The sequence below is a fragment of the Niallia sp. FSL W8-0954 genome, assembly GCF_038005605.1.
Lineage (GTDB): Bacteria > Bacillota > Bacilli > Bacillales > Cytobacillaceae > Niallia > Niallia circulans_A.
On sequence record NZ_JBBOTN010000002.1, the window covers coordinates 173,015 to 230,685 of the forward strand.

Annotated in this window: 45 protein-coding genes and 3 pseudogenes (1 of these 48 cut by a window edge); 14 read left to right on the forward strand and 34 right to left on the reverse strand. The window is 32.7% G+C overall.

Annotation, left to right across the window (positions count from 1 at the left end; genetic code table 11):
• From NX902_RS25340 to NX902_RS25370, 7 genes are all read right to left on the reverse strand, one after another.
• Window positions 1-58, reverse strand: partial view of a DUF418 domain-containing protein gene (locus NX902_RS25340; RefSeq protein ID WP_144545594.1) — the 5' end (the start) only. It extends 1,079 nt beyond the left edge of the window; only the first 58 of its 1,137 coding nucleotides appear in the window; its start codon is at window positions 56-58; its stop codon lies beyond the left edge, outside the window.
• Between the two features lie 98 nt (window positions 59-156).
• Window positions 157-1,371 (reverse strand): replication initiation protein, encoded by a 1,215-nt coding sequence (locus tag NX902_RS25345; protein WP_341123851.1) that lies wholly within the window; start codon window positions 1,369-1,371, stop codon window positions 157-159.
• A gap of 1,271 nt (window positions 1,372-2,642) precedes the next feature.
• Window positions 2,643-2,864, reverse strand: a complete 222-nt coding sequence (locus NX902_RS25350; RefSeq protein ID WP_016205245.1) for a hypothetical protein — start codon at window positions 2,862-2,864, stop codon at window positions 2,643-2,645.
• A 167-nt stretch (window positions 2,865-3,031) separates the two neighbouring features.
• Window positions 3,032-3,199 carry a hypothetical protein gene (locus tag NX902_RS25355; RefSeq protein ID WP_341123850.1) on the reverse strand — a complete coding sequence of 56 codons (168 nt, stop codon included), beginning with the start codon at window positions 3,197-3,199 and terminating at the stop codon, window positions 3,032-3,034.
• A 109-nt stretch (window positions 3,200-3,308) separates the two neighbouring features.
• Window positions 3,309-3,725 (reverse strand): hypothetical protein, encoded by a 417-nt coding sequence (locus NX902_RS25360; protein WP_341123849.1) that lies wholly within the window; start codon window positions 3,723-3,725, stop codon window positions 3,309-3,311.
• Window positions 3,725-4,255, reverse strand: a complete 531-nt coding sequence (locus tag NX902_RS25365; protein ID WP_144545589.1) for a hypothetical protein — start codon at window positions 4,253-4,255, stop codon at window positions 3,725-3,727. Before NX902_RS25365 ends, NX902_RS25360 begins: the two co-directional genes overlap by 1 nt.
• 518 nt (window positions 4,256-4,773) lie before the next feature.
• Window positions 4,774-5,448 (reverse strand): SOS response-associated peptidase, encoded by a 675-nt coding sequence (locus NX902_RS25370; protein WP_341123848.1) that lies wholly within the window; start codon window positions 5,446-5,448, stop codon window positions 4,774-4,776.
• A gap of 1,009 nt (window positions 5,449-6,457) precedes the next feature.
• Between NX902_RS25370 and NX902_RS25375 the strand changes: the two genes are divergently transcribed.
• Window positions 6,458-7,693 (forward strand): IS110 family transposase, encoded by a 1,236-nt coding sequence (locus tag NX902_RS25375; RefSeq protein WP_095322885.1) that lies wholly within the window; start codon window positions 6,458-6,460, stop codon window positions 7,691-7,693.
• 308 nt (window positions 7,694-8,001) lie between these two features.
• Here the strand turns inward: NX902_RS25375 and NX902_RS25380 are convergent, their stop codons facing one another.
• The 4 genes and pseudogenes from NX902_RS25380 to NX902_RS25395 form a co-directional block, all read right to left on the reverse strand.
• A complete protein-coding gene (locus NX902_RS25380) occupies window positions 8,002-9,075 on the reverse strand; it encodes a Ger(x)C family spore germination protein (protein ID WP_163187436.1) in 1,074 nt (357 codons plus the stop codon).
• Window positions 9,062-10,117: a GerAB/ArcD/ProY family transporter gene (locus tag NX902_RS25385; protein ID WP_163187470.1), complete on the reverse strand. Its 1,056-nt coding sequence runs from the start codon at window positions 10,115-10,117 to the stop codon at window positions 9,062-9,064. Before NX902_RS25385 ends, NX902_RS25380 begins: the two co-directional genes overlap by 14 nt.
• 20 nt (window positions 10,118-10,137) lie before the next feature.
• A complete protein-coding gene (locus tag NX902_RS25390) occupies window positions 10,138-11,463 on the reverse strand; it encodes a spore germination protein (protein ID WP_163187434.1) in 1,326 nt (441 codons plus the stop codon).
• Between the two features lie 822 nt (window positions 11,464-12,285).
• Window positions 12,286-13,548: pseudogene (locus tag NX902_RS25395) on the reverse strand (IS110 family transposase).
• Between the two features lie 346 nt (window positions 13,549-13,894).
• On the opposite strand from NX902_RS25395, the gene NX902_RS25400 reads away from it, so the two are divergent.
• A complete protein-coding gene (locus tag NX902_RS25400; protein ID WP_000668444.1) occupies window positions 13,895-14,464 on the forward strand; it encodes a recombinase family protein in 570 nt (189 codons plus the stop codon).
• 1 nt (window position 14,465) lies between these two features.
• A pseudogene (locus tag NX902_RS25405) lies at window positions 14,466-15,770 on the forward strand (DUF4158 domain-containing protein); the annotation flags it as partial.
• A 371-nt stretch (window positions 15,771-16,141) separates the two neighbouring features.
• Here the strand turns inward: NX902_RS25405 and NX902_RS25410 are convergent.
• On the reverse strand, window positions 16,142-17,416 hold the full coding sequence (locus NX902_RS25410; RefSeq protein ID WP_047945042.1) for an IS110 family transposase: 1,275 nt from the start codon (window positions 17,414-17,416) through the stop codon (window positions 16,142-16,144).
• Between the two features lie 102 nt (window positions 17,417-17,518).
• Here NX902_RS25410 and NX902_RS25415 point away from each other — a divergent pair.
• Both NX902_RS25415 and NX902_RS25420 read left to right on the forward strand, forming a co-directional pair.
• Window positions 17,519-19,168 (forward strand): annotated as a pseudogene (locus tag NX902_RS25415) (Tn3 family transposase); the annotation flags it as partial.
• A gap of 10 nt (window positions 19,169-19,178) precedes the next feature.
• A complete protein-coding gene (locus NX902_RS25420; RefSeq protein ID WP_341123895.1) occupies window positions 19,179-20,369 on the forward strand; it encodes an IS110 family transposase in 1,191 nt (396 codons plus the stop codon).
• Between the two features lie 199 nt (window positions 20,370-20,568).
• On the opposite strand, the gene NX902_RS25425 is transcribed toward NX902_RS25420, so the two are convergent.
• Window positions 20,569-21,612, reverse strand: a complete 1,044-nt coding sequence (locus NX902_RS25425) for a hypothetical protein (RefSeq protein ID WP_144545585.1) — start codon at window positions 21,610-21,612, stop codon at window positions 20,569-20,571.
• Between the two features lie 534 nt (window positions 21,613-22,146).
• Here NX902_RS25425 and NX902_RS25430 point away from each other — a divergent pair.
• Entirely contained in the window at window positions 22,147-23,382 is a 1,236-nt protein-coding gene (locus NX902_RS25430) for an IS110 family transposase (protein ID WP_095322885.1), read from the forward strand.
• Window positions 23,383-23,709: 327 nt separating this feature from the next.
• Here NX902_RS25430 and NX902_RS25435 read toward each other — a convergent pair whose 3' ends face one another.
• From NX902_RS25435 to NX902_RS25525, 19 genes are all read right to left on the reverse strand, one after another.
• Window positions 23,710-27,819 carry a PKD domain-containing protein gene (locus NX902_RS25435; protein ID WP_341161097.1) on the reverse strand — a complete coding sequence of 1,370 codons (4,110 nt, stop codon included), beginning with the start codon at window positions 27,817-27,819 and terminating at the stop codon, window positions 23,710-23,712.
• A 179-nt stretch (window positions 27,820-27,998) separates the two neighbouring features.
• Complete coding sequence (locus NX902_RS25440) at window positions 27,999-29,045, reverse strand: hypothetical protein (RefSeq protein WP_341123845.1); 1,047 nt, start codon at window positions 29,043-29,045, stop codon at window positions 27,999-28,001.
• 341 nt (window positions 29,046-29,386) lie between these two features.
• Window positions 29,387-29,887, reverse strand: a complete 501-nt coding sequence (locus NX902_RS25445; RefSeq protein WP_016205131.1) for a hypothetical protein — start codon at window positions 29,885-29,887, stop codon at window positions 29,387-29,389.
• A 9-nt stretch (window positions 29,888-29,896) separates the two neighbouring features.
• Window positions 29,897-30,268, reverse strand: coding sequence for a hypothetical protein (locus tag NX902_RS25450; protein WP_341118161.1), 372 nt, complete (start codon window positions 30,266-30,268; stop codon window positions 29,897-29,899).
• A 64-nt stretch (window positions 30,269-30,332) separates the two neighbouring features.
• Window positions 30,333-30,509, reverse strand: a complete 177-nt coding sequence (locus NX902_RS25455; protein WP_162837589.1) for a hypothetical protein — start codon at window positions 30,507-30,509, stop codon at window positions 30,333-30,335.
• Window positions 30,510-30,525: 16 nt separating this feature from the next.
• Window positions 30,526-30,681 carry a hypothetical protein gene (locus NX902_RS25460; RefSeq protein WP_193224519.1) on the reverse strand — a complete coding sequence of 52 codons (156 nt, stop codon included), beginning with the start codon at window positions 30,679-30,681 and terminating at the stop codon, window positions 30,526-30,528.
• A 194-nt stretch (window positions 30,682-30,875) separates the two neighbouring features.
• Window positions 30,876-31,784, reverse strand: coding sequence for a hypothetical protein (locus NX902_RS25465; RefSeq protein WP_016205133.1), 909 nt, complete (start codon window positions 31,782-31,784; stop codon window positions 30,876-30,878).
• Window positions 31,785-31,802: 18 nt separating this feature from the next.
• A complete protein-coding gene (locus NX902_RS25470) occupies window positions 31,803-32,783 on the reverse strand; it encodes a hypothetical protein (RefSeq protein ID WP_341123843.1) in 981 nt (326 codons plus the stop codon).
• Window positions 32,776-34,314: an ATPase, T2SS/T4P/T4SS family gene (locus tag NX902_RS25475; protein WP_341123842.1), complete on the reverse strand. Its 1,539-nt coding sequence runs from the start codon at window positions 34,312-34,314 to the stop codon at window positions 32,776-32,778. The genes NX902_RS25470 and NX902_RS25475 overlap by 8 nt, the downstream gene beginning before the upstream one ends.
• Before the next feature lie 15 nt (window positions 34,315-34,329).
• Window positions 34,330-35,484, reverse strand: coding sequence for a ParA family protein (locus NX902_RS25480; protein ID WP_341123841.1), 1,155 nt, complete (start codon window positions 35,482-35,484; stop codon window positions 34,330-34,332).
• Window positions 35,485-35,499: 15 nt separating this feature from the next.
• Complete coding sequence (locus NX902_RS25485) at window positions 35,500-36,249, reverse strand: hypothetical protein (protein ID WP_341123840.1); 750 nt, start codon at window positions 36,247-36,249, stop codon at window positions 35,500-35,502.
• Window positions 36,246-37,712 (reverse strand): hypothetical protein, encoded by a 1,467-nt coding sequence (locus NX902_RS25490; RefSeq protein WP_341123839.1) that lies wholly within the window; start codon window positions 37,710-37,712, stop codon window positions 36,246-36,248. Before NX902_RS25490 ends, NX902_RS25485 begins: the two co-directional genes overlap by 4 nt.
• A gap of 591 nt (window positions 37,713-38,303) precedes the next feature.
• Window positions 38,304-39,146, reverse strand: a complete 843-nt coding sequence (locus NX902_RS25495; protein ID WP_341123838.1) for a polymorphic toxin type 44 domain-containing protein — start codon at window positions 39,144-39,146, stop codon at window positions 38,304-38,306.
• A gap of 740 nt (window positions 39,147-39,886) precedes the next feature.
• Window positions 39,887-40,501, reverse strand: a complete 615-nt coding sequence (locus tag NX902_RS25500; RefSeq protein WP_016205276.1) for a hypothetical protein — start codon at window positions 40,499-40,501, stop codon at window positions 39,887-39,889.
• A complete protein-coding gene (locus tag NX902_RS25505; RefSeq protein WP_341123837.1) occupies window positions 40,494-40,940 on the reverse strand; it encodes a hypothetical protein in 447 nt (148 codons plus the stop codon). Before NX902_RS25505 ends, NX902_RS25500 begins: the two co-directional genes overlap by 8 nt.
• 404 nt (window positions 40,941-41,344) lie before the next feature.
• Window positions 41,345-42,301 carry a replication-relaxation family protein gene (locus NX902_RS25510; RefSeq protein ID WP_016205274.1) on the reverse strand — a complete coding sequence of 319 codons (957 nt, stop codon included), beginning with the start codon at window positions 42,299-42,301 and terminating at the stop codon, window positions 41,345-41,347.
• Window positions 42,301-43,203: a S1 RNA-binding domain-containing protein gene (locus tag NX902_RS25515; RefSeq protein ID WP_047943191.1), complete on the reverse strand. Its 903-nt coding sequence runs from the start codon at window positions 43,201-43,203 to the stop codon at window positions 42,301-42,303. Before NX902_RS25515 ends, NX902_RS25510 begins: the two co-directional genes overlap by 1 nt.
• Before the next feature lie 201 nt (window positions 43,204-43,404).
• On the reverse strand, window positions 43,405-46,026 hold the full coding sequence (locus NX902_RS25520; protein WP_341123836.1) for a type IV secretory system conjugative DNA transfer family protein: 2,622 nt from the start codon (window positions 46,024-46,026) through the stop codon (window positions 43,405-43,407).
• The gene (locus NX902_RS25525) at window positions 46,001-47,293 is read right to left on the reverse strand and encodes a replication-relaxation family protein (protein ID WP_341123835.1); all 1,293 of its coding nucleotides are present in this window, start codon (window positions 47,291-47,293) and stop codon (window positions 46,001-46,003) included. Before NX902_RS25525 ends, NX902_RS25520 begins: the two co-directional genes overlap by 26 nt.
• 1,188 nt (window positions 47,294-48,481) lie before the next feature.
• Between NX902_RS25525 and NX902_RS25530 the strand changes: the two genes are divergently transcribed.
• The 5 genes from NX902_RS25530 to ltrA all read left to right on the forward strand — a co-directional run bounded on the left by NX902_RS25530 (window position 48,482) and on the right by ltrA (window position 54,903).
• On the forward strand, window positions 48,482-48,856 hold the full coding sequence (locus NX902_RS25530; protein WP_144545552.1) for a hypothetical protein: 375 nt from the start codon (window positions 48,482-48,484) through the stop codon (window positions 48,854-48,856).
• A 32-nt stretch (window positions 48,857-48,888) separates the two neighbouring features.
• Window positions 48,889-50,343 (forward strand): cell division protein FtsZ, encoded by a 1,455-nt coding sequence (locus NX902_RS25535; RefSeq protein WP_341123834.1) that lies wholly within the window; start codon window positions 48,889-48,891, stop codon window positions 50,341-50,343.
• Window positions 50,344-51,062: 719 nt separating this feature from the next.
• On the forward strand, window positions 51,063-52,007 hold the full coding sequence (locus NX902_RS25545) for a hypothetical protein (protein ID WP_341123833.1): 945 nt from the start codon (window positions 51,063-51,065) through the stop codon (window positions 52,005-52,007).
• Window positions 52,008-52,358: 351 nt separating this feature from the next.
• The gene (gene tnpA / locus NX902_RS25550; RefSeq protein ID WP_095330205.1) at window positions 52,359-52,814 is read left to right on the forward strand and encodes an IS200/IS605 family transposase; all 456 of its coding nucleotides are present in this window, start codon (window positions 52,359-52,361) and stop codon (window positions 52,812-52,814) included.
• Window positions 52,815-53,640: 826 nt separating this feature from the next.
• A complete protein-coding gene (ltrA, locus tag NX902_RS25555; RefSeq protein WP_341123832.1) occupies window positions 53,641-54,903 on the forward strand; it encodes a group II intron reverse transcriptase/maturase in 1,263 nt (420 codons plus the stop codon).
• Window positions 54,904-55,024: 121 nt separating this feature from the next.
• Here ltrA and NX902_RS25560 read toward each other — a convergent pair whose 3' ends face one another.
• Both NX902_RS25560 and NX902_RS25565 read right to left on the reverse strand, forming a co-directional pair.
• Window positions 55,025-55,348 carry a hypothetical protein gene (locus tag NX902_RS25560; RefSeq protein ID WP_047185753.1) on the reverse strand — a complete coding sequence of 108 codons (324 nt, stop codon included), beginning with the start codon at window positions 55,346-55,348 and terminating at the stop codon, window positions 55,025-55,027.
• A 12-nt stretch (window positions 55,349-55,360) separates the two neighbouring features.
• Entirely contained in the window at window positions 55,361-55,957 is a 597-nt protein-coding gene (locus NX902_RS25565) for a hypothetical protein (protein ID WP_047185752.1), read from the reverse strand.
• Window positions 55,958-56,181: 224 nt separating this feature from the next.
• Here NX902_RS25565 and NX902_RS25570 point away from each other — a divergent pair, with 224 nt between their 5' ends.
• From NX902_RS25570 to NX902_RS25580, 3 genes are all read left to right on the forward strand, one after another.
• Window positions 56,182-56,547: a hypothetical protein gene (locus NX902_RS25570; RefSeq protein WP_061794320.1), complete on the forward strand. Its 366-nt coding sequence runs from the start codon at window positions 56,182-56,184 to the stop codon at window positions 56,545-56,547.
• Between the two features lie 18 nt (window positions 56,548-56,565).
• On the forward strand, window positions 56,566-56,823 hold the full coding sequence (locus NX902_RS25575) for a hypothetical protein (RefSeq protein ID WP_061794319.1): 258 nt from the start codon (window positions 56,566-56,568) through the stop codon (window positions 56,821-56,823).
• A gap of 225 nt (window positions 56,824-57,048) precedes the next feature.
• Window positions 57,049-57,660 carry a recombinase family protein gene (locus NX902_RS25580; protein ID WP_047185750.1) on the forward strand — a complete coding sequence of 204 codons (612 nt, stop codon included), beginning with the start codon at window positions 57,049-57,051 and terminating at the stop codon, window positions 57,658-57,660.
• Window positions 57,661-57,671: the final 11 nt, after the last annotated feature.

Sequence of the window (57,671 nt, forward strand, 5' to 3'; positions counted from 1 at the left end):
TGCCTAAGATTGCAAATCCTCTTATAATATCAATTGAATGTATTCTTTCCTTCTTCATTATTCAATCTCCTTCGCAAAAAAGACTACCCCAAATATAAGGTAACTTTGATTTACCTTCATATTTGGGGTAGTCCCATTGAGTTATTTTTTGTTATGTTATCTATTATATCGTTTCTGTAATTGTTCATCTTTTTTGGTTTTAATTTGATACATAATAATTGTTTTATATTTTTCCCATAATTCACTTGCAACTTTTTCACTAACGTTCATGAACTTCATGAAAAATGGAATTACTTCTTTTTCTAGAAAATAATCTGGAATTAATTCCTTACCAGGCGCATATTTTGCAACGATGTTTTGACGAGCAAGATTTAATAGAGATTCATCTATTTCATTTATATCATCTATTATTTCTTTGCTAGTATTTTCCACTTTTCCTATATCAGGATCAACTTCTTTATTTTCATACTTACTTTTTAACACTTTTGATATGTAATTCTCATAATTTTCAATGTCTCTATGCTTTATTTCTTCCAAAACTTCTAAAATTAATTCTATTCCATACTTTTTCCAGGATAGAATTTTCTTATCAGAAATATCGATGCCATGAATATATAGAGATTTCTTTACTGATTCAACAAATTCCTGTGATTCTTTGGAAAGAGGAGTTTGTTGTTTAGGACTTTTTTTATGAATATTAAAATCTATTGCTACTGTTTTTCTACCTTGTTTGACTTCTTTAAAAGAAAAATATAATTCTCCAGTTGCTTCTAACTCTTTTTTGGCAACATTTAATATTCGTTGTTTGAAATTCCCGTATACAGGATACTTATCCCCTACTCCAATCATCCTTTTAAGTTCATCTAGCTCTATTGTTCTTTTTCCAATTTTCTCATACTGTTTTAACAGTTCATAAACTCTCACTGTATATCCACTTTTTAATTTTTTTATATCATCAAAAGAATATCCTGTAAATCTACTGTCTAAGCTAATTAAATAATCTTTAATTATTGGATTAAAAGAAACATGAACAGTACCATTATCATATATAATAGCGCTAAACCATGGAAACCATCCCATTTTATCATTAGACGAGCGAATCTTTATTCTTTTTCTTGTTAGATCATCAGCTAACTCTTTTATCTGACTATGATAATTATTTCCTTTAACATTCATGACTTCTGCAAATTCTTTAACAGTAATTGTATAGTCTGGAAATTGGGAATCATTTTTCTTAATTTTACTAGCAACATATCGAATAAACTTATGCTCTAAAGTGGTTAATTCATTATCATAATAAGCCTCTATTAAATCATTAGACTGGATGATTAGATCATTTACTTTAAATTCAACTTGCTTTGTTTCTATCAAACTATCACCTACTAACAAGTTTGTAATCTTAAACAAATTATGACATTATTTTCAGAGAAAAGAAAGTGAAATATAACAAAAGATTATTAACTGTTATATTTCAGAATATTCTAATCAATAAGATCTTCTACTTTCTAAAGCCTATCCCAAATATGTTATAGTTCTGCTTATCTCAAAGATAACACTATCCCAAATATGTTATAGTTCCGCTTATCTCAAAGATAACACTATCCCAAATATGTTATAGTTCCGCTTATCTCAAAGATAACACTATCCCAAATATGTTATAGTTCCGCTTTTTTTCAAAGATAACACTATCCCAAATATGTTATAGTTCCGCTTATCTCAAAGATAACACTATCCCAAATATGTTATAGTTTCGCTTTTTTTCAAAGATAACACTATCCCAAATATGTTATAGTTCCGCTTATCTCAAAGATAACACTATCCCAAATATGTTATAGTTTCGCTTTTTCTATATATAACCCTACCCCAGATATGTTATAGTTCACTTATCAAAAGATAACACTATCCCAAATATGTTATAGTTCCTTCATTCCAAAAGACATTACATCCAAAAAATTTTATAGTTCAATTATTAAAAGAAAAAACATCCCAAATATGTTATAATTCAAAATCTGAAAAAAGATAACATATTTGGGATGTTTTTTAGTAGTAATTTTTAAGAGTGTATTAAATATATTTTTTAATAAAAAATATATGCATATCATTATGATTTTAAAGATCCTCTGACTCGAGTAATTTAAGAAATGCAATTTATAAAAGATGTCTTTAAATTATCAACTAAATGTAACGTGCTTAAATATCATTTGTTCATTTGATCCCAAAATTGTTATACTTTATCCCAAAAACGTTATTTTTTATCCCAAATATGATATATTTACTATCATTAAACACAGATATATCAAGGGTTCATCAGATACCTAAAATATTAAAACTATAAAACTAAGGTAACTACATATCCTAAAAATGTTATATTTTATCCCAAAAATGTTACATTTTCACCCTAAATTTGCTATATTTCGTCCCAAAATTGCTATATTTCATCCTAAAAATGTTATATTTTATCCCAATTTTGCTATAATTGTCTACTATTAACCTATTAGTACCAAGGGTTTAAAGCTACGATAAAATATTAAAACATCTAAAACTATTAAAAATAAGTTAAAATATTAAAACTAGAAAGCTAGATAATTTATATATAATAAAGAGTATAGATAAATTATATTATCCATACCCTTTATTTAGTACTAATATTGTTTAATATAAATTATTTTAAAAGACACCTCTTTTAATTTAGCAATAATACTATCAATTTTATTTTTTGTATTCTCAAAATCCCTAGTAGGGTATTCTTTAAAAAAACCATGAGCCATTACCCATACCTTGTTTTCATAACCATAAATGTCAACTTTATTAGTCCAACCATCATTATTTTCAATATCTTCTAATTCTACATGTTTTAATAACATCTTATTTCCTCCAATATAGATTTAGTGTCAAGTATGTGTTCTAGATACTCTCTAACTTACAAAATAGCTGTTATTTGCGCTTCTGTTATAAGAGAAAGGTTTCTTATCTAAAATGTATAATAATTGTTCTAAAAGGATTTTCTCCCCTCTAATGCAATCCTGCTAGTTTACCAGTTTATAATATCAAGTATGATTTTTTTAATGCCTTCTGAGTCCACTTTAGAACATATAATTTCTTGATTCTCTAAAATAAATCTAATGTTTCCTTTTTTTTCGATTATATAATCCCATCCACGTTTATTAAGTATGTCAATTAAATCTTCAATTCTATTCATAAAACTTTTCCCCGTTTTTCTTTTCAATATTAAAAAGAGCAGCATTAAATATTTTCATTAAGAAACCACTACTAGTGATATAATAGTAATAGTGGTTTCTCCCTTTTCCTTATTGGATATTATTGAATAACCTAACAATGTTCACATTCTTAACATTTATATTTAAAATATGAAACATACTATAGTTTACCTTGATAATTCTCTTTGCATGGTCCTCGTTAGCAGCCAAAATATCTGTAGTTATATATCTTTCTTGCTCATTAAATTTAAGTAGAACCGACACGAGAAAATGTTTCTTAATTGTTTTTTGGCCATGATAAATTTCTAATGAATTATCAACGAATAATACATCTTCTGTTTTTATTATTTTTGGTATATTGCCTTTTTGAGATATTTTAATAAAAGCGGGTTCATCTTTTATAAGATGATATACAGAAATATTGCCCTTTTCTTCTATTTTTCCGTCAATCAATAATATATTTTCACGAATTTGATAGAAATGTTTACTAGTATAAAAATCAACCATTATGCTAATTCCTCCTCAAATGAAAAAAGATCGTAAGTGGTTGGAATAATATATTCAACCAATTCTTCGATCCTTTTTAACCCGCTTATTAATTTTAAGCTTGTATTCTTTTTACTTCTCAATTGGAACACTACAGTATTATTAGTAACAATTATATTTATACTGTTTTTTTGATAGAAACCCCTTGTGTCAATAGTAATTATAGATGGATTATTATCTAAAAGTGATAGCCAATCATTAGAGTTTTTCCCTTCCTCACTTAACATATACTCAATACAGGTAATTGTAGTATTTAAAGTTCCTAATGAAAGGTCAAACATATAAGCAAAGCTCATAGTATTATTACCATTAAAATACACTCTATATCCCTTTTCTCTTTGATTAGAATGTCCTTTAAATGGTTCAATACGAAAAACTATATCTTCAAAATACCATTCCAATCCATCTTTTTTACTTGAAAATCCTATACCCTTTAATAAGCTTTCTAACTTTGTAGGTTCTAGAGGACAAAAGCATGTGATTTTATACATATGTAATCCTCCTACAGACATTAGAATCAAATAATTTAGTCGTCGTCAAAACCTTTCCCTCCTAGTATTTTGTTTCATTTCTATTAATTTTCTTTACTGTCGTTTACTTTTTTCATAAAAAAAAGCCTTCAGGACAGTTAATAGCACAGCTGCTATTAAAACTGAACCCAAAGGCTCTACATTTACTAAGTAAAAGAAAAATCCAAAATAGAAAAATAATCTGATTTAATTTTAACTTTTTATCCTATTATTTTCAATAGTTTCAGAAGATATCGTCAGTTATTCGAGCAGGACAGTCTGTTTACAAACAAAAAAGTGAAATATACTTTTATACTTGAAGATACATCACAGTCATAGATTTCTATAATTTCCAGATACATAATTCATAACTAATGTTCCAGCAGCATCTATTTTAAAATTCGACTCTAGAATCGTTATATTCGAATAGATCTAAACTTGAACAAAAAGTCACTGTCGTCAATAAATGCTTTTAAACCACTATAAGTATTTGTTGTTTTCTAACAAATTTGCTGAATTAAGCTAGGTGAATTGTTTTTTGGAGAATTAACATCATTTGAAACTTCAAAAGCCTCCATTTGTTCAAAGTCAAAGGGAACAAGTAATTTACTTAACGAGTTAGTATCGGTATTTGTTGGATTTAGCCAGAATTGTTCATCTTCAGGTTTTAATATGACTGGCATTCTATCATGTATTTCAGTCATTAGCTTATTTGGTTGAGTGGTAATTACAGAACATGAGTATACCATTTCTCCTTCTGGGGATTTCCAAGATTCCCATAAGCCAGCCATACCAAATGGTTGATTATTTTTAAATTTTATACGCATAGGAATTTTACGTTCATTTGTACGTTTCCATTCATAGAAAGAATCAGCAAGGATCAAACAGCGTTTCTTTTTATAGGCATTACGAAAACTTGGCTTTTCGGCAATTGTTTCTGAACGAGCGTTAATCATTTTATAACCGATTTTCATATCTTTAGACCAGGAAGGAATTAATCCCCAACGTAAATATCCAAGACGATTCTTTTCACCATCATTGATCACAGAAAGTACGGATTGAGAGGGAGCTACATTATAGTTTGGGTTATAATGGGATTCTTCAATTGCTGAGTCGATATTAAAGCGGTCAATAATTGTTCCAAAGTCGGTAAATAAAGTAAAGCGACCACACATGCTATCACCTGCTTTTTAGGTTAAGTGTAGCAAAGTAGAATACGGAAAACAAACGAGTAGTAACTTATCGTCAAGTACGATAACTACTACGTATTATTATATTATTAATAATACGAAATCAGCCTTTAAAAAAATAACGCGCTACCTTCAGGCTGCGCGTTTATAAATATAACTACTATCCCTACTATTTTTCTCTTTATATTTTTTTCTTGTTCCCTTTTAATAACTAAACGCAATTAAAAATTTCTACCCGACTTTTTTGAAATAACTTTAAATTTTTCTTTCAGTCTTCTATTTGATAACCTATGAGATATTTTTTGATAACGGCAATTCTTTTATATTTGACCATAAAACTTCAATTGTTTTTTTTCCATTAGCAGCATTAAAGGTGATTTTATTTATATAAGTGAGTTTAACTAGATGCTTCTCAGTATAAAAGGTAGATGTTTTGTAAACAAGAGAGTGTTTATTATTTTTAGATTTTTTTATTAGCAAAATTATCATCCTTTATTTTTTTCTTAATTTTATTAAGAAAAGTGAGGTTGAAATGATAATTTTGACAATGAATTTTTCATTTACTTTTTCTCCAATTGTATAGAGATAATAAATACGTTTTTTTTTTTTTACATAAAAAACAAGAACCATCCTACGATATATTGTAGGATGGATTATTTAAAGTGGTTAATTTTGTATCACTATAATTATTCTTATCTTCGAATTTGATAATAAAGTTGTTTGACTATTAATAAACTAACGCACCCGTCGTATTATAAGGTCAGCCAGAGAATTCTGGTTGACTATTTTTTATTCAATTTATAGATTGATAGTAGCCGGGGAAGAACGGACGCACCCGTGGGACTTGATCCCGACAACTAAACTGTTCCCCTCTACTTGTTAACACATGATTAGGCTGGTTGGGACATGATGATCCCGTATAACAAGCGAAGATATGAATGACAAGCTAGATAGAGGTTACCGGTCAATCCACTACACTAGGAGGAGATAATTTATGAATCCAGTTGTTGGTCTGGATGTCGCTAAAGGTGAAAGTCAGGTTCAAATGTTCTTGGATAAAAAAATGCCCTATAAAAATAGTGTGAAAGTTGAACATACGGTGGATGGTTTAAAAGAGTTATACTCTTATTTACTAGATTTAGAGCATCAAACAGGGATGAAACCACCAGTTGTCTTGGAATCAACGGGTCACTATCATGCCCCAGTTGTACAGTTTTTAGAAGCAAGAGAGTACATTGTCATTATCGTAAATCCATTGGTATCTTACCGAGCAAAAAGTTCTAGTTTAAGAAAAACTAAAACAGATGCCATTGATGCTTATCACTTAGGCGAACTGTATTACAAAGAGGATTTAGAGCCGCAGAAAAAGCGTGGTGTTCAGTTATTAAACCTTCGGCATCTGACAAGACAACATGAAAATATGACGGGAATTATGGTTCAAACAAAGCTTCAATTTCAATCTGTATTAGATCAAGTATTTCCAGAGTATAAAGGCGTTTTTGGCGATCTGTATGCCGAGGTTTCATTAAGAACTTTACAAACTTTCCCTACCTCGGAGACTGTCTTAAAAACTTGTGTGGAGGAAATTGCACAATTTATTGATAGGCATTGTAAAGCAAGATCGTTTAATTGGGCGCTTGAAAAAGCAGAGGGATTAATCGCAGCTGCAGAACGCAACCCATTTCAGTCAACGCGTTATCAAAGCCTTCTTGTCAGTCTGAATATGTATATTGATTTACTTCAAGTGTACCACCAACAGCTTTCTACGTTGGAGCGTGAGATTGATCAGTTAGCAGTACAGCTCGAAGAATATGAACTACTCCAAACAATTCCCGGTGTAGGCGAAAAAATCGCTGCAACGATTATTTCTGAAATCGGGGAAATTGATCGGTTTAGTCATCCCAAAAAGTTAGTTGCCTTTGCAGGACTTGATCCTAGTGTATTTGAATCAGGTCGCTTTAAAGGCACGAAGAATCATATTACTAAACGAGGCTCTGCAAGGCTTCGCCACATGCTTTTTACAGCAGTTCGGTGTTCCATTCGAGATAGTCGTAAAAAGAAAACAACTGAAGAAACCATTGCACGAAATATGCGATTACGTGCCTTCTACGATTTAAAACGTGAAGAAGGTAAGCCTTATAAAGTAGCCATTATTGCATGTGCTAATAAGCTTTTACACTGGATTTATGCGATGTTAAAAACGAAAACACCATTCCAAGAAACTATTTAGTAACAACATTTTCCTATACAACTAAAACCTTCCAAATTGAATCAGGAGGGTTATTTGAGTTGTGCATTTTTAGTATAGCATTTAGTAATTATAAATTTAAAATATATTTATTGACAAACTATTAGCTGGTTTTGTTTAAGTACATTGTTTCACATAATTCACAAAGAAAGCCGGTTTTCTTATCGAAAAACAGCTTTTTATTATCTATTTATTTTTTCAATTGTTATATTCAAGATAACTGCTGAGATAACATAAATTTGATTCATAAAATCCAATCCAGTTACAAAAATGGATATAGATATAATTCTTTAAGTTGTTTTCAGATAACCTTCATTTTGAATGTCTATTTTAACATTAATATTAATCTTCATGTTTTTAAAGTAATCTGACCTCCAGTTTTTTAATTCATCACGAGGGATTTGATTTCTAAAAAACTGACCCATTCCGAATACATCAGCCTCATTCTCTTGAAGTTTTGTAAATAATTTATTATACCTCTCAGAGATTAGAGTATTAATTTCCTCTTTAATTAAATTCAAACTGGGTTCTCCTTTTGTTTCCAATATCACAACTCTCATTTTTATTAGACTTTCCATATGTGCATCATTATTCACTAGTCTTCCTATATTGTCAGTTTTAGAACCCAGTAGCATGACTGTAGCATGTTCCATTACTTCCATTTTTCCATTACCACTCTCCCCTTTAAAAACATTGTACAGCAGGGTTTCGTTTGAACTGATTTGCTCGACCATTTTTCCTCTTTTTAATATGGCAGAACCGATTTGATCCATAGTCGTATCTTTTCCCGAACGAATCAAAGGTATAGCCACATCATGTGTATAAGAATGTATGCCTCGGAAGACCTCCCAAACTCTTGTAAGGGCAATGTCAGGATTCCAGCCTGCATTTTTTTCGAAATAGTTATAAGTGCTGAGCCCTTTTTTTTCGGCATTAATTTTAATGTTATTGAAAAATTCTTGAAGATCCTCATCACATATTGCAACTAAAGCTTTTGGGGAAACGTCTCTTGAACGCATAAATCCTGCAATTATATCGTTTATTCCATCCTCAGCAGTTTCTTTCTCAATAAAGATTAGCTTTACATGCAATAAATACACATCGCTCTCCATATTTCTACTAATTGTATCCACTGCTTTTGAGACCGTTTCAGCTTTAGCAGATACAATTTTCGTTTCCATACTACCATCTATAGGCTCTGGTATATTCAGGATCACCAAATATTGGTCGTCAACTTTCTTAACACCTATCGACACTGGTAGTAGACGATGATTTATATCCTTAATATCCCAACAACCGCTCAATATCAACATAGTTAAAAGACTACAAATTAAATAAATGACTTTTTTATTAGATAGTTTCATTTGTATCCTTCCTCTTTAATCTTCTTCCAATATAGTAAATAGAAAGAGGTACAACAATTATAACGTATGACCTTAAAAGAGAATTCATAAAAAGGATATTTTCAACATCCTTCCAGTCTGGAATCCAAAAGCAAACGAAAAAGATTGCTACAGACAAACCGAACAATAGGTAGCTAGGTCTACTTTTAGGAATGTAATAGTTGATTATTCGAATTGCTTTCCACATTAAGAGAGAGAGATACAAAATAATAAAAGCAATAAGGCTTAAAAGAAAAAACATTGTAACTCGATCAAACATTAACCAATCAATATTTATAGAATCCACAATAAGTACAAAAGGAAGAAATGCTTTTGATGCAGTCGCTTGTCCCAAAGTAAGAATTGGAATGTATACTGAAAAGAGAAAGAAAGGAATAAGAAATATCGCAGACAAAATAACATATTTTCTTTCATAAGAGAAAAATGGTTGTACAAATCCAAGAAAGAGAAACCCACCGGCGAATGCAAAATAACTCTCGAAGTAAGCAGGCTTACTAATGAATCCTAAGTCTGTGTCAAAAGGTATGGCATATCTCCAATCAACATTCTGAAATGACATGATTAAGACAAACAATAATATTGGAAAAAATAATATAAATAATAAAAATGCAGTTCGTAAAATGGCTTCGATACCTTTAGATGAAATGTATGCAGAAACAGACAACAATAATAGTATAATTGTCCATAATGGGGTATGGGATAAAAATACCAAGGTTACGATTTCTGCGTATGCTCTGACCGTTATAATAATGGCCATGATTAGATAAAGTAAAACGGGAGCAAAAAATAAAAAAGTTACCCTTTTTTTGCTTTTCGAAAATATACTTAAAATATCCTTTTTTGGAAAAAAGCTGAGACCTTTCATATAAGTCAACAAACATACAAAATGTACAATAATCCCTATTAGAATTGGGAACCAATGGCCTTGTTCTGTACTAGCAATAATATCAGCTGGAAACATAAAAAAAATTAGTCCCAGATGACAAAGCACATACATTATCATAACATGTAGACTTCTTACCACTATTGTTCCTTCCTTCCTATATTTAAATAGAGATAGGACTTGCCAAAGGTAGTTAAACTTGCCAAATAAGAACTAATAAAAACTAGACCTACTACTAATCCTAAAACTCCAAATAGTGAAGAAAGAATTACATTAATATATTTAAATGATCTGATTGAAAGCGAGCTTTGAGCCCCCACAAGGGTTGAGTTAGCAATTGTTGTTGCTGCAAGAATGATGATTAAGAGATTGCTGACTAATTTAGCTTCTACAACTGCTTGTCCTAATATAATTCCTCCAACCATTGTAATTGTGGGACCTACTGATTTTGGAAGCCTTATGCTTGCTTCTAATATCAGTTCTAGAACAACCAACATGATTATAACTTCAACAAGTGCTGGATAAGGAACCCCTTCTCGACTTTGAGCTACAGAAAGTGCAAGCTCTATCTGTAACGCTTCCGGATTTACAGCAACAAGAGCAACATACATTCCTGGACTTATTAGAGCAATTAATGCACCAATTACTCGGAGGCAACTGATAGTTATCATAATGGGAAATGGAAAATTACGATCACTCTCAACAATAAACATATCCCAAAGGAGATTAGGCAGTATTAAAGCAAAAGGTAATTGATCAACTAATATAACAACTCTTCCCTTTTTAAGAAATTGTGATGCATGAAAAGGAAGTTCTGTCGTATTAAATTTTGAAACTGTATCCCAAGATGAAAACCCCAGCATTTTTGACATGCTTTGTAAGTTACTGATATCCATACTCTTATTCTTTTCAATAAGACTATTTATATTTTCAACAAGTTCTTTATCCACTAGACCATTAATAAATAGTAAAGAAATTTTTGTCTTCTGATTTTTCCCTGTTGTGAAGGAATGAACAAGAAGTTTATTTGAAGTAAGTTGTTTACGAAGGAGTCCAATATTTGTGTCAATATCTTCTGTGAAGGAGTTTGAAGGTCCTTGAATTACACTTTCATTTGATGGAACTTCAATTGAACGATTTAACCCCTTAGGAACAGGTTCGTAAATAATAAACTTTTTTGTATGTTCTATATATATAATAAGTTTACCTTCAAGGACTGATGTAATAGCCTTTTTTGTATCGTCTTCAAAAAGTTCACCCATTAAAATAAATATAGATTCTGATGTTTTCCCTTGAGAAATTAAACCCTCTGACTGTTTTTGAAGAATTGTTTTTGTTTTTGTCATATCTACTAAAGTAGATAGTCCTAGTAACAAAACTTCCTTTTTTAAAAGGTAATCACGTTTTATAAAAAAGTCATCATTACCCCCTAACGCTTTTTTAATATCTAAAACTATTTGTTCCATAACATTTTTCCTTTCATTTCCTATATGTTTAATTTGCACTTAATTTTATATAATTATTCAGGGGGAAAATTGATACTGGAACAATTTATATAACTTCTAAATGTTTAAGAAAATAAAAGGAAGTGAATGAACGCAAATTGGGAATACGAACTATTGTCCTTAGAAGAAAAAATTAAGATACAGAAATCTGGAAAAGTTGAAGTGTAGAAGTTTAGGATGAAGAGGAATACAATATTATTGTTTATAAACAGTTTGAAATAATTTTTATAATAAAAGTACATACCAGCTAAGTTACGGAATTTTTGAATAGCCACACAAATATCCCCATTTCAGGTGGGAACGAGGAATTTGTGTGAACAATCTTGATGATTGGGATTTGTTTTTATTAATAGCGCTATTCAACTAAACTCCCTCTATAAAAGAAGGGAAAACGCCGGATTACTCTTGTTTTCTTAGATTTTCATAGTTATTTACCTGTCGGTAAATGTCCTTATAGCTGGAGGATTCTCACTTGAAAGGATATATTTGGACTCTGAGAGAAAAAAGAGCTATAACCCATCAACCACCTTCTTACAACCATTGGTGGATGAGTAAAAATATGATTGCACTGGTGGATCTCCACATTTCTCATGGAGGTCAACCCTCCCATATCTCACAGAGTCTTCGCTCCAAAATTCCTTCGTCCAACCTTTCCATGAGGTGGATGTCAGTCATGCTGCCCGACAGGGTCCTTGCCCGTATTTTAGTTGTTTTACTGACTAATCCGTGCTTCAAATGTTTAAAACAATTAACCTACTAAATAATTTCAATCAAGAAAAGAAATTAAGCTGCTACCTGTAATACGTCCATATGAGGAATGTCCGATAACATGCGTTCTTCACTAAATTCGCACTGCTTTTTACCGATGGTAAATAAAATACGTATGAGCTTATTACATATTGCAATTCAATTAGAGATTGCATCTTCTTCAAAGGATTATTTGGACGCTTTGTAAAATACTCATGTAATGCTTTAAAAGCGGTATTTTTAGCGACCAAAGGCATTGCAACTCGAAAGAGGAGAGCTCTTAATGTCTTCCTACCTCTCTTGGTAATTTAGGTTTGTCCTTTATGCTTACCAGATGTATTTTCCTTAAGACTAAGCCCAGCTAGTTTGATAATCTGCCTTGGGTGGGAATAGTAACTTAGGTCTCCTACCTCTGAAAAAAAGCCTGCAACCGTGTCTTTCCCTATTCCCTTAATAGCCAACATTTGTTCAACACCTGGAATTTGTTCAAGAAGTTTATCTATGTTAGATTCCAGTTCTTCGAACTTTTCTTTTATTAGTTCATATTTGTCTATTAACGTGCGAAGCTCTAACTTAGCCATATCAGAACCTTCCCTAATACCAATTGAAGCAACTGCAATCTTCTTTAGTTCTTTTATTTTACTGAGTCCCACTGCACGTTTAACAGCTTTTCGAAGATGTACTAGTATCTCCTGTTCGGAGAGAGCTACTAACTCATGTGGCAATAAATTTAGTTTTAGTAATTGTATAGCAGATTTACCTTCCCAATCCTTAAAAGACGGTAAGAAACTCTGGAAAATAGCGGTCTATCCAATTATGGACTTGCCCTTGAACTGCTTGAAGATCAACAGATAGAAGATCACGTATTTTTCTAGCCACACGAAGTTCTGCATATCTCCCGTCTTTGACCAACTGTGCGATAACTCTTGCATCCTTTACATCATTTTTAGTTGGAGAATTATCATCTAACTCTTTACTTTTCTTTACATGCAAAGGATTTACAACTACAAACTTGATATTTTTCGCCTTAAGGAAGTGAGCTAAATTCAGCCAATAGTGACCTGTCGGCTCCATTCCTACGATCACTTTTTCCATATTGTTTTGATTCATTAACTTTTTTATCCACTCTAAGAAACAGTTAAAACTAGAATCTGTATTTTCAAAGTATAAAGGTGCTGAAAATTCTAAACCTCTAAAGTCTTGGGCTCTTGCCACATGCTTGTATTTAGCAATATCAACACCTATAATTAATGTTTGAGAAGTAATTTGAGCAATCTTTTCATTTTGGTTATAATTCATTTGAATAGCCTCCTGGTATATGTGTTTGTTGTCCTTTTTGCCGCCAGGCTTTGGACATTCATATCATACCAAGGGGCTTTTTTATGTTCAAACCTCATATTTCTTCATTACAGGAATGCTGCCCGTTAGTGTAAGTACACCTTTTCACAATCTCCTATATCCATTTCCTCTATATAAAAAAATACCAAAAACGACCGTTTTTGGTTGTAGAAAAGAGATTATCTAAAAATATTCAAAAACTACTTAAAACACATAACCAAAAATATAACCAAAATCAAATTACTAATATATCTATTTAAATACCCTTTATGGTATAGTAAATGTATTAAGTAAGGGGGGATTTGTGTTGAAATTTGGATATGCACGGGTAAGTACGCAAGATCAGTCATTGTCATTACAACTGGATGCTTTGAACCATTATGAAGTGGAACAGATTTTTGAAGAAAAAGAATCAGGTAAGAGGAAAAACCGGCCTCAATTGGACGAGCTACTTAAAGTTCTGCGTAAGGGCGACACAGTAGTTGTCTACAAATTAGATCGTATCAGTCGAAGTACCAAACATTTAATTGAACTCATGGAGCAGTTTGAAGCTAAGGGAATTCATTTCGTGTCTATTCAAGATAAAATTGACACAACAACAGCTATGGGGCGATTCTTTTTCAGAATGTTAGCCAGCATAGCCGAATTAGAACGGGACATCATTAGTGAACGAACTAAAGATGGACTGGTAGCTGCTAGAGCTAGGGGAAGAAATGGAGGTAGACCGAAGGTTGAACCTAAAAAAATCATGCTTGCCATGAAGATGTATGAAAGTAAAGACTACTCCTTATCTCAAATTAAAGAAGCCACAGGAATAGGAGCAACAACGTTATATCGTTACTTAGGAACAAAAGAAAAATCTGGCAAGGAGGTATAACATGAGAGGGAAAGAGCTGTTAACCTCCGATCAGCGAAATATGTTTGTGTCTATTCCTGATGATATGAATGAGCATGACATAGAAATGCACTATACTTTTACCTCAGAAGATCTTGGATTTATTAATAAGCACCGAAGAGACCATAATCGCTTAGGGGTTGCTTTACAGCTCGCTGTCCTTCGGTATCCAGGTTGGACTTTATTTCAGATTAAAGACATTCCCAGCCCAATACTCGATTATATTGCAAAACAAATTGATGTCTCCCCTCAAGAATATACCCAGTATGCAAAACGGGTAGCAACTCGAAATGAACATCTAGAGGAACTTCGGCAACATTATGGCTACCAAAACTTATCCTTTGGGGCATATCGAATAATTGCACAATTTACTCTTAAACTTGCTCTTGAGAACGGAAATACAGACTACTTGATTCGCTCAACAATTGAAGAATTGCGAAGACAAAAAGTAATTTTGCCAGCACTGACAACAATAGAAAGGATTGTATGGGAAGCTCGTCAACGGGCAGAAGAACGAATTTTTAAATCTATCATCTCTACATTAAGTGAATCTCAAAAACAAAAGTTAGATCACTTACTTGATGCAAGTTCCACCAATTCAAAGACACCCCTTGCTTGGTTGCGAGAAGTTCCCGGTCAATCTTCTCCAGATGCCTTCTTAAAGGTTATAAAACGTCTTCAAGTCATACGAACTTTGCAACTTAATGTGGATATTAAAGAAATTCATCCAAATAGGGTCTTACAGCTAGCACGATTGGGTTCCAAATATGAACCCCGTTCATTCCGTAGATTTAAAGAGAATAAGAAATTTGCGCTTTTAGTTTTACACCTCCTACAACTTAGCCAAAACCTTACTGATCATGCCTTTGAGATACATGATCGGCAAATTAGCCTATTGTTATCAAAAGGACGTAAAGCTCAAGAAGAGATTCAGAGGTTAAATGGTAAATCAGTTAATGAAAAGGTTATTCACTTTGCAGATTTGGGAACAGCATTGATTCAAGCAAAAGAACAAGGGAAGGACCCATTTGAAGCCTTAGAAGCTATTATGCCTTGGGAGGACTTCGTAAACTCAATAGAAGAGGCGAAGCAATTATCACGCCCTATGGATTACGATTACTTAGACTTACTAAAATTTCGCTTTAACTACTTACGTAAATATACTCCAACATTGTTAGAAGCCCTAGAATTCACTTCTACAAAATCAGGAGAGCCATTGCTTCAAGCTATTGAGACCATTAAAGAGATGAACAAAAATAATAAACGAAAAATTCCAGAAGGAGCTCCCTCGAGGAAAGTTGATATACCAACGTTTACAGCGTTATTTTTTTAGTCCAATATTTTTTTAGGAAAACTCTTTGAATCATATTTTAACTAACTATTCCATTAATTATAATATTTGGTAAGTAAGTGGACGCGACGCTAGAGCCAATAGGGATTTATTGACAAATATACACTATTAGATGCATCCGGTATCTCTACTCTTCTTATGAGGACGTACCCTCCCATGTCTCTTAGCGTCGCGCGCTTACATTCCTTCGTTTGGTCTCATCATAAGGCAGAGGCTGGCATCATGCTCCTGTATGGACTCTAAGTCGTAAGTCTCTCTAAAAGCCAGCTTTCCTGTCATCTTTTTGAATATAACCGTCTTATAGATTTTTATTTGGGTTGGAGGATAGAGAGATCTTGTCTCATTCGCTCCTTATCAAACAGTACTTCTTGCTGACAAAGTCCATGAAAAATCTTTAACATTTTATTACATAGAACGACTAATGCTTCTTTCTTCTTCAAAGGGTTTTCTTTTCTAGAGATATAATACTGATATAAATCATAAAAGGTTTCATTATTTCTAATCAAAGGCAAGACAGCACGATAGAGAAGGGCTCGCAGCTTTCTTCTCCCTCTTTTGGAGATTCGCTTTTGTCCAATCATCTTTCCAGAAGAGTTCTCTCGTAAGGTTAATCCCGCTAATTTAATAAGTTGGCGTGGATGTTTATAATGCTTGAGAGAACCCACTTCTGCTAGTAAATCTATAACGGTAGTTTCCCCAATGCCAGGGATTGATAATAAATAATGATATTCCGCTTGTTGCTCTGCTAGTGTCTTTAAACTTTCATTTACCTGTTCTAATTGCTTTGTCAGAAGTTCGTATTGAGTAATTAAAGAGTAAATTTCTATACGAGCCATATTGGAGCCTTCTGTTAATCCAATAGATTGTACCGCCACTCTCTTTAGTTGTGCTATTTTAGGTCTTGCTGGATACTTTAGTTTTTCCTTTTCCAAGTATAAAAGGACTAACTCCTCGATTTCTTTTTCCATTAAGTCTACTGGTAAAGGGGTATGTTTTAATATGGCACATGCATTCAGCCCTAAATCTTTAAATGCTACTTTAAATTCAGGAAAGTAACGATCCGTCCAGCGAATGATACGATTCTTCACTTTCGAAATGTCCTTTTTCAGATTCCACCGAATAGAGGAACCTTCTCTAAGCTCTGCTTCTATTCCTTCTATTTGACGAGGATCACTAAAGTATCCATTGGTTATTAGTTTAGCAATGACTCTCGCATCCTTCTTATCATTCTTCGTTTGTAAGTTATCATCCAACTCCTTGGAACGATTCACATGTAGAGGATTGACCATGACAAAACGAATATCATTTTGGGTAAGAAAAGCAGCTAAATTCATCCAATAGTGCCCAGTAGGCTCGAATCCAATCAATAAATCATCCTTTTGATGAATTGCCTTTAGATTTTGAAGCTTGAGATAAAATTGATGAAAACCATGATGAGACTGGTGGATAGAAAAAGAGGTACTTAACTCAACCCCTCGATCGTCCACCGCACATGCATAGTGTGTATTTTTAGCAATGTCAATTCCAATGATTAAAGTGGAAGTAGACACTTGATTTAAACGGTGATTACGGGTATTATTCATAATAGATTCTCCTTCTGACGCTGTGTTGATTGGTCTCAATATTAGCATCATAAAGGAGGATCTTTTTTTGTGAAATACCACAGAAACTAATCCCACAGGAATGCTCCTTTGGACTTTATCTCGAATCGCTGGCAAAAGCACGTTTATGATGATGATGGTAATATAAATCGCCAATATTATGAGATGTCTGTTCTTACCGAGTTAAGAAATCTTGTACGCTCAGGTAACGTTTCTATTAAAGGAAGTCGTCAGCATCAAGATTTTGATAATTATTTAGTGACAAAAGAAGCATGGGAGCAAAACAAGCACCTTAATGGACTTACCGCACCACCTTCTGTTGATGAATACTTAAAATTGAAAATAGATGCATTACATGATCGGCTTGAATGGATTAAAGCGAATATCACAGAATTAGATGGGGTTAATTTTGAAGACGGACGGCTGCATCTCCATCGTTTGGAGAAAAACGTTCCAGAAACAGCACGAGAATATAGTTTATCTCTATATCAACTGATACCTCGTGTGAAGTTGACAGATTTGCTTATGGAAGTAGCAAGTTGGACGGGATTCGAAAAGCAGTTCCTCCATGCTTCTACGCTGAATCCACCGAAAGAAGAAGAAAAGCCTGCGATCATGGCAGCGATTATGGCTATGGGAACAAACATCGGTCTTACTAAGATGGCAGAAGCGACACAAGGGGTTTCTTACCGGCAAATGTCCACAGCCTCACAGTGGCGTTTATATGAAGATGCTATGAATAAAGCACAAGCCGTTATGGTGAATTTTCAACACCAGTTAAACTTGTCGTCGTACTGGGGCGATGGTACAACTTCTTCTTCAGATGGAATGCGTGTTCAAGTAGGAGTTTCATCCTTACACGCTGATGCAAATCCACATTACGGCACAGGGAAAGGAACAACCATTTATCGGTTTGTTAGTGACCAATTTTCTAGCTTCTATACGAAAGTGATTAATACAAACGCAAGAGACGCTGTTCATGTTATAGATGGTTTATTGCATCATGAAACCGACTTGCATATTGAAGAACATTATACAGATACGGCTGGTTATACGGATCAAGTATTCGGATTAACTAATTTGTTAGGATTTCGATTTGCCCCAAGACTACGAGACCTTGCAGATTCAAAACTTTATTCATTTGAAAAGCCAGACCAATATCCAGAAATGGAGAAGTTGCTTCGTGGAAGAATTAACACCAAGATCATTCAGGAAAATTATGATGATGTATTAAGGTTGGCACATTCCATTCGTAAAGGAACGGTCTCTGCTTCTCTCATTATGGGGAAATTAGGTTCTTATTCTCGTCAAAATAGCCTTGCGACAACTTTAAGAGAGATGGGTCGCATAGATAAAACCTTGTTTATATTAGATTATATTTCTAGCGAAACATTGCGTCGGCGAATTCAACGTGGATTAAATAAAGGAGAAGCTATGAATGCATTGGCACGAGCTATTTTCTTTGGGAAACATGGGGAACTTAGAGAAAGAGCATTACAAGATCAATTACAGCGTGCCAGCGCCTTAAACTTAATTATTAATGCTATTAGTATTTGGAATACCGTGTATCTATCACAAGCAATTGAACATTTTAAAAATACAGGAAAGTATCAAGAGGAATTGCTCCCGCACATATCACCATTAGGATGGGAACATATAAACTTTCTAGGAGAATATTCATTTATACCTGAGATTTTGAACTCAATACATTCCCTAAGTCCACTTAGGATATAAAAAAACCCTAATTTTTCTGCTTAGCGTAGAAAAATTAGGGTTTTCATATCCAAAAAATGTCTTAGCGTATAATATCCGCGTTTTGTCGGCAGTACCCCATTTACTAGATTTAGAGCATCAAACAGGGATGAAACCACCAGTTGTCTTGGAATCAACGGGTCACTATCATGCCCCAGTTGTACAGTTTTTAGAAGCAAGAGAGTACATTGTCATTATCGTAAATCCATTGGTATCTTACCGAGCAAAAAGTTCTAGTTTAAGAAAAACTAAAACAGATGCCATTGATGCTTATCACTTAGGCGAACTGTATTACAAAGAGGATTTAGAGCCGCAGAAAAAGCGTGGTGTTCAGTTATTAAACCTTCGGCATCTGACAAGACAACATGAAAATATGACGGGAATTATGGTTCAAACAAAGCTTCAATTTCAATCTGTATTAGATCAAGTATTTCCAGAGTATAAAGGCGTTTTTGGCGATCTGTATGCCGAGGTTTCATTAAGAACTTTACAAACTTTCCCTACCTCGGAGACTGTCTTAAAAACTTGTGTGGAGGAAATTGCACAATTTATTGATAGGCATTGTAAAGCAAGATCGTTTAATTGGGCGCTTGAAAAAGCAGAGGGATTAATCGCAGCTGCAGAACGCAACCCATTTCAGTCAACGCGTTATCAAAGCCTTCTTGTCAGTCTGAATATGTATATTGATTTACTTCAAGTGTACCACCAACAGCTTTCTACGTTGGAGCGTGAGATTGATCAGTTAGCAGTACAGCTCGAAGAATATGAACTACTCCAAACAATTCCCGGTGTAGGCGAAAAAATCGCTGCAACGATTATTTCTGAAATCGGGGAAATTGATCGGTTTAGTCATCCCAAAAAGTTAGTTGCCTTTGCAGGACTTGATCCTAGTGTATTTGAATCAGGTCGCTTTAAAGGCACGAAGAATCATATTACTAAACGAGGCTCTGCAAGGCTTCGCCACATGCTTTTTACAGCAGTTCGGTGTTCCATTCGAGATAGTCGTAAAAAGAAAACAACTGAAGAAACCATTGCACGAAATATGCGATTACGTGCCTTCTACGATTTAAAACGTGAAGAAGGTAAGCCTTATAAAGTAGCCATTATTGCATGTGCTAATAAGCTTTTACACTGGATTTATGCGATGTTAAAAACGAAAACACCATTCCAAGAAACTATTTAGTAACAACATTTTCCTATACAACTAAAACCTTCCAAATTGAATCAGGAGGGTTATTTGAGTTATGCATTTTTAGTATAGCATTTAGTAATTATAAATTTAAAATATATTTATTGACAAACTATTAGCTGGTTTTGTTTAAGTACATTACTTCACAAATTTATTTTTATCATCGGAATGCTGTCCAGGCAGCTTCAACCTGTTACCGTTCAACTCTTGAATTAAGATAATCAAGGAGTTTATACTCTTGCCTGTTTTGCCAGTCACAGATAAAACCCTCTAAATTGAACAAACCCTCAAAGTTATCACTTAGTTTCACTACGGTTTCGAACCCATTACCGTAAAAACTTATATGACCAAATAAAATTTTCCCTTTCTGAATGATTAACAGTTTATGTGCTTGATCAGGAAATGAAATTGCAGAGAAATCCATCTCTTTTCCGGACAGTGTGGCAAATGTGTTTTCGCCGCCATTTACAATCCAATCTCGTATAGGATCGAAGCAAACCTGTAATACGAAATCTCGACCTTTTACAAAGGCAAGGTAATTGAAGATTGTTTTGGCACAGACCCTGAAATACCTATCATCAAACTCAAGTGTTTGGTGTACTCTTTGCTGCACCGTTCCATAATCCGGGATTTGCTTCTCGAATGGTTTTTGTTCAACTAATTTCTTTACAAAATTAGCAACTTCCAATTCAAGGTCTTTATTGCTTAGACCTACATACCATTTACCTTCATGAACCCCTAGAAGAAACTCATCCTGACTAAATCGCTCATCCTCGTGCAATGTATACCTGCCGTTATAATTACCCAAGTTCTTAGTAAAGTCTGTGGTCTGTTGACCAACATCACCGAAAGACTTGTCTGAAATAAACTGACAGCTACCATTTATATTTATTTTGATTTGAGAAATACTATATGGTCTTCCTAAACTTATATATCCAAATTCAACTGTATCTGGATTAATTACGCCACTCATTAAGCTAACTGCGCCTTGTGTCGCTTTCTTAGGATTAGTTATGTTCCCTCTCTTACCTGGCCCTACAAATTGTCTGGGTAGTGCTAAAAGGGACTTCTTCATAACTTGACCTTCCATGGCGGAAAACGCATTGTTAGCAGTATGGCTTACATATTCCATAGGAAGTTTCTGAATACCCCCGATACCAGCTGGGAAAATGTGTTCACCAGACTTAAATGTTACTACCGGCTCTGTTTTCTTTAAATACATACAATACTTCTCCATCTTTTTGACCTCCTATATCAAGTCCTCTCCAATCAGTATAGTATAGAAAGCACTACCAATCACTTAAGGAGTCTTCTTGTTACACCTTTATTAAAATATATGTCGAAACAGAACGATTATTGCTATTTACAAAAAAACATCTATCATTTTACCGAACCATTTAGGAAGCGGTATTTAGAAGATAGGTGCGTTTTTAATACAGGTTCAATACCACTTAAATATTTAACTTCCTAATTTATCCATACTAATAAACTTAAAATTATCTTCCTGTTCACTAACCTCCCCGTTCGTATTATAAGGTCAGCCAGAGAATTCTGGTTGACTATTTTTTATTCAATTTATAGATTGATAGTAGCCGGGGAAGAACGGACGCACCCGTGGGACTTGATCCCGACAACTAAACTGTTCCCCTCTACTTGTTAACACATGATTAGGCTGGTTGGGACATGATGATCCCGTATAACAAGCGAAGATATGAATGACAAGCTAGATAGAGGTTACCGGTCAATCCACTACACTAGGAGGAGATAATTTATGAATCCAGTTGTTGGTCTGGATGTCGCTAAAGGTGAAAGTCAGGTTCAAATGTTCTTGGATAAAAAAATGCCCTATAAAAATAGTGTGAAAGTTGAACATACGGTGGATGGTTTAAAAGAGTTATACTCTTATTTACTAGATTTAGAGCATCAAACAGGGATGAAACCACCAGTTGTCTTGGAATCAACGGGTCACTATCATGCCCCAGTTGTACAGTTTTTAGAAGCAAGAGAGTACATTGTCATTATCGTAAATCCATTGGTATCTTACCGAGCAAAAAGTTCTAGTTTAAGAAAAACTAAAACAGATGCCATTGATGCTTATCACTTAGGCGAACTGTATTACAAAGAGGATTTAGAGCCGCAGAAAAAGCGTGGTGTTCAGTTATTAAACCTTCGGCATCTGACAAGACAACATGAAAATATGACGGGAATTATGGTTCAAACAAAGCTTCAATTTCAATCTGTATTAGATCAAGTATTTCCAGAGTATAAAGGCGTTTTTGGCGATCTGTATGCCGAGGTTTCATTAAGAACTTTACAAACTTTCCCTACCTCGGAGACTGTCTTAAAAACTTGTGTGGAGGAAATTGCACAATTTATTGATAGGCATTGTAAAGCAAGATCGTTTAATTGGGCGCTTGAAAAAGCAGAGGGATTAATCGCAGCTGCAGAACGCAACCCATTTCAGTCAACGCGTTATCAAAGCCTTCTTGTCAGTCTGAATATGTATATTGATTTACTTCAAGTGTACCACCAACAGCTTTCTACGTTGGAGCGTGAGATTGATCAGTTAGCAGTACAGCTCGAAGAATATGAACTACTCCAAACAATTCCCGGTGTAGGCGAAAAAATCGCTGCAACGATTATTTCTGAAATCGGGGAAATTGATCGGTTTAGTCATCCCAAAAAGTTAGTTGCCTTTGCAGGACTTGATCCTAGTGTATTTGAATCAGGTCGCTTTAAAGGCACGAAGAATCATATTACTAAACGAGGCTCTGCAAGGCTTCGCCACATGCTTTTTACAGCAGTTCGGTGTTCCATTCGAGATAGTCGTAAAAAGAAAACAACTGAAGAAACCATTGCACGAAATATGCGATTACGTGCCTTCTACGATTTAAAACGTGAAGAAGGTAAGCCTTATAAAGTAGCCATTATTGCATGTGCTAATAAGCTTTTACACTGGATTTATGCGATGTTAAAAACGAAAACACCATTCCAAGAAACTATTTAGTAACAACATTTTCCTATACAACTAAAACCTTCCAAATTGAATCAGGAGGGTTATTTGAGTTGTGCATTTTTAGTATAGCATTTAGTAATTATAAATTTAAAATATATTTATTGACAAACTATTAGCTGGTTTAGTTCTAGAAGAGCTGGCAAGATTACGATGAATACTATTCATTTTTAAATAACTTTATTGTTTATTAAACAACTATATAGTTTTTTAAAGGGACATTATTATTCGTAAGCACCAATATAAATAAAAAAACCAGTATTAACAATAGTTTGTTAATACTGGTATTATGACATGCCATACTATAATTGACCACATTAATTAAAATTTGCGATGATATTTAGATGAGTTAAATGCGTCATCAATTATATTTATTTTAACGGTATCCTTTTTAATTACTCCATTCTTATACTTTACTTCAAATTCAAATTTAGCTTCTCCTACTTTCAACATAGTTGGATAGTACTGATGTTTTTCTTCATAAAGCGAACCATTATACAATATATTAGTTTCTTTATTTAAATCAACAGGAGAGGTAGTATTTTTGTTATCCATTTGAACCGCGGATAAAGTACTCTTTACATAAATAGTTTCATAAGGTGAAGTATCTGCTTCAAGTAAAAACTTTTCACCACTAAAAAATTTATCTAGTGTATTTCCAAGTTTCTCATGCTTTTTCTTCCAATCGGCTGTATGATTTACATGTCCTTTTATGATTAGTGGTTTAGCATAAAAGGATATATCTACAGTCGTTTTATCATGGCCATCATCCACTTCGGTAGTAAAATCATAATTCCCTACGTCCGGAACAAAAACATAACAAACCTCTTCACCAGAGTTAATATTTGATTTTGTTAAAACGGTTTGTTTATTCCCATAATCCTTTTTTAAAAATAATTTAACTGCCATTGGTTGTTTATCTAAATCAATTACTTTTATACAAACATTTACGGTATCACCTTCATATACATCCTTTGGTGTATATGTAAGAGTAACTTGTGGTGGTCTATTGGTAATCTTTAGAGTTTTCTCTTTTGTACCTGTAGCTCCATCATCATCTGTAACAGTTAATTTTATTTTATAATCTCCCACCTTAGTGAAAATATTTTTAGGATTTTTTTCAGTCGAGAATTTGGTCCAAGTCGTTTTATTTGGTTCCTGATATTCCCATATATTTGTTAATGGATCACCGTCTGTATCAAATGACTTGTTAGTGAAAGAGACAGTGGTATCATTATAAATGGTTGTTGGGTTCCAAGTAAAATCCGCAACAGGTGCTCGATTTTTAACAGTAACATTTTTAGTCACGTTGTGACTAGCTTCTCCGTCTGAAACCGTTAATCGGACTTTCCAAACCCCTTTCTTATTTAAAGTGTAAGAAGGGTCCTTAGAAGTAGAAATAGTACTCCAGGTAGATTCATTTGGCTTCTGAGCTTCCCATTTAAACGTTAGAGAATCTTTATCAGCATCCGTAGACTTATTAGTAAAAGAAACGGACGTATCATTATAGATAGAACTAGGACTCCAAGTAAAATCTGCTACAGGTATCCTGTTTTGAACAGTAATGTTTTTAATCACATTATGACTAGCTTCTCCGTCTGAAACTGTTAATCGGACTTTCCAAACCCCTTTCTCATTTAAAGTGTAAGAAGGGTCCTTAGAAGTAGAAATAGTACTCCAGGTAGATTCATTTGGCTTCTGAGCTTCCCATTTAAACGTTAGAGAATCTTTATCAGCATCCGTAGATTTATTAGTAAAAGAAACGGACGTATCATTATAGATAGTACTAGGACTCCAAGTGAAATCTGCTACAGGTATCCTGTTTTGAACAGTAATGTTTTTAGTCACATTATGACTAGCTTCTCCGTCTGAAACCGTTAATCGAACTTTCCAAACCCCTTTCTTATTTAAAGTGTAAGAAGGGTCCTTAGAAGAAGAGATGGTACTCCAAGTAGACTCATTTGGCTTTTGAGTTTCCCACTTATACGTTAAAGAATCTTTATCAGCATCGGTAGACTTATTAGTAAAAGAAACGGACGTATCATTATAGATGGTACTAGGATTCCATATAAAGTCAGCAACCGGAGTTCTATTCTGCACAGTAACATTTTTAGTTACGTTGTGACTAGCTTCCCCATCTGAGACAGTTAAACGAACTTTCCAAACCCCCTTTTTATTTAGAGTATAAGAAGGTTCTTTTGAAGTCGAAATACTACTCCAAGTAGTCTCATTAGGTTTCTGAGTTTCCCACTTATACGTTAGAGAGTCACCGTCAACATCTGAAGATTTATTACTGAAGGAAACAGAAGTATCATTATAAATGGTACTAGGACTCCAGGTGAAATCAGCATTCGGCGCTCTGTTTTTTACACTAATATTTTTAGTCACATTATTGCTAGCTTCCCCATCGGAAACAGTTAGACGTACTTTCCAAATCCCCTTTTTATTTAGGGTATAAGAGGGATTTTTAGAAGTCGAAATCGTACTCCAATTAGTGTCATCAGGCTTTTGAGTTTCCCACTTATACGTTAGAGAGTCACCGTCAGCATCTGAAGATTTATTACTGAAGGAAACAGAAGTATCATTGTAAATGGTACTAGGACTCCAAGAAAAATCGGCAGCTGGTGCTCTATTCTGTACAGTAATATTTTTAGTTACATTATGGCTTGCCTCTCCATCTGAGACAGTTAAACGAACTTTCCAAACCCCCTTTTTATTCAAAGTATAAGGAGGGTCTTTAGAAGTAGAAAATGTACTCCAGGTAGTCTCGTTAGGCTTTTGAGTTTCCCACTTATACGTTAATGAGTCACCGTCTACATCTGAAGATTTATTACTGAAAGAAACAGAAGTATCATTGTAAATGGTACCAGGATTCCAAGTGAAATCAGCTATTGGAGGTCTATTAATAACATATAAGGCATGACCGACAACACTTTCATCTTCTCCATCAGAAACAGTGAGTTTAAAGGTATAGTCTCCCTTTCCTATAGTGAAACTTGACGGCGTTTTTGCAGTAGACACAGTCACATAATTACTATCTGCGCTGCCATATGGTTTTCTTTCCCAGCGATATGTTAAAGAATCTCCGTCAGGATCTGAAGAACTATTAACCATCTTGATTGGTGTATCATTATAAATAGTATTGGAAGGATCCCATTCCCATTTTGCAACAGGAGGCCGGTTATTTACATATAAAGCATGTCCAGCTTCTGCCTCTTCTTTTCCATCAGAAACTACTAATTTAAAGGTATACTTTCCTTTTGCAATCTTAAAGCTAGATGGCGTTTTAGCAGTTGATATTTGAACATAATTACTATCAGCTGATCCATATGGTTTCCTGTACCATTTGTAAGTTAAAGGGTCGCCATCGGGATCAGAAGAATTGTTTATCATTTTGACAGTTGTATCATTATAGACGTTATTGGAAGGATCCCATTCCCATTTTGCAATAGGAGGTCTATTTGGTTGAAATGATAATTTAGCTTGATCTCCTTTAAAAGTAAAATATGCGGTATTTGCCCATTTGGTTTTATTACTATCATGTGGACTTCTAACTCCATACCAAACAGCTGTTTGAGATTCTTCAAAATCGACTTTTGTATAAGTTTTCCCTTGAGTGAAGTATCTGTTATTACCTAATTCATCAATGACAGAGGGTGCACTTTCTCTAGGGGTTTTCCTTCGTAATACACCTTCTGCATTCATTTCTAAGGTATTAGTATTGGTACCACTTGAAAGCGATAACTTTCCTCCCTCATATGCTTTATTACTAAATTCGAAAGGAAGAATAAGTGGCGTATACACAATTTGATTTTGTACTTTTTTAACGATAAATAAATCCCAATTAGCTTTTTCTTTTCTATTGAAAAGCTCTTCTAAGGGTAAATAAGCATTAAAACTTACATCTTGATATTTCATATTGCAATCATCGTTCCATCTATTTGTTGCACTCGATGGACATTGGTTCCATATGCCAGCCCCTTGATTATTATATTCTAGATCCTCGGTTGCATCTAAACTTCCTTGAACTGTTTTATAAATTTTTACTGTGCCGATACCACTATCACCAGATGATTTTCTAGCAACTATATACGTATCTTGGTTAGAAGAGGTATGTTCACGATGTCCAAATAATACTGACCAACCCGAAAATCTAATATATTTTTGACTACCTTTCCCAAAATTTTTTGTTATAACTTGATAACCATTTGTAACAAACTTGTCTGAATATACATCGTAAACTATTTTTCTTCCACTAGTCATAGTGAAATCTTTTGATCCCATTAGGTTATTCCAATTATTCTTAACCGTTGATGAAACATTATATATATCTTCATCACCAGTACTTGCGTGAGCATGATGCTCTTGAATAAAAAGTAAAAATAAAAAAAATAAAATAGGAATCAGAAAAAAAATCTTTGCATTTCTCATTTAAATCCCGCTTTCTATTCTTTGTAAAAAAATTAACATTTCACCTCCTAATAACAAAAAACGACCCAAAACTAAAGCAGTTTATTAAACTACTTCGTCTTGGGTCGTTCCCATTTAATATAAAAGTTTATATAAAATATTTTAAAGCAAATTAAATGGGGAATCAATAAATATCAAGTTTAAATTTTTAATTTTTTCTTTCTAATAATGAAGATTACTGCAGCTCCGATAATTAGTACTCCTACTACCGAAATAATTATTGGGAGTTTACTAGATTTAGACTCATCTTCATCTAGAATTGAAGAACGAGTTGCTTCTTCTTTAATATTATCATTGTTTTCATTTGTAATATTGGTATCCATGTTATCTTCCTTGTTTTCAGTAGAAGGGTCGTTTTTATCAGATCTTTCTTTTTTCTGCTCAGTTTCCATTGTGCTTTCTTTTGTTTTATTATCATTTTTATCAGTAGATGTATTACTTCCTTCCTTTATTTTTGTTACAGAGGCAACAACTTTATTTTCCTCGTTATTGCTTCTATCGGAAGAACTACTTTGACTTGATTTTGATGAACTATTGGAAGAAGAACTGCTGTTTGTTTTTTTACTTTCTGTATTATTGCTTGTTCCACTTGATTTTGATAGATTAGTTGAGTTGCTTTTACTAGAACTCGATTTTGAAGTATTAGTTGAGTTATTTTTACTAGTATTGGTATTGCTTGAATTTTTACTACCTGTAGAAGTAGAAGGTTTTGTTGCTTTATTATCAGAATTCGGTTGTGTAACCGGTTTGGACTCTGGTTTAGGCTTTGGTGCAGGTTTAGGGTCTGGTTTAGGCTCAGGCTTTGGTGTAGGTTTAGGTTCGGGCTTTGGCTCAGGCTTCGGTGTAGGTTTAGGAGTTGGCTTAGTAGCAACCCTGTTAATATAAACCGTTAATTCTGCATGAGTGTGTTTATCTGAAAAAACGGGTACTATAAACTTTTGACCACTTTTTGTTACAGATTGATGAACCCCACCAAAAATATTAAAAGTATCTGCAGCCTTTGCATAATATCCATACACTATATCTCTGCATAATCCACTTGCATTTGCTGGGTTAGCTTGTGTAGCCTTATCTGAATTAATTGTCATGCTACAGGATGCTAAAGGTAACTCATCTGCAAGCAAATGCACTGGTTTTAATACTCCTAAAATTAGTATTAATGTTAATAACGTTATTACTCTTTTCATATAAATTTCCCCTCTCAATTTTTTTACTTTATTTTTTGTCCTTTATAAACGAAAAAAAGCGATCCAATGGGACGTTTTAATGGATCAGAGTATAATCACCCTAATCAACTTCTAAAACATAGTCCCAAAGAACCGCATCTTTTTTCATTAATCGAATAGCCATTGATGGCACAAAAAATAAAAATAGTATTGATATGCCTTAATTATACCCGGTTCTTAAGATAATTTCATTATAAAAGTAAAAAAAATTGGTTGTTTTAACCATGTTCACTGTTTATATCGGATAATTTTGGAATTATTAAAAGAAAAAACCATACAATTAGCATGGTTCTTTTATCCTGTTATTTATTTTTATACTCATAAACCGCTGCTTGTCGTATCATTGCAAGATCTCCTTTGAACCAGCGGGGGCTTTCAGTAGTTACAATGGCAATTACACAAGGACCTTCTACGTTTTCAAATACCTGATAGTTATCGTTATAATATACAAACGGATAGGTCCTGGATATACTATCATCAATAAATTCTAGATGAACTAAGTACAATTCTTTCTGAAAAAAAGAGTTTGCGGTAGGTGTATAAACATAGCCCTGAGAACTTTTAAGTTTTAAATTATTATTTAAACTATTTTTAAGATTTTCTAATGATTTTTCTTTATCAAAGATTATCTTTCCTTCAGATAATGCAGCTGGATTAATCGCAAGACCAGCATCATGAACTGCTAATTCTAAAGAGTTCTTTAATTGTCTAGAAGCGGTTTTGTCTGTATCTAAATTAAGCTGTAATTGCATAATTAATGCAAAAAGTAGTGCAAATAATAAAGTTCTTAATGTTGTACTCATTATATACTCCTAATATTCGCTTAAGATTTTGGTGCTTTTTGAAATAGTTCTAGGACCTTGGTTGAATATATTAAGAATAAATATAAAAGTTCGTGGCACTTCAATAGTAGCTTCTATATATTCGTTTCGAGGGGTTAATTTAGATGTTCCTGTGATGATAATTTTAGATTCGTCAAAGTTATAACCCTCTACTAGAGTTTTTTTCATTTCCTTAATAATTTCTGGTGTTAATCTGCCCTCAATAGCGGCCTCTTTAGCTCCTTCGGTTAAAGTGACCTCAATTGCATCTCGATGCATACTATCAATTGATGTTAATAATGGTGTGAATATAAGATTTACTGTAATAAACAATACCATCCATTCAGCTAACGTTCTTGCCATTTAGAACACCCCTTTGAAAAAATCAAAGGAGCTGTAAACTCCTTTGACTGTAAATGTTGATCTTTTAATTATTACTAGATACACCAGCACCAGTAGGAAGGTTGCTTTGTGCTCCGTTAATTTTTGCAGAATAAGTAGTAGTATTTGAACCTACTAGATTGTAGCCGATGAAGAATAAGAATGCGCTAATTGTTACTACTGTAAGTCCGATTTTTAAGAATTGAGCTAAAGTTGTGTTCATTTTTAAAATTCCCCTTTTACAATTTGATTTTTATTTGATGTTCATTTTGTAGCATATCTTGATACTGATTGTTTTTTGCTTTATAAGCATTAAATGAGGTTCCTAAAATTAAATAAGTCATAATGGATACAATTGCTGCCATCATCATAAATGTTAATAGTGATTTATTCATAATAATATCCCCTCGTTATCCACCGCTTTTTGCAGTATATAGAGCCATAGAATCAGAGAAACCAGATAATTCCTGATACAAAGCTACAAAAATAAATGTACTTATCACAATGGCTGTAATGGCGATTTTCATGAAAGTACTTAGCGACGTATTTATTGTTGGTCACCTCCTTAAAAGAATAATAGATTCCACCTTTACATTTGTGATTTATCTAATATAGCTATTACCATCATTACTACTACAAGTACAAAATTTAATATATGAATAAAATGTGTAGCTTTGATAGGAATTTTTAATAGATCTGTTGTTATTTTTCTTTTTCTTCTGTAATTTTCAACTTGTTTTTTTGCAAATGTTCCATGCATTCCATTTAACTGTTCAAGTGCGGTCTCTCTTTTCATACTGTCTAGATTTTGTAAAACTCCGATTAGCGCCTCGCTGGGTTTAGAATCTAAGTGTTTAGAAAATTGTTCTAATGCTTTACTTGGTCCATCACTAGTCCATGAACTTAGTAATTCCGTTAACGGTTTTTGTAGCAAATAGAAAAATGGCTTTATATTTTGCAAAATACTATAAGTATTAAGACGATGGACAGTCATCATTTCTATTTCGTTAATGATTAAATCATAGAGCATAAAAATCTCTGAATGTAATTTCGATGTTTGATAGTCAATGGTTCTTTTCATGATATAAACAAATAACGAAATAGGATTACTAGGAAGAGCGAAAACAAATAGAAGTAATATAACAGCAGCCTTTGGTGCAAGATAATCCATATTCCCTAATAAAACCGGAAAAACTATGTAATAAAGAACTAAAAATGCTGTTACTGAATATAGAATTAAATAGTATTTAATACCATTTAGTCCTAATGGATACTTTGCTTGTTTAAACCATTCCTCGGCTTTAGAATTTTTAGCAAGTCCTAAAATAGAGTTCTTATTTTTTTGCAAATTGCTTTTAAACCGTAAACGGTGTTGCATTCTTTCAGATGTTGAATTCATTCCCAAATACACTAAATATCCTGAAGTAAAAGACAGAACAATTACTACTAGGTATTTAAATACATCTATGTATTTAAATAATAGAACTTCTGATTCCATAATATTTGACTCCTTTCCTTATAGGTCGTTTTTAGGATGTTTTAAATAAATTGAAATTATTAGTGAAAAAACAGTCCCTACTACGGAAAGGCAAAAGGTAAATAATGTCCATTTTTCTCCAAATTGAAGCTTAAACCAATCCTGTGCTCCACTTGTAAAATAACCTAATAATAGTGAGCCGATAAACAATGGAACCGTTAGGAATCCATCATAAATAGATTCAACAGTCTGAGATTGTTCTTCTTCTAACATTTCTTCTGTATCCTCTATTTGTTTTGTTAGAACTAAGAGAGAATGTAATACGTTTTCTTTATACATATAGCCTTTTAAAATAATACTTCCTAATCTTTTGGACCAATTGGTTCCAGTAGTATAAGTGAAAACTTGAATGCTATCTTTCAGTTCTTGTTCATTTCGAGATAACTGAAGATCAGTAATTAAGCGAACTGTTACTTTTCTTAAACTCTTATTCTGTATTTCGTTTTGCATGGCACTTAAAGCGTAATAAATATCATATTTATTAACACTATAGGCTTGGGTTAGTTTCTGAACCATACTTAGAAATTCTGTACTCATGACATATCTCAATTTGTTTAATTTTATCCTTAATATTAAATATGGTACGGTCATCAGAAGTAACCCGAATAGTAGGGCGATAACAAAATCTTTTATTAAATAAAAGATAAAAGCGAAACTAGTCAAACCAAGTAAAGTGGTGAATAAGAGAAATACACCAGTATCATTGTCACTACGATGATCACTTGTAGTTCTTATTAATAAGCTTATGTGTTTAAAAAAAGGGTGCTTATAGGTATGAGATTCTGGTGAAGCATTACCACTTTTGATTCTTCTTATTCGGTACTTATAATTAACTTCTTGATACTTTATTTTGACTGAATCCATCATAATCTGATAGGAAATATAAAGCCCAGAAACGATAAAGATGGAATAGAGAACGTAATTGATACCAGCTTGCCAAAACCATTGAAAATTATTCATTTAAAGCACCATCTAATAAATCATTAAGAATATTATCTTTTTGTCTCTCATATTCGCTCATTGGAAAAAGCTTTTCTTTCTTTTTTAGATGATTTAATAGAATTTTAGTATCCTCTACACTTTCTTCAGCCATTAGATATAGAAGTTCCTTACTTATGTTAGAAGAATAATAGTATTGTCCGCTTATTGGGTGGTAGCGAACTAGATCTTGTTCTTTTGGTTTCTTTTCGTTCTCATCCCATATAATTTCTGTTACACCGATAACCCTTTTCTTTCTTCTATCTCTTTCTGCGCTCAGGGAAATGACCAGGTCTATATTTCTTGCTACCCTCTCTTGTTCGTTATCAAATTTCCGATTGGGAAATTCATCTAATAAATGTCGGGTAATCTGAGCAACAATATTTTTAACGGCTGTTAAATGATAAGTAGAAAAGGCACCACGTTCTCCTCTTTCACAAGCTTGTAAGTACCCCTCTGTTTCTAGAGAACGAATCTCCCCAACAGTAATATAGTCATGTTCCATACGAAGAAGTCTTGGTACGGCATGATGTAAGTCTCCTTCTGTGGCCTGAACTTCATAAATTAAACGATCTTTTAAATCCTCGGTTAGATTTAATTCAAAATGTTTTTCTAAAACTGCAATTGTGTATTCAGGTGGTCTTTCGCGTATCATTGACTTCATAAAAGTTGTTTTTGCAGATCGAACTCTTCCAGCAAAAATGGTGTTAGCCATGCTTCTTGATAAGGCTCGATAAAAAGGAACATCATCTTGTGGGATTGTTCCTAATCTTGCTTGTTCTTCTAAACTGTTATTTTTAATTACGAATCGTCTAAATACTATAATGTCTAGTTTAGTTCTAGGATTCATCATCATGGTGATTCGCGAACCATCTTCTCGTTCTATTTCCAGTTCTGGTTGCTGCTCATTAATTAGTGCTTCTTTTGTTCTAATTTGAAAAGCTTTTTTTATCCGATTTACTACTGATATACTTTCAAATTCTTCTGGCTGTTTTTGAAAATAACCATGTTTATCGATCCATAATTCAGTCCCTCTGATAACAGCAGATTCACTATTAGGTTCTTTATCCCATTTATGTAGAATACTTACGCCCCATACTTCATGGAAAATTGCTTCTGGTAAAGAATCATAAAAAGAGGGATATTCATCGGACGTAATATTCTCTTTTTGTAAGACTTCGTTAATTTTTGTTATAAAGTAAGATATAGCCTGTTTGTCCCCAATAACTGCTTGGTGCTGCCTGTTTAACCAAACATCATCACTATTTGAATCATCGTTTATTAAAGAGGAAGATTGATCATTTTCTACAGATTCAGCTATTATGATACTTTGTAGCTCTTCTTTAACTTGGTTACAAATTAAACGAAATGTCTTTTTTCTTTCATAGGTAGTTACAAAATCTTTTTTTAACCCTTTTTCATCAATAGTTTTAGATAACCATTGGGAAGGCTCAAACTCACTTTCTAATCCTAATGATTGTTCTGTATCATTTTTAACTGCATTTAAAGTCATTTTTTCGCCTCCTTATTACCGGTTAAATATAGATAAAAATCCTTTCTTTTCTTTGTGTTCCTTCGTATCTTCTTTCTCTGTTAATTTAGCTTCAGCAATTATTACATTAGCTAAAACATCTATTGGCTTGTTATAGCTACTATCTGAAAAATCGTATAGTAATTTTTTCTCAAAAGTAGCAATGGATCCTAGCTCCTTCATATCTGGTATTGTGACAACTCGATTCATATTTAGTTCTTCCTCAAGTTTTTTTTCGCTTATTAATGCATTCGCAGGTTGGAATTTATTGATAACAAGCATAAAATCATCATTTTTCCCACCAGAAGGTTCAATTATTTGTTGGTATAGATAAGGATAATATCCTCTATAGCCTTTCTCTTCTTGATTAGTAACAAGAAATTTCATATTACAACTTAAGTAAGCTTGTGCTGCAAGTGCAGAATCAAAGTGAGTGCCAGCATCGATTAAAATTACATCAAATAACTGTTGAGCTGTTTGAATCAAATGTTCAATTTCATAAGGTTTATAAAATCTTTGCATTTTAATATCGCGGTTGCCGGCCAAATGATAAAAGGAATCATGATAATAAATAGCTTCGGATAACCTGTTTATCGTTAAATTTTTGACATTGAGATCTACTTTCAAATCATTTAAATATTGACCTTGATACAAGTAAAAATAATCGGCTGGATCCCAACTATTTAAACTCAAAACTAAAACCTTTTCTTTTACTTTGAGTGATAATGCTCTTCCTAAATTTAAAGTGGTAGAGGAAACACCAGCACCATTATGTGTGCCAAATATGCCAATGATTCTCTTTGATAAATAATCATCTTTATTCGTTAGGTTATTGATACAGTATTCAACTACTTGAAGTTCTGTAGAATATTCATGAATAAGGGTTACTTTATATGCTGCACATAGTCTTGTAATTGTCTTAGTAAATTGTTCACTCTTGATTTGAGTAGGCTTAAAATACATGGGAATAGAGGGATATTTCTCTCTAACTACTCCTATGTTATTGATGTCAAATGAATCTCCATCTAATAAAACAGCGTCAATTTTTTCCTTATTTGAATAATCAATATTGCCCATATGAGCATGGAGGTTGTCCATTTTGTCAATTAGTTCTTTGTAGATAGAGTTTTGACTAAAAATTAATATTTCCATTACATGTCCTTCTCCCTATTGATAAGTTATATATAATTTTGCTCCTTTACCGAGCACTTCGTTCATTAACTTTTTAAAGTCCTCTTCATTTAAAATAATCTCCAAATCACTTATGCTTGAAGTAGCATTAAGTCGTTTATCCTCTTTGTTGTTTTCTGAGGATGAGATTACCTCTTTATTACTCGAATCTTTTACATAAACAACCTTTATTGATTTTAAGAACGGTTCACTTTCCATTGAATTAGATATTTTTTCGAGCTGTTCTTTTGTATCCTCAGAGCTAGTAGTAGATGGACCATTTTTATTTAAATTTGTAGTTCCATCGTTATAAATCAAATAAATATTAACGGTATCTTTTCTTCTTAAAGAACCAGGCATTGCATAAATCATTTCTTTCGTTATAGGTCGAATAGCCTCGCCTTCCTCTTCATTTGGTAAAAGTTCGTCGTAATCTATCATTGTTTTAGTAAGAAGTGAATTCCCTTGGATAATCTGATTAGCATCTAATCCAATAATTTCATCCACTTCTGCAGGTAGGATGACGTCATTCATTAAAGTTTGTTTAGGTCTACGTTCTATCAGTAACTTATCTTCTGTAATAGGTTCATTTTTTAATATTTCAGAAGAGGGCTTAATCACTACAACCTCTGTTGAATCAATTCGTACTCGTAAAAATTGATCATAGAATAAGGTTAAACCGATAGCTGATACACCTACCAATAGACCGCTGATTATTTTGATGGAAGGTCTTTTAAAGAAATTCATTCGTTTTGATTACCTCCTGGATTCGTTTTTTCTATCTTAATTTTTCTATTGAAGAGTTTGTTTAATATCCCGCTTGCTTTAGTTTTCAAGAGTTTATTAGGAAGTAAAAGTTCTAATATAGGTACCAAAAGTTCATTTACTTTGCTTTTATAATCCTTATAGTCGTTAAGGAATATCCCTTGATACTGTGCTTCATATACATCTTCATCTTCAAAAGAGGGAATTATAGAAATTAATTTATCTTTAAATAAATCTTGAATTAAGGGATTTTTCTTTATTTTTTCATTGAAACGATTACCAATGATATGTGTTTTCTCAGATTCGATAAGGCTAGAGAATAGTGGATTTTCACCAAGCCCTTGAAGTTGGGTGACATCTGAGTCAAGAACAATGAATAGATGATCTGCTATCTCTAATAAATCAGTGACTACCTCATTGTCTAAGTTGCTACCAACATCAATAATCGTTACAAGTGATGAATTAGTGTAGAGTAACTTTATATAATCCTCAAAGCTAATTCCTACTGGTTCCTCACTTAAAGTGGGATTATGACATATAAGTTCAACACCATCACGAAACCACTCTGTTTGAATATCTGAAGTATTCTCTTGTTGTGCACTCCACTTATTTACGTAATTTGGAGCAAATTCATGGCCATAAAAACGGTCATATGTATAGGGATTTAGCAAGGGATCTTCCACATATAATGTGCTAACTTGGTAATTTGCTATGCTACGAGCTAATATATGTGAAATAAATGTTGTACCATTGCGTTGGTAAAAGCTACCTACAAGGATAGTTTTCTTCCTAACTGGAACACCTACTACTTTTTCACTGGGTGCATTATGTACGTGAATTGAGTATTCCCTTTTTATGACATTTTTTTGAACGATTCTTTGTACGATAGTTTTTTCTTTAGTGTTTTTTTCTTTGTGTGTTTTACCGTTCTCATCTTCGTTAACAGATTCCTCTTCCGAATCTTCTTCCAGTAGAGAGGGAATCACTTCACCATCGATACTAAGAGAGTTATTGATAAAACGTGCTACTTCTGCGAATGAGACTTTCCCTTTTAACTGGTTTATAAATTGTTCAATATCTATTCTTTGGGTATTGAATATATCAAGTACTCCCATACTAACTAGTCGAGAAAGAAGCGGATCATTGCTTGATCGTTCGCATAGGAAAACAATTCTTAATGCGTCGTCGAAATCAAGTCGGAGTTGTTTTATAATACTTAACAGCTCAATATCTTTATCTTTTTGATTTTCTTGCATGGATTCTAAATAAGTATCATGCACAATTAGTATTGAAGGAGTTTCTTCTTTAACAATTTCATAGAGATATTTTCGATGTAAAATTTCTTGTTTACTTAAAGTGAAATCTTCAGGAGACTTTGAAAAGGTCTCAATTAAAATCTTGGTATAGGTTTTATCACCTACCGCTATAAGAACCTTCTTTGTCATACTAAAACTCCTTTAAAACAAAAAAACACCCGAACACAAGGCAATTACAAAGAATTGTCTTACATTCGGGTGCTTCCCGTTAGTCATTATATTAATTTGCGTATTTTCGGTATGAAAGTCTTCTAGAATCCTAGAAGACATTTACATTTAAAAGAGAAAGATTGACGACGATTCAATCTTTAAAATTATAGTATCATGTTACTACTCCACATTCAAGTTAATTATTAACAAAAAGTATTGAAAAATTTAATTATCGCTTAAATCAATTTCTGTTACATATGAAAAGTTATATTTAGCTTCTTTTAAGGAGTCTCTTACAAAGAATAAGAAAAAAGTATTAGAAGTTGATATTGAAAAAGCTAGAAAATGCTCCTTAACAATAAATAAGAGATTATTAGTTGTTTTAACATAATATATTTTGAAATATTCTAAATATACCTGTTAAATTACAAATATAAGATTAATTAATATAATAGATATGTATATAAAAATACCTGTAGTTAGCATTCTTTTTAAAATGTCCTAACTACAGGTATCTCTGTTTATTCTGTTTAATCAATTATTTTATCTTATAAAAGTTCCAAGTGTATTCTAATGTTCAGAATTATATTTATCTATCCCTTTTTGAATTTGTGCTTGATCTTTTGGATCATCGAAAAAACTCTTGTAAAATTTTATGTTAGAAGTTCCAACACCGATTTGTACTAACCCAGCTGCAGACTTTAAAGTTGTAGCACTAAAAATAGATCTTCCAACATACCCATAATGAAAATTACCAATTGCTTCACCTGTCATTAAAGATTTATTTAAATCTGAAACTGTATACTTTGTTGTTGTTCCTAATTGAACTTTATAATCCCATACTCCACCGGGTTTAACTCTTTGTGCGAAATATGAACCAGCAACTAGATGTCTAGTTCCAAATACAGCATTGTCATATACTTTTTTAAGTGATTTTGCATGACTTCTAGTTGAAGACATAATACTAATAATTTGCGCCATAGGTCTTATAACAATTTCCCTAGGTACATCTGTAACATAGTTAATTAAAAGATCTTTGTCTACGGTAATTGCTTTTTCAGTAATTAGTACATTTATTTTTTCAATAAAATTCTTTAAAGTATTAAGATCATTCTCCGATAATTTTTCAGCATCTAAAAAACTATTATAATTAACATTGAGTGTTTTATCGGAATTTAATGAAACTAGATCTTTATGTTTAAGAAGTAGTGTATAAGCATCTTCATCAGAAGAAACGGCTGTAACATTTAAATCAATTGAATCATTATATATGTCTTCTATAGAATTATTAATTTCATTTAAAACACCATTTGAAGAGTCAGGTTCAGCAGCATAAATATTAGTAGGTGTAAGAATAAATAAACAAGCTATAACAATTATAAATTTAGTTAAAAAAATTCTATTACTCTTCATAACTTTATTACCTCACTATTAAATTATTTTTTAAGATTACTAACCATTGAACCAATCTGGACTAAAAAGTAACCAGACAATAAAAGTATAAGACATAATAAAAATTGAAATTAAGTACCCAATAGTCAAAAATATATCTACACTTTTAAATTTCTTTATAGTTATGGCATTTTTTAAATACATAAGAAATAAAACTAGACCAATTATTAAGCAGACAATATTTATAATTCCTAATAAATAATATCCAGGATATATTGGACTTATAATGTAAATAAAATAGATCAATAAATAAACAAAATCTACTAATAATAACTGAAATAATCTTTTTCTAATAGACATATTTCCCCCCCCTTTCTATACTGTAAATTTATTGCTAACTATTCCATTATATAGAAATTTTGTTGTTTTTCAATTTTTTTTGAAAATTATCAATATTTTAGGTTGGATAATTGATAATAGGTGGGGATAAATTTTGAGAAATTGAGGGGAAATTATTTAAGTCTTTAACTGGTAATAAAATGTAGTTCTTAGACTAACTTGTTCGTCATTATAGTCAATAGTCATTAATACACACAATAGCATAGGACGTTCATTATAGGTCCTTCAAAATATCGATTATAATAATTTTTCTATAAATAAACATGTATTACTAGGGTTTCAATCTTGAAAGTTTATTTTGCCTTACTGTTGCAATCAGTGTAAGGCAAAACAAAGTAGTTAGTCCATTCTGATTTTTCTTTTTATTTATCAGCATTCAATCTTCTAATTATACCTGGTATTACGTTTCCTAAGTTACCTTTCTTATACTGTTGTATAAAATCACGATATAGTAATCTTAATATATCCTCTACTACAAATTCATTTTCTGGTTCAACATCTGTAATATCAGATAGCATTACCTCCAATCTAAGTGCTACTTTTCTTCTTAGTGAACATTTAATCTGTTTTGTTTTGGTTGTTTTATTTGGTTTAGCAAAAGTAAGAGGTTGATGCTTATCTTCCGAATAACTATATATTTTTACAAAATAATCATTTCTCTGTTTTAATTCATGATATAAGTCGTAAGGATTGTTCCTATCTTTAACTTGAAATAGAAAGTCATCGACTAAAATACTTATAAGATCTCGTTGGGTAAATTCATAATTTCCCATTGCCTCCGCGACATCTTCACAAAATAACTCCCCTCTCAAATATTCAGAAACAGGGATGAAAAAGGAATAAGGAAGTTTAACTGGGTTAGTTAATTTATTTAATGAAAAGTTTAATAATCTGTCAAAAAATCCATCTGGTCGATACGATAACTCATTAAGTTCCTCTTCATAAACAGGATATATTGGTTTATTTGATTTAGCCATATAAATGACCATCTCTTTCTTTTATTAACATGAATTTCAATAGGCGGTATGCTGCTTCTTTAAGGCTACAATCCCATTCAACTGTCTTATCAAAGAGTAGGTCATGATAGTAAACTTCTAATTTAGCAGGATAAGGCTTGCCTTTTGGGTCATAGGAGTCATCAAAAATTTGGGCATCTTTATATTCTGTTAGAGCTTTTTTTACTAAGAGTGAACAAAAAGGTGTTGGTTGTAGTCCTCTCCTATTGGCCAATCTTTTAATGAGTTTTCTTTCTTCATCTGAAAGAGGAATCTTTACATCCTTTTTCTTATCTATCCTCGTTTTGCGTCCCTCATCTTTTGTTATTGGTATTTTCCGAACATTCCTTATTAGTAATTGATCTTCTTTCTTTTTATGATTGTTGTTAAAAATAGGATTTAATGGCTTCCTTCCATCCATAACCCTCTCTTCCCCCTCTTCTTTTTTTGTTTTCCCCTACTTTATCTCAGTGTCAGTATGCCAAATTGTTATATTGATAGTGTATGAGGAGGAGGAGAGGTTTAGAACGTATAGAAACTAGAATTTTGGACAAACTTTAAATAGACGAATAATTTTATATAAAAGGAGCTTTTTATATGGCCAAAAAAAATACTGTAATTAGTCCTGTATCTAAGGAAGTTTTAAAACAGTTTGGAGAGCTAGGGAAAAAATCAGCAGCAGTTAAGAAAGTAAAAATAAAAAAATAGCGGTTCTTGGATAAGGGCCGCTATACATAATTAAAAGTTCATCTCTTTTAAGGTAATTTGTTCTTTTATGATACTTACAACATTTTAATAATGATATATATTTACAGGGGAATTTAATTAATAATTCCCCTGCAAATGAACATTTATTCTTTGTAATTTTTGATGTTTCAGTGGTTGATAATAGGCACTTTCTAAATTTTCATTTATTAATTCTTCAACTAAGAAAAGAATATTAAATGGTAATGTATCTAATAACAGTTCTTTATGAATTGCTTCAGCAATAGATATGGTAGATGTATATATAATTACGATTTGCGGATTTTCAGGAAAATCTGAAATTGGTAAATTACCATATTTATTATAGACATATTTCCAATTCTCAAACTTATCTCTGAAATAACCAATAAAGTTTTGGTTCATTTGTGCTCTGTCAATAAGAAAGTTAATATTCCCATTAGGGGTTTTTACTTCTGCTGCACTCATTGGGAACTTATACCGAGCATTATTTGCTAGACGAGCATTCCATTTCCATTTAGAAACAACTTTCTTTTCTATGAATTGGCAGCGAAGTTCATTCATTGATACATATCGTTTTAATCCACCTACACCATAATTATCCCATCTATCAGGGGCCATAAAGAACTGATCGCTATAATAATGTTTTAGTAGCCTATAACCCGCTACCCCTAATGTAAAGGGAGCGGGAGGTCGTGTTTCTTCATCACCACGTATTCTAACTTTCCATCTATCTACAACACCATTGGTTCTCAATCGATCTAAACGCTTAGAGGTTTCTGACCTACTCATTAGAGAAGACATATATCTCCTAATTTGGTCCTCATTTGCACAAACAGCGTCACCTAGAACTTTAATAAGGGTAAAATCCGCTTCATCAATAATTTTTCTGTTTAATAGTGTCATAGCACCTTCTATCCCTGTATATGGGTAATATTTCGAAGGTTTTACATAACTACTTTTAAGTAGTGGATGGTCCCAGAAAGGGATTTCACCATTTCTTGTGGTGAAAACAGGGAAATCGTCCATTACTAAGTTATTTTGTTCAGAAATATTCATTATTCAAAGAGGAATGAAGCGACATCTTTGATTTTCTTTTTACCCCTTGGATACCCCGTAATAGTTACTTTGGCATGTCTTTTATCTTTATCGATGGAGCGGATAGTGCAAGAAACAATATCTCCAACTACTGGCTCTGGCAAGTGACGGGGACGGATCCCTTTAACTTCTAATCCTGCATCTAATTTAACAAATATCCCATGTATTGGGTCTAGATTCGTTACTTTACCAGCGACTGTACTGTTTTGATTATAAAGTTCGATTAATTTTTTAAATGGATCATCTTGAGTATCCCTTCTGCTAACTTGAATAAGATTATTTTCTTTATCAAATCTCAAAACTTTTACTTGTATTGTTTCTCCTCGATTAATTTCATGCTGAATATTTCCATTTTCCCAGCTCCAATGTCTAGCGTTCATAAAGCAATCTGCACCATTAATACGGACAAAAACCTTCCTCGTGTTTGGATTATAACCTCTTACTACACCGTCAAAAATTGTTGACTTTAAGGAATCTTCAGCTTCAAGTGTTACTAATTGTTTCATGAATTCCGCTTTTCTGATATCATCCGCTTTCCTTACTGATACCAATACAATATTGTCTTCAATGTCTATTTGGTCTACAATCACTTCTTGAATTGATCCTGTAAAACCGTTTAATGAACGGAAATCATGATCAGAAAATTCGTTGCTTGGGCAATATGCTGTAATGTTTGTACCTTCTAAGAGAAATGTTGCTACTTCCATCTGTTTTTTTACATATTTTCCATCTTCTAATACTTTGGTTTCCCTTGTTGATACTGCTGTTACAGCTCCTTTAATTATAGTTCTATCTCGCTTAATCTTTGCTAGTTCATTTAATTGGTTGTCATTAACCCATGATGTTTTTAGTGTTTCAGCCATCATATTCCCTCCTAATAGTGAATTTTCTGTAAACATAAAAAACGACCCAAAACAAAAGCAGTTATTCAAACTACTTCGTCTTGGGTCGTTCCCATTAAATATTTAATTTTATTATTTGTTTTTTATGTTTACTAACTTATTGGAATTTTAACCTATATTTTTAATTTTTTCAATACTTACTGAAAATTACCTAGGATATATTTAACTTTTATCAGAAAATGGAGTAATAAAGTCAAAAGGACTAGATTTTCCTTCTTCCTTTTTCTCAACTTCCCCCTCTTTTGTAGTATCATCAATTTCTTTTATTAAATCATTATAGAATGATTCTTCTTTTTCATCTAATACTGACTGATTAGCTACTTCATTCGAAGGTGGTAAATTTTTGGAAAATAAGCTTGATACATCAAGGTCAACCACTTCATCATTTATGTTAATTGCTTTTTCGCCTAAAGAAGTTCCTTTTTGTGATATTGGCTGCGTTTTATATGCTTCTTCTTTTATCGCTTCCTTTTTAGATAAATATTTATCAGGGTATCTATCAAATTCAACTAATTCTAATTCTATATCCTCTACAGCATCTTTTTCTGGAAGAGGAATTCCTATTAATGCTTCTTCCTCTTGAAGTGGTATATCAATTATTTCGGATAGCGCTTTATCTGTTTCGTGAAACAATTCCGTATTTAAGGATTTTGATTCTAACCAAATACTAGCACTTTCCTGGATTACTTTTACTTTCGCTTCTTTAAATTCAGCCTTTGGAACAAAGTTTGCATCAATCTGCCGTACAGGTATCGGTTTATTATTAACAACTGTTTTCACAGCAGCTTGGAATGGCTCCTGAAAAATTAACTTATTTGGTGTTAGAATGACATCTGTTTTTTGTTGATAGCTACTACCGGATCGCATAACAGGTTCTTCTTGAAGAGGGCTAACAGTCTGTTCGTTTTTCCCTTCTTCATAACTATCCTCTTCTCCTAATAATTTTGAGAATAATTGTGCGTCAAAATAAGAGATATCTCCATAAACCATTTTGTGTCTAAAACCAGTTAACAAAGTATGCATGTACATTTCTCCGTATTTGTCTGCCAATTGAGCTACTGTTTGTGCTGCAACAGTAATAATAGCTTTATATTTTCTAGCTTGCGATATAAATTCTTTAAATGGTAAATAAATATAGTCTGGAAATTCATCGATGATTATATGTGCAAAAGTACTAGTTAGAGGTGTTCTCCTATATACAGCATTCTGTAGGCTTAGCAAAACAAACTTCCCTAAAACGTTAGAAAGACCTCCTAAATCATCTTTTGCCGTATTGACTAATAATATACCGCCTCTATTTAAGTGCTCGTCAAAAGAAAACTCTGATTTATCAAATAGTACGCGTCTTATCAGTTTATTTGCTCCTATATCATTTAGAACGTTTCTTAGCCCCTGTACATATTCTCCTTGTGCGTCAAAATAAGCTGTTTCCCCATAGTATTCGCCTTCTTTAACTTGTTCATTAGCTCCATTTCGACTAGTTTTAGGAATATGGTTCATGTTAAACCAATTATCAATTTGTTTTACGATATCCCAATGGTTTCGTTCATCCCTATCTTTAATAAGGTGATAATCTTTAGGGATAGTTTCCTTTAACTTTAAATGCATATGCCTAACAATTTGAGGATCATTGTACATTTTTAATAAAGTATCAAATTGTGCCTCTGTAGACGGGTCGTGTAATTTTAATAGATAAATATAGTTTTTTAAGTGGTTTCTTTGACTTTGTTGAAAGAAAAAGTTTCCTGTTCCCCCTTCTTGAATTCCATCCATTACCATTGCAAATGCTTCGGCTACCTGGTCAACTGGTCCTTGCATGGGATTAATAGATGGTGTATTGGGATTCGTAGGGTCAATATAGAATACAGCCTCTTCAGGTATATCATGAGCTTTAACTAATTGAAATGCTTTCTGACACAAATCGTTAGATGGTTCAATTATACTAATACTACTTAAATATGTTCCTCTTATTTCCTCCGTTTTATAATTGGATAATTTAGAGACTTTAGGAAATACATTGATAAATTTTGTTAGCCAGTGCAAATCCTGATTAATGATAGGTAATATTAATGCTGATGTTTTACCTGTTCCTGGTGGTCCGAATATGCCATTATGTAATGATCTATCTTTACCAGGTTGAATAATAAGTTCTTTAGTTTGAGAATCGGGACCTAGAACAACGTCTGGCCAAACCTCTTCTTTACTATTTCTAAACCATTTTTGTAAATATACATTTTTAAATTCAAATTTTTCAAATGCTTCTTTAATTTGTTTAGAGTATTGGGAATATTGTCCACCCAGCCAAATTAAAATTATACTTGTAACTATAGAAGGTGTAAAAACTAAAGTGTAAAACAAAGTGTTAATATCCCCAACAGCTACATTAAACCAAATATTATCTACATGTATGCTATTGATAAGATTTCCTAGGTAAGGAATGAGCGTATTATAAACAGGTGCTGTGATTAACCACATATAATAGGCTGTTATTCCAATGAACATATTCCAAAACCATAGGCTTCTCCACAACTTTTTTTGTGTTTTTTCATATTTTGTACTTACTAACCAAGAGATAATCAAGAAGACTGTACATGTAAGAAAACCAATTAAGCCTGGACTTAAGCTGTTACCAAATAAAACGAAGCTAGGAACACTATTGTAAAACTGCCCAATAACTAAGAAAAGATAGTTACAAATACTTCTAACTGATAAAAAAACAGAGACTAACCCAGTAACTAAAATAGTGATCCCAGGGAGCTTAGGATGAACCTTTAGTTCTTTCAAGTACTCTGCCCCCCTTTTTCTTCTCCAATGTTAGCTGCTTTTCTCCTTGGAGAAGTAATGGCCAATTTTTAGTATCTGTAAATTTTAGTGTTTCATAATTTTTCATTACAATGTCATTTTCTAGTTCAGATCTACTCTGATAAACAATAAGAAGGTGTGAAACCTCTTGTTTAAATTTATTATTTTTGTTTTCTTCTTCTAGATAATTTATTTTGTTTAATGCAGCAACACTTGCCTCTTCCACTATATTCAAAACTAAAACTTGTTTTGAATTGGTTCTTTCTTTATGAATCAATTCATATTGTGCTATCTCTCCAATGTTATAACTATCATTATGAAATATTTCCTTTTTTGCAAGAGGCACCAATTGATAATTAGAATTGCTTATTTCCATTGATAGTTCAAAAAGTTCTTGTTCGGACTTAAAAGTAGATTTATCAAATGGATAAATTCCTTTTAATATATTGTTTGCAATAATTGGTGAGCGACTAGCTGTAGTAACATAAAAGTGAAGGTTAGATATCTTATCAGCGCCTTTATGAATTATGGTGTCTTTTATATTTAAAACTCTAGTTCTTCTATCATCATAATACTTTACTGTATAGATATTGCTGTTATCAGCAACTGATATTAATACATAATGTTCTTCTTCAGGTTTGTGTTTACTTAATTTGATGTAATTTTTTATTTTTTCTTTGATTTTTGTCATTGTCTGTAAACCTGTGTCATATTCAATATTTAGAGTGCGACTACCCTTTCTAAATACCCAATCAGGGACAATAAATGGTCCACCAACTTCATTTTTGTAAGTATCTTTGTTGGGATGTATTGAAATTATGTTTTTCCTATTTGATTTTAAAGCTATGAGAGTATCTATAACCACATCTTGAATTCCTAAATAATGAGAAGAGTTTCTAATGTAATTATTGATATTTATAGCTTTTTCTTCTTCCTTAATAATTCCTTCTTGTTTTAAAATGTTTATACCATTCTTTCCTAAGTAATAACATGATATAGGTGGTTTATTTAGGACGGACTGATATTCTATTTTTACAATAGCGTAATTTGACCACCTCTTTAATTTCTTTTGAATAGAATCCCCTTTATATCCAAATAATTGATTACCATATTTGGTTAATTGCTTATTAGTTAAATAACGGTTAGTCCAAATAAGTGATAATAGCTCCAAATCAGTTGAATTTATCCAGGCTCCTTTTCTTTTTTCATGTTCATTATCAAATCCATACCATACTCTGGCTGATTCCAAATTTCCTCCTCCTTAAAACAGAAAAACCCCCAAAATAGTGAAGAATCAATCTTCATCATTTTGAGGGTTTTTCCCTTTGTATTATTAAACTGTGACTAGTATATCATTTTGGGATGATCCTAACAACTAGAGTTTTATGCATAAATATTAGTATTATTCATTCATTAGGCATACTAATCTTAAATTAATTACTAGTAAAAAAACTCGAGATAACTACTGTAAAAAATTAATTTTGATTAGAGTACAAAAAACATAAAATGATGTGTGTTATCTAACTCTAAAAACATATGAAGTTGGGGTTTTAAAACCTAAAAAAATATAAGTTTATCAAGGGTTAACATCATCCTCTGTTAAGGATGTCCGCTCACGGACAAATAACCTTATCCGTAATAGGATATCCGTAAGCAGTTGAAATTAATTAAAAAAGTCAGCATTTTTTATATAATCACGAGTGTATAAAAAAGTGAATAAAAAATGAACTGTTTCATCTAAATTTTATAGGTGAAGGACAATGAAAATGGGAGTGATCTATATTCGAGTTAGTAATCTAATTGCGAATAAACTGACTTATAAGTCTTCATTTTAGAAGAAACCATGTTAATCTCTCGTTTATGTTTGATTAATGTAAAAAGTATATTTAGAGTAAGGAAATTGTTTATTGAGTTGATGTAAGAGTTACGTAAAACATTGGTTTATATGATTGGTATTTGCAGTGCTTATATAATTTAGATGTAAATCCACCAAAAAAAACAAATTAAATAAGTAGTAACTAATAGTGGTAACCATATCGGTTGTTACTTACTTATAGAACTTGTAATATATAAAAAATATCAAGTCATATAAGGTTTTTAATATAGTTACTAAATATAGTTACTATATTAATCGTTTAATATAAAAAATACTTTTAAATGATAGCGAAATAACTAAAAATACTAATTTGTGACTTTTAGATAATATTAAATTTATTTTTTTAAGCAATAATTAATGAAAATAAAGTGAGATAACTTATAATCAATCTATACAGTAACTTATTTTAGTAACTATGAGTAAAACGTTGATATTATTGGGTTTGTGAGATGTATTTCATTTGTAAATTTATTTATTAAAAGTGTAGACACTTGAATTAGTAACTTTAATTGGTTATTATATATTTAAATTATAAGAATATCTTAGTAAAGGAGGATAATATTGGACTTAGAGCTTCATCAAAAATATAAAAATACAAAATTTGATCCAGAAACATTAGATTTGTTCACCGATTTAATATCTAATGACACAGTATTAAAAAAAGTATTTCTCTTTATTGCAAAGAACGAAAAGGACAGTATTGTAACAGTTGGAGAAATATCTGAAAAAGTACAGGTAGAACGAAAACATAGAGTTGAAAAAAATAAACGTTATTCATTTGTTTCCAAGGATGATTACATACATAGAAAACAAGCGGAAAAAATAGTTGAGCGTTTGTTAGCAATGTCGTTGATATATTATAAAGCTGTTCCACCATATAAGCATTTGTTTTTAACTATTCGCGGCAAACAAGTAATTCAAAGACTTTATGGATGAAGAAGATTACTAGTAAATAAGGAGATGAGATAATGGCTAAAACGTTCACAAAAAATAAACCTGCTATTAACATAACTATGGTTGGGTTTGGACAAGCCGGTTCAAGAATGGCAGATCAATTTGCAGCTATAAAAAATGCTGATGGCACTTCTGTATATAATTGTTTAGCACTAAACAGTAATGATGGTGATTTAGCGGGATTAAAGCACATCACTCCCAATAATAGAGAGAGTCTAGAGCTGGGTGGTTTAGGTAAAAATCCTGAAGAGGCAATGCAAATTTTAGAAACAAATGAAAAAGTTAAAGAACAACTAAAAGGTTTCATAAAAGATAGAGTTAGACCGACTGACGACTTAGTAATGTTTTTTGCTGGTCTAGGTGGCGGAACGGGTACCTCTACTATCGTAAAGGCAATTGAAGAATTTTATGAATATAACAATAAACCTAAAATTCAAGAAGAGTTTAATAAATTAAAAGAAAAATATGGTATAGATGAAATAAAAAAAGAGCCAAAAAAATACTTAATTGAAGCTACTAAAATTGCTCGTAAACGATTTACAAAGATTGGTGTAGTGGCTACTATCCCTACTAGAGCGGATGGTCCTGATGTATTAAGACAAGTAAATAATTTCACTAAAAAAATTGACGATATTGCCAAAAACCCTAATAAAGGTGTAGCATTTGTAGTCTATCCTGATAACCAACTAATGTATGAAGAGTTCAATAGTTTACTAGAAAATGAGAGAAAAGGAATTGAAAATTACCGAGACTATGCAAATATTAAACTAGTTGAAGAGTTTCATGAACTAAATACTGCTACTACTGGTGGTGGAACCTCGGTTACTTTTGATAGTGCTGATTTTAGAAGAACAATTTTAGAACATCAAGGTTGTTTATTCATAAGTAAGGTAACTAAACCTGCTTCTGAAATAAAAAATGGTCATGATATTAATAAAATGTTTTCTGAGTCTCTCGATAAAAATAGCTTTCACGATCCTATAGAATTGATTAATCCAGAGACAAATCAAATGGCCAAAATTCACCATATAGGGATTTTAGCTATTATTGATTCAAAATTAAAAGTTGGTAGTTCTTTTATTGATGATGCTAGAGATGAAATTATTAATAAATTACCCCTAAACGGTACTGTTTTTTCTGGTTATATTGAAGAACAAAATGATTTTTCTGTAACTGTTTATACATTTTTTAAAGCGGAGGCATTTCCTAAGCGATTGGCTAAGGGATTAGTGGAAGAATATAACGAATTTAAAGAAAGACAAAAACAAATAACCTATATGTCCCAAGGCATTGAGCAAATTAGTGAAACTAACGAAGAGGATGATTTTGATCTTTCTGAACTGGCTGCAGAACTAGGAGTGGAAGATCTTTTTGAAGAATCGGTTGGAGAAATAGCCTCTTCTACTGATGATGAGGATATAGATATTGATGATATTTTACAACAAATAAATGAGAATGAATTAAAATAAGATAAAAAAAGCAAAGAATCGTCCTATTCTTTGCTTTTTTTTGACTTAGATACTTTTTTTCATTGAACAGTTCCGGCATTCCCTAAGTAGTTTCCCCTTTGATATAGAACTTTTAAAATGTGCCATATTACAATTGTCGCATCTACCACTGATCCTGTCAGGATATAAATTATAATCATAGATTTTATTTATATCAATTTCTTCTTTCGTTAAATAATTATTCATCTCATTACTTCCTTAATTTATAGTCAATAATACTATTATAATCTATTTGTTTCCCCTATTCGCTTGAATTCTTTTGGAAAGCGCATTCTTTATAAGAGAAAGTTTATGTAAATGGTTGTTTTATGTGATGTTTACGTTGAGTTTTATAGATAAAGTGTATATTAACATGAAATTAACGTACTCTATGGGTTTTACCAATGAAAACACTACGTAATAATGATGTAATTTATATATTAATCTTATGTACTTATGTAAGCCTTACGTATTTATGATATAAATTTTATGTAACATTATATTTATTTTACGTAATGCTTACAAAAGTATTTTATAAAGTTTATATAGAATTGCTGTAAGATGATGATTTATGTAAGCGTAATTTGCATTGATGGTATGTAAAATTATCGTTTACTTCCTTTGATTTTTTGGTTCTTTCCGTGTAAAATCAATTGTAAAGTGTCATTTTTGACAATATAATGTGGTAGGAGGTGCGGTGAATGAGTGAAATTTCTATGAGAGAATTATTAGAAGATGAATTTAAACTTGATCCTCTTTATAATGTTGCTATTATTCGTGAATTAGAAGATTATATTTGGACTGAAAAAATTTTAAGTATGAGTAATGAACGAACTTACGATACAGTAGAAGCAAGTAAATTTATTGGACGTGCTGATGCAACTATAAGATATTACTTAAGACATGAGCTAAGTGATATTTATATAAAGCCGGAAAAACAAGGGAGATATTATAAATTAAGTTATTATACTATCTTTAAAATTCATTTAGTCTCTATATTAATAGATATAGGGGGGTTGTCTACAACTGAAATACTAACTGAGTTAGGTCATAAAACTACAACTGTTCCTTCTAGTAAAAATACACCTTTATATGACGATCTTAAAAAGTTATCTCAATTTGTTGAAGCTTCTTATAAGTTTAATAATCAATTGTTAGTAAAAATGCAGCAGCAAACGGTTTTGTTATTATCATATGAGAAAATGTTGAGTAATTTAAGAATTGAGTCAGTAAACATTGATAGAAAAATTGCTGATGCTAAATCCGAGGTTACTGAACTTAAAAATGATTCTATGAGCAATTATCTCTTGGAAAGGCAAGACCAAATTTTAGTTGCTTCATTAAAGAAAAAACCAAAAGGTTTTTTTAGTAGATTTAAAAATGATTCTAAAGAAGAACTTATTAATATAGAAGTAGATAAACAACTTAAAGAAAAGCAAGAAGCTGCTGTTCAAAGTAAGACTGAGTTATTAAAAGAAAAGATTGATGGCTATTATAAAGAGTTAAATAGTATAAAAGAAGAAATAGCTGAAACGGAGCAAAAATATGAACTAGCGCTAAGGGAACAGGAAAGAATTCTTGAAGAGGGCAAATACTCGGTTCAAAACTTTCTAAATAATCCTTTAAAGAATAATATAATAGATTGAAAATTCTGTCATATTGTTTTATAATAAAGGTACATAAATGAACTGAGGTGGTTTTAATGTTTTTACTTAAAACAAAAAAATCTGAAAACGTTATTTTGAATACAATTGTAATAGTATCTATTTTTACTCTAGTTGGATCAATACTGGTAAGCATATAAAGAGGTACTTTTAAATAAAAAAGGCTAAGTTAATTGTACTTAGTCTTTTTTTATTGATTTTTTACTCTTTTTAAACCACAGGCTCTGCCTGTGTGAAAATAAAACTTGTAGAGTCGTATTAGAAAAAAACTCCAATCGTTATAATAGAAGATGGCCGTCAAACCAACTTCAAATAACGAGAGGAGTTCTGCTCATGTCGAGCGACAATAGTTTATCACATACAAGATGGAATTGTAAGTATCATATCGTATTTATTCCCAAATACAGAAGGAAAGTAGTATATGGGAAATTAAGAAAAGATATAGGTGCTATATTGAGAAAACTATGTGAAATGAAAGATGTAGAAATAATGGAAGCACATGCCATGCCAGATCATATACACATGCTGGTAAAAATACCACCGAAAATGTCTGTTTCGTATTTCATGGGATATTTAAAAGGTAAAAGTTCATTGATGATCCATGATAGACATGCAAATTTAAAATATAATCATGGAAATCGAACGTTTTGGGCGAAAGGATATTACGTAAGTACGGTTGGATTAAACGAAAAAACAATTGCAAAGTATATACGAGAGCAAGAAGCAGAGGACCGTTTGCGAGATAATATGAGCAAACGAGAATACGTCGATCCATTTAAAGATAAGTAGGGAGAGTAAACGGTTGGCGGTCAATTTAGAGGTCCCTTTAGGGGCTTCGTTGGTAAAGTGCCCTTATAGGGCGAAATTAAAACCGCCGGTTCTACCGGCGGATACTTACTTTACTCTTTTTAAACCACAGGCTCTGCCTGTGTGAAAATAAAACTTGTAGAGTCGTATTAGAAAAAAACTCCAATCGTTATAATAGAAGATGGCCGTCAAACCAACTTCAAATAACGAGAGGAGTTCTGCTCATGTCGAGCGACAATAGTTTATCACATAGTGTGTCCTGAATGCTAGAGGATGCTGAAAGAATTATAGTAACCCAAAAGCAATGCTTTCTAAGAGATGGAAGTAGGTCTTCCGCAATCGACATACAGGTGTAGATTGCAAAACACCCATAGGTGCTGTAGTCAAAAGCTATGGTATTGAGCGTATGAGGAAAAGGCAGTAAAGAAACTGTCAGTTGGGTGCCACAAAGCTGAACGAGAGTGAAGAACTGATGAAGCATCGTTAAGACTTACAAGTATAGTCAAAACCAGAGTATTGTGTGGACGCTGGGATAAATCTATCGGAAACCTGTTTACTGGATAGATGGCTGTCGGTGTTGAGGTTACAGGAGTGTGGCATAGGCTCTTGGGAGGAACAGGAGAATCTTGTATTGCTATGTTAACCGAAAAATACAAGCTTACAAATATGCGAGTATGAAAGTAGGGATGAGCAGTACAGGTGCGGAAGAATTCGTAGTAGTGGGGAAGCTGATGTAATGTCAGTGGAGCGAAGGGGTTCTGTCATTAAACTTCTTGAATATTACAACCAAAAAAAATGGGAGGATTTTATGAAAGAGGGGAAATCATTTCGGATTTCACAGAATGAAATACTGAATGCCTATAAGGCAGTCAAGGCAAACAAAGGCGCAGGTGGGGTAGATGGCATAGAAATAGATGAGTTTGATAAAGATTGGAAAAACAACCTTTATAAGCTCTGGAATAGAATGTCATCGGGAAGCTATTTTCCTAAGCCGGTGCGTGGAGTGGAAATACCAAAGAAGAATGGGAAAATGAGACTGTTAGGAATACCAACGATCGAAGATCGTGTGGCACAGATGGTTCTGAGAAATCGGATAGAGCCATTAGTGGAACCAATATTCTATGAAGATTCCTATGGTTATCGTCCAAGAAAATCTGCATTGGACGCAGTGGGACAAGCGAGAAAACGATGTTTTCGTATGAAATGGGTTGTAGAGTTTGACATCGTAGGACTCTTTGACAATATAGAACATGAACGATTGATGAGATTGATAGCGTATCATGTGAAAGATAATTGGATTATTTTATATATTAAAAGATGCCTAAATACATCCATTCAAATGCCAAACGGAGAGATTTTTGAAAGAAAATCGGGAACCCCTCAAGGCGGAGTAATCAGTCCAGTTCTTGCGAACCTATTTATGCATTATATGTTTGATGATTGGATGGTAAGAAATTTTCCAAATTGTCCATGGGAGAGATATGCAGATGATGGACTGATACATTGTGTTAGCAGAAAACAAGCGGAGTATGTACTTGACAGATTGATAGAACAGATGGGTTATGCTGGTTTGGAAATACATCCTGAGAAAAGCAAAATCGTTTTCTGTCAAAGAGATAATAGGCAGTTGGAATCAGATAATCATTCATTTATCTTTCTGGGATATTGCTTTAGGCAGAGAATGGTTAAGAGCCAAAAGGGGATATACTTTATGGGGTTTACACCTGCGGTCAGTAAAGAAGCTGGGAAAAACTTTAGAGAGAAAATCCGAAATGTAATAAAGGAAATGAATACAACTGATATAGTGCTGCTGTCACAAAAACTAAATCCCATCATTCGTGGATGGATGAATTACTTTATGAAATACACTCCAAGTGAAGCATTTAGACAAGGTATAAATTATGTGAATCTAACATTGACAAGATGGTTAGTAAGAACAAGGAAAAAGGTTAGACGAAGCTATATAAAATCACAACATCTTTTGTATCGTATAGGGGTACAGCCAACATTTCGGAAATTTTGTACGCTAAGCAAATTTCGACATGATAAAATTCGATTTTCCTTACTTTAAGGGGTCCAACAGTAAAATGTTCATATCGGTTTTGTTGGTATCCCTAGTTAGCCTAAGATAGGCTAGAATATGTAACAAAAAAAGGAAGCGCTTTGCTTCCTTTTTTAGATTTTTAATCCCGTTAATTATCATCTTGTTTTCTTAACAATTTTTCACAGAGTTCCACACAAATACCTTGTGAGCTAAACCTTTTCAACAGTTCGCTTAAATTGACTGACAAACCATTATCTTGTAATATTTCTTCAAACTGTTGGTAGGTTAAATCAGGCATGATTTTTGCTTTCTTTTCCGGAAAAGTCGCTTGAAATTTTTTGTTAATATCTTCTGTTTTAGACTCTAGTACAATTGCTGTGGATGTGAAAGTCAAAATTGTTTCAATGAAATCAATATCAGTATTAGATAATCCTTTACTTCCTAACCATTCACTAACAGTTTCATTTTCCATACTATTTCACTCCTAAAAAAATAACCAATCAGCACCGCGAATTGCCCAAGCTACAGCGATTGATATATTTTCAGCTACTCCTTTGCTAACCCTTGTGTTATCTTTAAACCATACAGGAAGCTGAGTACGAACTTCATTAGCTGCGTTGGCCCCTGCATTTTCAAACTTCTTCAAAAAATTCCCTATCTTTACACTATTGCTTTTAAATGTTCTTGCAGTGGCAGAATCAATAATTTTGAAGGCTCTAGCTGCATCAATAACTTCATCTCCACCTTTTAAAAGTAACTGAGAAACTTTTATAACAGCTTTTGATTTAGCTCCAAACGGAACGATTTTCCCTTCGCCAGCCTCACTCTCATTAATAGATTTTTCATAAGCAATTTGAGAAAGTATAGCTATCTCTTCTGCACTATATCTATCAGAGGCATATCTTTCAGCGGCGTTTATTGGCTCTTCATCATAGTTATCTTCCCATACTGCATCTCCTTCTTCATAAACTTCATTAATTCCTTCTGCTGCAAATACATTTGGTACAAATGCTAATACACCACTAAATAACAGAACACTTACCATGATCGTTAACCCGAGTTTCCTTAAAAGTTTTTCCATAGGTTTACCTCTTCTCTCTTTTTTCTCTTACACTATTAAAATACTACACTAAATTTACACATTTTTCTATACTTTACAATATATCTTACTTACTATTTAAGAGGGAATAATTTCTTCGGAAAACAAGAGTAACTTTCAGGAATGAATCATACATTGAAAAAAAATTACTGGAAGGTGGTATAATTAAGAGTGTAGAAAGCAATGTTAATCTAAAAAACCCACCAATGAGCAGAGCAACCGCAGATGAACTTTTACCGGCGCTAGATGCTATCGAGCATATTCCTGATGAATTATTGGAAAAAGGATCCCCAGAAGAAATCAAAAAATATTTTATGGAGACCTTACCTAGAATTCGCACACAAAGTGTATGGAGTTGTAGTTTGGCAATTAGCGAATTGCTTGTTATGAATGCAATACCGATTGCAAGACTTACTAAGATAAAGAAATATGTTAAAGCATTGGGAGGAGCATGGGAAACTGCAAAACTACTGGTAGGTGCTACAACAGCAGGTGAAAAAGTAGCAACTCCCTCAGCCCTTATTGCGGAATTATCAGGTTTTACAAACGTAAGGAATGAATGTGGTTTTTAAAATGATAGGAGTATCATTTTGATCTGGAGTTTAATCACATCATTCATTCTTAATGTAGCGTTCTTAATTTATATTGTTGTTTTAACTAATAAGGTTAAAGTTTTAAGAAAGGAAACTGCAAAGCCTAGTGAAAACAATGATGAATTAATTGCCTTAGCACAGGAGAAATTGAAAACTCTTGGTGACATTAAGACTATAAAGTATCTAAGAGAAGAAAAAGGCATGTCAATGTTGGACGCTAAGCAACTTGTAGATGCTTTAAAAAAACAGGAGTAGCTTTTGCTACTCCTGTTTTTACGTTTCCCCAGTACGGGGTCCCACCAACGCTACCCCCTTTAATAATTTTTGTCAAAAAGCATACTTTGTGACACGTTAGAAAACAGTTAATATTACCGTGTCATAAAGTGTGTTTTTTAATTTTGAAACATTTCAATTTATTGATATACTTTTTGACATATATTGATAAATAGTTTTATAGAAAGGGGAAAGGGGTTATTAATTTTGAAGATTGGATATGCTCGTGTTTCAGCTAAGGACCAAAACCCGGAACGACAGCTTAAAAAATTTCGGGAGCTTGGAATTGAAGAACGTTATATCTTTATTGACAAGCAAAGTGGAAAGGATTTTAACCGACCACAGTATCAAGGGATGCTTCTAATTATTCGGGAAGGGGATTTATTGTACCTTGATGCACTGGACCGATTAGGAAGGGATTACGATGGTATCATTCGGGAATGGAAGTATATTACTCGGGAGCTGAATGCAGATATTGTAGTCCTAGAAAATGAAACCCTTTTTGATAGTAGGAAATTTCGAACTATGGGCGATCTTGGAAAATTAATGGAAGACCAATTTTTAAGTTTACTTTCCTATGTCGCTGAGCAAGAACGTAAAAAAAATAAGCTGCGTCAGGCAGAAGGAATTGAAGTGGCCAAGAATAACGGTGTACGATTCGGGCGTCGTAAGTACGAAATTAATGAGGACTTCATTCGAGTGTATTCGGAATGGAAGTCTGGATTAATCACTGCGACGGAAGGAATGAAGCGTCTTAATTTAAAGCCTAATACTTTTTATCGAAGGGTAAAGGAGTATGAAAACCAAAGAAAAGCGTGAAAATCTTGCAT

What these genes read in the sequence shown, in the direction of transcription:
- NX902_RS25350 (WP_016205245.1), bottom strand. Translation starts at nt 2,864, where the DNA reads ATGTTATTAAAACATGTAGAATTAGAAGATATTGAAAATAATGATGGT.
- NX902_RS25355 (WP_341123850.1), bottom strand. Translation starts at nt 3,199, where the DNA reads ATGAATAGAATTGAAGATTTAATTGACATACTTAATAAACGTGGATGG.
- NX902_RS25360 (WP_341123849.1), bottom strand. Translation starts at nt 3,725, where the DNA reads ATGGTTGATTTTTATACTAGTAAACATTTCTATCAAATTCGTGAAAAT.
- NX902_RS25365 (WP_144545589.1), bottom strand. Translation starts at nt 4,255, where the DNA reads ATGTATAAAATCACATGCTTTTGTCCTCTAGAACCTACAAAGTTAGAA.
- NX902_RS25370 (WP_341123848.1), bottom strand. Translation starts at nt 5,448, where the DNA reads ATGTGTGGTCGCTTTACTTTATTTACCGACTTTGGAACAATTATTGAC.
- NX902_RS25375 (WP_095322885.1), top strand. Translation starts at nt 6,458, where the DNA reads ATGAATCCAGTTGTTGGTCTGGATGTCGCTAAAGGTGAAAGTCAGGTT.
- NX902_RS25380 (WP_163187436.1), bottom strand. Translation starts at nt 9,075, where the DNA reads ATGAAACTATCTAATAAAAAAGTCATTTATTTAATTTGTAGTCTTTTA.
- NX902_RS25385 (WP_163187470.1), bottom strand. Translation starts at nt 10,117, where the DNA reads ATGATAATGTATGTGCTTTGTCATCTGGGACTAATTTTTTTTATGTTT.
- NX902_RS25390 (WP_163187434.1), bottom strand. Translation starts at nt 11,463, where the DNA reads ATGGAACAAATAGTTTTAGATATTAAAAAAGCGTTAGGGGGTAATGAT.
- NX902_RS25410 (WP_047945042.1), bottom strand. Translation starts at nt 17,416, where the DNA reads ATGAATAATACCCGTAATCACCGTTTAAATCAAGTGTCTACTTCCACT.
- NX902_RS25425 (WP_144545585.1), bottom strand. Translation starts at nt 21,612, where the DNA reads ATGGAGAAGTATTGTATGTATTTAAAGAAAACAGAGCCGGTAGTAACA.
- NX902_RS25430 (WP_095322885.1), top strand. Translation starts at nt 22,147, where the DNA reads ATGAATCCAGTTGTTGGTCTGGATGTCGCTAAAGGTGAAAGTCAGGTT.
- NX902_RS25435 (WP_341161097.1), bottom strand. Translation starts at nt 27,819, where the DNA reads ATGAGAAATGCAAAGATTTTTTTTCTGATTCCTATTTTATTTTTTTTA.
- NX902_RS25440 (WP_341123845.1), bottom strand. Translation starts at nt 29,045, where the DNA reads ATGAAAAGAGTAATAACGTTATTAACATTAATACTAATTTTAGGAGTA.
- NX902_RS25445 (WP_016205131.1), bottom strand. Translation starts at nt 29,887, where the DNA reads ATGAGTACAACATTAAGAACTTTATTATTTGCACTACTTTTTGCATTA.
- NX902_RS25450 (WP_341118161.1), bottom strand. Translation starts at nt 30,268, where the DNA reads ATGGCAAGAACGTTAGCTGAATGGATGGTATTGTTTATTACAGTAAAT.
- NX902_RS25455 (WP_162837589.1), bottom strand. Translation starts at nt 30,509, where the DNA reads ATGAACACAACTTTAGCTCAATTCTTAAAAATCGGACTTACAGTAGTA.
- NX902_RS25460 (WP_193224519.1), bottom strand. Translation starts at nt 30,681, where the DNA reads ATGAATAAATCACTATTAACATTTATGATGATGGCAGCAATTGTATCC.
- NX902_RS25465 (WP_016205133.1), bottom strand. Translation starts at nt 31,784, where the DNA reads ATGGAATCAGAAGTTCTATTATTTAAATACATAGATGTATTTAAATAC.
- NX902_RS25470 (WP_341123843.1), bottom strand. Translation starts at nt 32,783, where the DNA reads ATGAATAATTTTCAATGGTTTTGGCAAGCTGGTATCAATTACGTTCTC.
- NX902_RS25475 (WP_341123842.1), bottom strand. Translation starts at nt 34,314, where the DNA reads ATGACTTTAAATGCAGTTAAAAATGATACAGAACAATCATTAGGATTA.
- NX902_RS25480 (WP_341123841.1), bottom strand. Translation starts at nt 35,484, where the DNA reads ATGGAAATATTAATTTTTAGTCAAAACTCTATCTACAAAGAACTAATT.
- NX902_RS25485 (WP_341123840.1), bottom strand. Translation starts at nt 36,249, where the DNA reads ATGAATTTCTTTAAAAGACCTTCCATCAAAATAATCAGCGGTCTATTG.
- NX902_RS25490 (WP_341123839.1), bottom strand. Translation starts at nt 37,712, where the DNA reads ATGACAAAGAAGGTTCTTATAGCGGTAGGTGATAAAACCTATACCAAG.
- NX902_RS25495 (WP_341123838.1), bottom strand. Translation starts at nt 39,146, where the DNA reads ATGAAGAGTAATAGAATTTTTTTAACTAAATTTATAATTGTTATAGCT.
- NX902_RS25500 (WP_016205276.1), bottom strand. Translation starts at nt 40,501, where the DNA reads ATGGCTAAATCAAATAAACCAATATATCCTGTTTATGAAGAGGAACTT.
- NX902_RS25505 (WP_341123837.1), bottom strand. Translation starts at nt 40,940, where the DNA reads ATGGATGGAAGGAAGCCATTAAATCCTATTTTTAACAACAATCATAAA.
- NX902_RS25510 (WP_016205274.1), bottom strand. Translation starts at nt 42,301, where the DNA reads ATGAATATTTCTGAACAAAATAACTTAGTAATGGACGATTTCCCTGTT.
- NX902_RS25515 (WP_047943191.1), bottom strand. Translation starts at nt 43,203, where the DNA reads ATGGCTGAAACACTAAAAACATCATGGGTTAATGACAACCAATTAAAT.
- NX902_RS25535 (WP_341123834.1), top strand. Translation starts at nt 48,889, where the DNA reads ATGGCTAAAACGTTCACAAAAAATAAACCTGCTATTAACATAACTATG.
- NX902_RS25545 (WP_341123833.1), top strand. Translation starts at nt 51,063, where the DNA reads ATGAGTGAAATTTCTATGAGAGAATTATTAGAAGATGAATTTAAACTT.
- tnpA (WP_095330205.1), top strand. Translation starts at nt 52,359, where the DNA reads ATGTCGAGCGACAATAGTTTATCACATACAAGATGGAATTGTAAGTAT.
- ltrA (WP_341123832.1), top strand. Translation starts at nt 53,641, where the DNA reads ATGAAAGAGGGGAAATCATTTCGGATTTCACAGAATGAAATACTGAAT.
- NX902_RS25560 (WP_047185753.1), bottom strand. Translation starts at nt 55,348, where the DNA reads ATGGAAAATGAAACTGTTAGTGAATGGTTAGGAAGTAAAGGATTATCT.
- NX902_RS25565 (WP_047185752.1), bottom strand. Translation starts at nt 55,957, where the DNA reads ATGGAAAAACTTTTAAGGAAACTCGGGTTAACGATCATGGTAAGTGTT.
- NX902_RS25570 (WP_061794320.1), top strand. Translation starts at nt 56,182, where the DNA reads ATGAGCAGAGCAACCGCAGATGAACTTTTACCGGCGCTAGATGCTATC.